The organism is Stutzerimonas tarimensis (assembly GCF_042648805.1).
Lineage (GTDB): Bacteria > Pseudomonadota > Gammaproteobacteria > Pseudomonadales > Pseudomonadaceae > Azomonas > Azomonas tarimensis.
Window position 1 is genome coordinate 1 of the sequence record NZ_JBHRXZ010000012.1, and the last position, 57,671, is coordinate 57,671.

47 protein-coding genes and 1 riboswitch (1 of these 48 running past the window's edge) are annotated in these 57,671 nt (G+C 63.7%); of the genes, 26 read left to right on the plus strand and 21 right to left on the minus strand.

Annotated features, from left to right (window positions below; translation table 11 throughout):
• The first annotated feature begins 334 nt into the window (after positions 1–334).
• Positions 335–550 carry a hypothetical protein gene (locus ACFOMF_RS04100; protein WP_386361514.1) on the plus strand — a complete coding sequence of 72 codons (216 nt, stop codon included), beginning with the start codon at positions 335–337 and terminating at the stop codon, positions 548–550.
• Positions 551–1,207: 657 nt separating this feature from the next.
• Here the strand turns inward: ACFOMF_RS04100 and ACFOMF_RS04105 are convergent.
• Complete coding sequence (locus ACFOMF_RS04105) at positions 1,208–2,122, minus strand: LysR family transcriptional regulator (RefSeq protein ID WP_386361516.1); 915 nt, start codon at positions 2,120–2,122, stop codon at positions 1,208–1,210.
• A gap of 117 nt (positions 2,123–2,239) precedes the next feature.
• On the opposite strand from ACFOMF_RS04105, the gene gcl reads away from it, so the two are divergent.
• The 4 genes from gcl to ACFOMF_RS04125 all read left to right on the plus strand — a co-directional run bounded on the left by gcl (position 2,240) and on the right by ACFOMF_RS04125 (position 7,511).
• Positions 2,240–4,021 carry a glyoxylate carboligase gene (gene gcl, locus ACFOMF_RS04110; protein ID WP_386361518.1) on the plus strand — a complete coding sequence of 594 codons (1,782 nt, stop codon included), beginning with the start codon at positions 2,240–2,242 and terminating at the stop codon, positions 4,019–4,021.
• 181 nt (positions 4,022–4,202) lie between these two features.
• The gene (gene hyi / locus ACFOMF_RS04115; RefSeq protein WP_386361519.1) at positions 4,203–4,985 is read left to right on the plus strand and encodes a hydroxypyruvate isomerase; all 783 of its coding nucleotides are present in this window, start codon (positions 4,203–4,205) and stop codon (positions 4,983–4,985) included.
• 38 nt (positions 4,986–5,023) lie between these two features.
• Positions 5,024–5,914, plus strand: a complete 891-nt coding sequence (locus ACFOMF_RS04120) for a 2-hydroxy-3-oxopropionate reductase (RefSeq protein WP_386361521.1) — start codon at positions 5,024–5,026, stop codon at positions 5,912–5,914.
• 319 nt (positions 5,915–6,233) lie between these two features.
• Complete coding sequence (locus ACFOMF_RS04125) at positions 6,234–7,511, plus strand: glycerate kinase type-2 family protein (protein ID WP_386361523.1); 1,278 nt, start codon at positions 6,234–6,236, stop codon at positions 7,509–7,511.
• Positions 7,512–7,528: 17 nt separating this feature from the next.
• On the opposite strand, the gene ACFOMF_RS04130 is transcribed toward ACFOMF_RS04125, so the two are convergent.
• The 3 genes from ACFOMF_RS04130 to ACFOMF_RS04140 all read right to left on the minus strand — a co-directional run bounded on the left by ACFOMF_RS04130 (position 7,529) and on the right by ACFOMF_RS04140 (position 11,539).
• Complete coding sequence (locus tag ACFOMF_RS04130) at positions 7,529–8,842, minus strand: CitMHS family transporter (protein WP_386361525.1); 1,314 nt, start codon at positions 8,840–8,842, stop codon at positions 7,529–7,531.
• Between the two features lie 227 nt (positions 8,843–9,069).
• Positions 9,070–10,821: a sensor domain-containing phosphodiesterase gene (locus ACFOMF_RS04135; protein WP_386361527.1), complete on the minus strand. Its 1,752-nt coding sequence runs from the start codon at positions 10,819–10,821 to the stop codon at positions 9,070–9,072.
• A 181-nt stretch (positions 10,822–11,002) separates the two neighbouring features.
• Positions 11,003–11,539 carry a DUF3087 domain-containing protein gene (locus ACFOMF_RS04140; protein WP_386361529.1) on the minus strand — a complete coding sequence of 179 codons (537 nt, stop codon included), beginning with the start codon at positions 11,537–11,539 and terminating at the stop codon, positions 11,003–11,005.
• A gap of 259 nt (positions 11,540–11,798) precedes the next feature.
• Here ACFOMF_RS04140 and ACFOMF_RS04145 point away from each other — a divergent pair, with 259 nt between their 5' ends.
• The 4 genes from ACFOMF_RS04145 to ACFOMF_RS04160 all read left to right on the plus strand — a co-directional run bounded on the left by ACFOMF_RS04145 (position 11,799) and on the right by ACFOMF_RS04160 (position 15,117).
• Entirely contained in the window at positions 11,799–13,187 is a 1,389-nt protein-coding gene (locus tag ACFOMF_RS04145; RefSeq protein ID WP_386361531.1) for a hypothetical protein, read from the plus strand.
• 31 nt (positions 13,188–13,218) lie between these two features.
• Positions 13,219–14,082, plus strand: coding sequence for an alpha/beta fold hydrolase (locus tag ACFOMF_RS04150; protein WP_386361533.1), 864 nt, complete (start codon positions 13,219–13,221; stop codon positions 14,080–14,082).
• Entirely contained in the window at positions 14,079–14,507 is a 429-nt protein-coding gene (locus ACFOMF_RS04155) for a hypothetical protein (RefSeq protein ID WP_386361535.1), read from the plus strand. Before ACFOMF_RS04150 ends, ACFOMF_RS04155 begins: the two co-directional genes overlap by 4 nt.
• A gap of 70 nt (positions 14,508–14,577) precedes the next feature.
• Positions 14,578–15,117, plus strand: a complete 540-nt coding sequence (locus ACFOMF_RS04160; RefSeq protein WP_386361537.1) for an NYN domain-containing protein — start codon at positions 14,578–14,580, stop codon at positions 15,115–15,117.
• A 12-nt stretch (positions 15,118–15,129) separates the two neighbouring features.
• On the opposite strand, the gene ACFOMF_RS04165 is transcribed toward ACFOMF_RS04160, so the two are convergent.
• A complete protein-coding gene (locus ACFOMF_RS04165) occupies positions 15,130–15,801 on the minus strand; it encodes a thiopurine S-methyltransferase (RefSeq protein WP_386361538.1) in 672 nt (223 codons plus the stop codon).
• A gap of 184 nt (positions 15,802–15,985) precedes the next feature.
• On the opposite strand from ACFOMF_RS04165, the gene ACFOMF_RS04170 reads away from it, so the two are divergent.
• Positions 15,986–17,287, plus strand: coding sequence for a leucine-rich repeat-containing protein kinase family protein (locus ACFOMF_RS04170; RefSeq protein ID WP_386361540.1), 1,302 nt, complete (start codon positions 15,986–15,988; stop codon positions 17,285–17,287).
• A gap of 6 nt (positions 17,288–17,293) precedes the next feature.
• Here ACFOMF_RS04170 and ACFOMF_RS04175 read toward each other — a convergent pair whose 3' ends face one another.
• Together ACFOMF_RS04175 and ACFOMF_RS04180 are read right to left on the minus strand one after the other, a co-directional pair.
• The gene (locus tag ACFOMF_RS04175) at positions 17,294–18,214 is read right to left on the minus strand and encodes a ZIP family metal transporter (protein ID WP_386361542.1); all 921 of its coding nucleotides are present in this window, start codon (positions 18,212–18,214) and stop codon (positions 17,294–17,296) included.
• A 102-nt stretch (positions 18,215–18,316) separates the two neighbouring features.
• A complete protein-coding gene (locus ACFOMF_RS04180; RefSeq protein WP_386361544.1) occupies positions 18,317–18,595 on the minus strand; it encodes a peptidylprolyl isomerase in 279 nt (92 codons plus the stop codon).
• Between the two features lie 116 nt (positions 18,596–18,711).
• On the opposite strand from ACFOMF_RS04180, the gene ACFOMF_RS04185 reads away from it, so the two are divergent.
• The gene (locus tag ACFOMF_RS04185) at positions 18,712–19,752 is read left to right on the plus strand and encodes an RNA methyltransferase (RefSeq protein WP_386361546.1); all 1,041 of its coding nucleotides are present in this window, start codon (positions 18,712–18,714) and stop codon (positions 19,750–19,752) included.
• Positions 19,753–19,780: 28 nt separating this feature from the next.
• Here ACFOMF_RS04185 and ACFOMF_RS04190 read toward each other — a convergent pair whose 3' ends face one another.
• The 3 genes from ACFOMF_RS04190 to ACFOMF_RS04200 are packed head-to-tail and all read right to left on the minus strand — an operon-like array spanning position 19,781 to position 24,775.
• Positions 19,781–20,080: a DUF2149 domain-containing protein gene (locus ACFOMF_RS04190; RefSeq protein WP_386361547.1), complete on the minus strand. Its 300-nt coding sequence runs from the start codon at positions 20,078–20,080 to the stop codon at positions 19,781–19,783.
• The gene (locus ACFOMF_RS04195; RefSeq protein WP_386361549.1) at positions 20,058–20,528 is read right to left on the minus strand and encodes a MotA/TolQ/ExbB proton channel family protein; all 471 of its coding nucleotides are present in this window, start codon (positions 20,526–20,528) and stop codon (positions 20,058–20,060) included. The genes ACFOMF_RS04190 and ACFOMF_RS04195 overlap by 23 nt, the downstream gene beginning before the upstream one ends.
• Positions 20,525–24,775 (minus strand): cobaltochelatase subunit CobN, encoded by a 4,251-nt coding sequence (locus ACFOMF_RS04200; protein WP_386361551.1) that lies wholly within the window; start codon positions 24,773–24,775, stop codon positions 20,525–20,527. Before ACFOMF_RS04200 ends, ACFOMF_RS04195 begins: the two co-directional genes overlap by 4 nt.
• An 84-nt stretch (positions 24,776–24,859) precedes the next feature.
• A riboswitch (cobalamin riboswitch) is annotated at positions 24,860–24,990 on the minus strand.
• Positions 24,991–25,133: 143 nt separating this feature from the next.
• On the opposite strand from ACFOMF_RS04200, the gene ACFOMF_RS04205 reads away from it, so the two are divergent.
• The 4 genes from ACFOMF_RS04205 (at position 25,134) to ACFOMF_RS04220 (ending at position 28,901) form a co-directional block, all read left to right on the plus strand.
• Positions 25,134–25,454 carry a thioredoxin family protein gene (locus ACFOMF_RS04205; protein ID WP_386361553.1) on the plus strand — a complete coding sequence of 107 codons (321 nt, stop codon included), beginning with the start codon at positions 25,134–25,136 and terminating at the stop codon, positions 25,452–25,454.
• A gap of 182 nt (positions 25,455–25,636) precedes the next feature.
• Entirely contained in the window at positions 25,637–26,542 is a 906-nt protein-coding gene (locus tag ACFOMF_RS04210) for an EamA family transporter (protein ID WP_386361554.1), read from the plus strand.
• 225 nt (positions 26,543–26,767) lie between these two features.
• Positions 26,768–28,420, plus strand: a complete 1,653-nt coding sequence (locus ACFOMF_RS04215; RefSeq protein ID WP_386361556.1) for a nitrite/sulfite reductase — start codon at positions 26,768–26,770, stop codon at positions 28,418–28,420.
• Positions 28,404–28,901, plus strand: coding sequence for a DUF934 domain-containing protein (locus ACFOMF_RS04220; RefSeq protein ID WP_386361558.1), 498 nt, complete (start codon positions 28,404–28,406; stop codon positions 28,899–28,901). The genes ACFOMF_RS04215 and ACFOMF_RS04220 overlap by 17 nt, the downstream gene beginning before the upstream one ends.
• Positions 28,902–28,952: 51 nt before the next feature.
• On the opposite strand, the gene sohB is transcribed toward ACFOMF_RS04220, so the two are convergent.
• Positions 28,953–29,990: a protease SohB gene (gene sohB / locus ACFOMF_RS04225; RefSeq protein WP_386361560.1), complete on the minus strand. Its 1,038-nt coding sequence runs from the start codon at positions 29,988–29,990 to the stop codon at positions 28,953–28,955.
• Positions 29,991–30,177: 187 nt separating this feature from the next.
• Here sohB and ACFOMF_RS04230 point away from each other — a divergent pair, with 187 nt between their 5' ends.
• On the plus strand, positions 30,178–30,492 hold the full coding sequence (locus ACFOMF_RS04230) for an SCP2 sterol-binding domain-containing protein (protein ID WP_386361562.1): 315 nt from the start codon (positions 30,178–30,180) through the stop codon (positions 30,490–30,492).
• A gap of 68 nt (positions 30,493–30,560) precedes the next feature.
• Here the strand turns inward: ACFOMF_RS04230 and ppsA are convergent, their stop codons facing one another.
• The gene (gene ppsA / locus ACFOMF_RS04235; protein ID WP_386361564.1) at positions 30,561–32,930 is read right to left on the minus strand and encodes a phosphoenolpyruvate synthase; all 2,370 of its coding nucleotides are present in this window, start codon (positions 32,928–32,930) and stop codon (positions 30,561–30,563) included.
• A gap of 167 nt (positions 32,931–33,097) precedes the next feature.
• Here ppsA and ppsR point away from each other — a divergent pair, with 167 nt between their 5' ends.
• Positions 33,098–33,916: a posphoenolpyruvate synthetase regulatory kinase/phosphorylase PpsR gene (gene ppsR / locus ACFOMF_RS04240; protein WP_386361565.1), complete on the plus strand. Its 819-nt coding sequence runs from the start codon at positions 33,098–33,100 to the stop codon at positions 33,914–33,916.
• A gap of 104 nt (positions 33,917–34,020) precedes the next feature.
• On the opposite strand, the gene prpF is transcribed toward ppsR, so the two are convergent.
• The 5 genes from prpF to ACFOMF_RS04265 form a co-directional block, all read right to left on the minus strand.
• The gene (gene prpF, locus ACFOMF_RS04245; protein WP_386361567.1) at positions 34,021–35,214 is read right to left on the minus strand and encodes a 2-methylaconitate cis-trans isomerase PrpF; all 1,194 of its coding nucleotides are present in this window, start codon (positions 35,212–35,214) and stop codon (positions 34,021–34,023) included.
• A 139-nt stretch (positions 35,215–35,353) separates the two neighbouring features.
• Positions 35,354–37,945, minus strand: a complete 2,592-nt coding sequence (gene acnD / locus ACFOMF_RS04250; RefSeq protein ID WP_386361569.1) for a Fe/S-dependent 2-methylisocitrate dehydratase AcnD — start codon at positions 37,943–37,945, stop codon at positions 35,354–35,356.
• Positions 37,946–39,103, minus strand: a complete 1,158-nt coding sequence (prpC, locus tag ACFOMF_RS04255; protein ID WP_386361571.1) for a bifunctional 2-methylcitrate synthase/citrate synthase — start codon at positions 39,101–39,103, stop codon at positions 37,946–37,948. It abuts the gene before it with no gap.
• Between the two features lie 75 nt (positions 39,104–39,178).
• Entirely contained in the window at positions 39,179–40,063 is an 885-nt protein-coding gene (gene prpB / locus ACFOMF_RS04260; RefSeq protein WP_386361573.1) for a methylisocitrate lyase, read from the minus strand.
• The gene (locus tag ACFOMF_RS04265; protein ID WP_386361807.1) at positions 40,060–40,773 is read right to left on the minus strand and encodes a GntR family transcriptional regulator; all 714 of its coding nucleotides are present in this window, start codon (positions 40,771–40,773) and stop codon (positions 40,060–40,062) included. Before ACFOMF_RS04265 ends, prpB begins: the two co-directional genes overlap by 4 nt.
• Positions 40,774–41,056: 283 nt before the next feature.
• Between ACFOMF_RS04265 and ACFOMF_RS04270 the strand changes: the two genes are divergently transcribed.
• From ACFOMF_RS04270 to pabB, 4 genes are read left to right on the plus strand one after another with little or no spacing between them, the layout of a single operon-like run.
• The gene (locus ACFOMF_RS04270) at positions 41,057–41,569 is read left to right on the plus strand and encodes an ATP-dependent zinc protease family protein (protein ID WP_386361809.1); all 513 of its coding nucleotides are present in this window, start codon (positions 41,057–41,059) and stop codon (positions 41,567–41,569) included.
• A gap of 8 nt (positions 41,570–41,577) precedes the next feature.
• Complete coding sequence (gene rloB, locus ACFOMF_RS04275; protein WP_386361575.1) at positions 41,578–43,104, plus strand: osmotic stress tolerance membrane protein RloB; 1,527 nt, start codon at positions 41,578–41,580, stop codon at positions 43,102–43,104.
• A 3-nt stretch (positions 43,105–43,107) separates the two neighbouring features.
• A complete protein-coding gene (locus ACFOMF_RS04280; RefSeq protein WP_386361577.1) occupies positions 43,108–44,091 on the plus strand; it encodes an alpha-L-glutamate ligase-like protein in 984 nt (327 codons plus the stop codon).
• Positions 44,084–45,460, plus strand: coding sequence for an aminodeoxychorismate synthase component I (gene pabB / locus ACFOMF_RS04285; RefSeq protein ID WP_386361811.1), 1,377 nt, complete (start codon positions 44,084–44,086; stop codon positions 45,458–45,460). The genes ACFOMF_RS04280 and pabB overlap by 8 nt, the downstream gene beginning before the upstream one ends.
• A 57-nt stretch (positions 45,461–45,517) precedes the next feature.
• Here the strand turns inward: pabB and thrH are convergent, their stop codons facing one another.
• Complete coding sequence (gene thrH / locus ACFOMF_RS04290; protein ID WP_386361579.1) at positions 45,518–46,135, minus strand: bifunctional phosphoserine phosphatase/homoserine phosphotransferase ThrH; 618 nt, start codon at positions 46,133–46,135, stop codon at positions 45,518–45,520.
• A gap of 176 nt (positions 46,136–46,311) precedes the next feature.
• Here thrH and ACFOMF_RS04295 point away from each other — a divergent pair, with 176 nt between their 5' ends.
• Positions 46,312–47,046, plus strand: a complete 735-nt coding sequence (locus ACFOMF_RS04295) for a phosphoadenylyl-sulfate reductase (protein ID WP_386361581.1) — start codon at positions 46,312–46,314, stop codon at positions 47,044–47,046.
• A 34-nt stretch (positions 47,047–47,080) separates the two neighbouring features.
• On the opposite strand, the gene ligA is transcribed toward ACFOMF_RS04295, so the two are convergent.
• The gene (gene ligA, locus ACFOMF_RS04300) at positions 47,081–49,438 is read right to left on the minus strand and encodes an NAD-dependent DNA ligase LigA (protein ID WP_386361583.1); all 2,358 of its coding nucleotides are present in this window, start codon (positions 49,436–49,438) and stop codon (positions 47,081–47,083) included.
• A 141-nt stretch (positions 49,439–49,579) separates the two neighbouring features.
• Between ligA and moaA the strand changes: the two genes are divergently transcribed.
• The 3 genes from moaA (at position 49,580) to zipA (ending at position 55,182) form a co-directional block, all read left to right on the plus strand.
• Entirely contained in the window at positions 49,580–50,575 is a 996-nt protein-coding gene (gene moaA / locus ACFOMF_RS04305) for a GTP 3',8-cyclase MoaA (protein WP_386361585.1), read from the plus strand.
• Positions 50,576–50,682: 107 nt separating this feature from the next.
• The gene (gene smc, locus ACFOMF_RS04310) at positions 50,683–54,171 is read left to right on the plus strand and encodes a chromosome segregation protein SMC (RefSeq protein WP_386361586.1); all 3,489 of its coding nucleotides are present in this window, start codon (positions 50,683–50,685) and stop codon (positions 54,169–54,171) included.
• A gap of 174 nt (positions 54,172–54,345) precedes the next feature.
• Complete coding sequence (zipA, locus tag ACFOMF_RS04315) at positions 54,346–55,182, plus strand: cell division protein ZipA (protein ID WP_386361588.1); 837 nt, start codon at positions 54,346–54,348, stop codon at positions 55,180–55,182.
• A 130-nt stretch (positions 55,183–55,312) separates the two neighbouring features.
• Here the strand turns inward: zipA and cysB are convergent, their stop codons facing one another.
• Positions 55,313–56,287 (minus strand): HTH-type transcriptional regulator CysB, encoded by a 975-nt coding sequence (gene cysB / locus ACFOMF_RS04320; RefSeq protein ID WP_386361590.1) that lies wholly within the window; start codon positions 56,285–56,287, stop codon positions 55,313–55,315.
• A gap of 87 nt (positions 56,288–56,374) precedes the next feature.
• On the minus strand, positions 56,375–56,863 hold the full coding sequence (locus ACFOMF_RS04325) for a universal stress protein (protein WP_386361592.1): 489 nt from the start codon (positions 56,861–56,863) through the stop codon (positions 56,375–56,377).
• A 236-nt stretch (positions 56,864–57,099) separates the two neighbouring features.
• Between ACFOMF_RS04325 and ACFOMF_RS04330 the strand changes: the two genes are divergently transcribed.
• On the plus strand, positions 57,100–57,671 hold the 5' portion of the coding sequence (locus ACFOMF_RS04330) for a 3-deoxy-7-phosphoheptulonate synthase (RefSeq protein WP_386361594.1). Its footprint extends 505 nt past the window's final position; only the first 572 of its 1,077 coding nucleotides appear in the window; its start codon is at positions 57,100–57,102; the stop codon falls past the right edge of the window.

The window sequence follows — 57,671 nt, forward strand, 5'->3', positions numbered from 1 at the left end:
GGAGCTACTGCTGCGTGATGAGGTGCGCCGCCAAGCTCAGCAACTGGAGTAGATTTGTGGGGATTCCTCAGGGACAGACCCCGATTTTCGTTCCGATTTTCGTTCGATTTTCGTTTGTGCGGCGTACGGACTAAACGTCGAAGCTAATGAATCCTCATTGAGGGCAAGTCGTGTAGAGAGCCTTTACGAAGCATATGAGCAGATCCATCGTAATGGCTTATAACAACTGGTTGAAACCGCTCGCCTCGCTCACTGGGACGAGCTGAAGTCCGCCCCTTTAAACAAGCGTTATGCTATTCAAAGAGTATTCATAACCCGAAAGAGGAGTATTAAAATGAATAAAGAGAAAATTTTGGCGGCGATTCAGGGTTTCTGTAAAAACAACACAAGCAGACAACGAAAAGATTTGTACGATCACCTTAACAAGGAGCTAGGGCTAAGCCTAGATGTATATGATTACGATGGAAGAAGTGACCGTGCAAGATTTTCTTGTGATGCTGATTCTCAAGCGTGGGAGACGGACTACATCCTTAAAAAGCTAAGCAAATAGCATAACAAACGCAGGCACGACGATGGCTTTTCCGTTGCGGCTTCGCCTCCACGACAAAGCCACGCGGGGAGGAATCGAGGACAGACTCCAATTTCCCCCGCAGAACCGCCGGCCGTCAGGGGATGACCGAGGGAGCTCAACCTCGCTGACCTGCATCAATGCGCGGTCGGCCGGGAGCTAGGATCTTCCAAGAGCGGATTTTCTTGAGGAGATCGCAAAATGTCGTCGACCGATACCGAGCAGCAAGCCCTGCGCAAGGAAATGCGAGAGGCCGCACAGGCTATGGAAGCCATGTTCACACGGCGCTTGGCCGAACAAGCGACCACCGGTGCCGCCCGAAGCTGCCGCGGCCTTGCCGGTCGCCGGCGCGAACAAACCCGGTCAGGATCGAGCGCTTCCTCGTTGGAACAAACTGACCCAGGGAGCGACCGAGGCTGGTTTTTCACAGGCGCGGCGTAATCGAAAACTGAAAACAAAAAACCAGGGACAGACCACGCTGGCTTTCTTAGCTGCTACACCACGGTCAGTTCTTTCCAATCTGGACCGTTCGCCGCCCCATCGACCCCCAGCGAGTCCTTAACTGCCTTGCTCGCTGTTTGCTCGCCGATGACCTGCTTGCGGCAACCGTATTCGCAGGTCAGTTCGTGCTCGGGCAGTTCATGAACGACGCACCTCCCAATAGCCCGGTGCGTTGTAGATATCCCTGAGGTAGTCGATGAAGAAGCGCACCTTCGCCGGCAGGTAGCGCTGCTGCGGATATACCGCCTGGATGTCGTACGCCGGCAAGGCGTACTCGTCGAGTACCGTCACCAGTTCGCCGCGCTTGAGCTCGGCCTGGATTTCCCAGGTCGAGCGCCAGCCGATGCCCAGGCCCTGCTTGACCCAGTCGAACAGCAGTTCGCCGTCGTTGCAGTCGAGGTTCCCCGCCACCCGCACCGCCACCTGGCGGCCGTTGCGCAGGAAGGTCCAGCCGCGCTGCTGGCCGCCCTGCAGGTTGAACGCCAGGCAATTGTGCCGCGTCAGTTCCTCCAGCGTCTGCGGCGTGCCGTGGGCGGCGAAGTACTCCGGCGCGCCGCAGACCACCCGGCGGTTGGAGAACAGCTTGAGCGCCACGTAGTTGGGGTCGGTGACCTCGCCAATACGGATGCCCATGTCGTAGCCGTGTCGCACCAGGTCGACCACGCTGTCGGTGAAGTTGAACGACAGCTGCAGGTCCGGATAGCGCGCCTGGAACGCTGGCGCGTGCGGGCCGATATGCCGACGGCCGAACGCCGCCGGGGCCGACACCACCAGGTGGCCGCGCACGGAGGTGCGGTCGTGGCTGATGCTGGCGTCCACCTCGTCGAACTCCTTGAGCAGCACGCGGGCCCGTTCCAGGTACTGCTCGCCCAGGTCGGTCAGCGACAGTCCGCGCGTGGATCGGTGCATCAGCTTGACGCCCAGGTGGCGCTCCAACGCGTCCAGGCGCCGCCCCATCACCACCGGGGTCACGCTTTCCTTGTGCGCGGCGGCGGCGAAGCTGCCGCAATCGGCGACCAGCACGAAGCTGCGCAGGGTCGTATAGCGGTCCATTCGATACTCCTGATATCGAGAGAACTGAAGTCTCGGCCAATTCCGCCTTTCGTTCCAGGCCTGCATGCTTGAGCCACGTAGGAAAACTATCGAATAAGAGTCAGGAGGAAACGATCCATGGCGCGTATGAGAGCAATCGATGCCGCGGTAGCGGTAATGCGCAAGGAGGGTATCGACACCGCCTTCGGCATTCCCGGCGCGGCGATCAACCCACTGTATTCGGCCCTGCGTGCCGATGGCGGCATCCGCCACATCCTCGCCCGCCACGTCGAAGGCGCCTCGCACATGGCCGAGGGTTACACCCGGGCCAAGCCGGGCAACATCGGCGTGTGCATCGGCACCTCCGGTCCGGCCGGCACCGACATGATCACCGGCCTCTATTCCGCCTGGGCCGATTCCATCCCGATCCTCTGCATCACCGGCCAGGCGCCTCGCGCACGGCTGTACAAGGAAGACTTCCAGGCCGTGGATATCGAATCCATCGCCAAGCCGGTGACCAAATGGGCCGTCACCGTGCGCGAGCCGGCGCTGGTGCCGCGCGTGTTCCAACAGGCCTTCCACCTGATGCGTTCGGGTCGGCCCGGCCCGGTATTGATCGACCTGCCGTTCGACGTGCAGATGGGCGAGATCGAGTTCGACATCGAGACCTACGAGCCGCTGGCGGTGTACAAGCCGCGCGCCAGCCGCGCGCAGATCGAGAAGGCCATCGACATGCTCTGCGCCGCCGAACGTCCGTTGATCGTCGCCGGTGGCGGCATCTACAACGCGGGAGCCGAGGCGCTGCTGGTGGAATTCGCCGAGACCGTCGGCGTGCCGGTGATCCCGACGCTGATGGGCTGGGGCTCGATTCCAGACGACCATCCCCTGATGGCCGGCATGTGCGGCTTGCAGACCAGTCATCGCTACGGCAACGCCAACATGCTGGCCTCGGACTTCGTGCTCGGCATCGGCAACCGCTGGGCCAACCGCCACACCGGCTCGGTGGAGGTCTATACCAAGGGCCGCACCTTCGTCCATGTGGACATCGAGCCGACCCAGATCGGCCGTGTGTTCGCCCCCGACTACGGCATCGTTTCCGACGCCGGCGCCGCGCTGGAACTGTTCGTCGAGGTCGCCAAGGCGCGCAAGGCCGAGGGCCGCCTGCCGGATCGCCGCGCCTGGGCCGCCGACTGCCAGGAACGCAAGGGCACCCTGCTGCGCAAGACGCACTTCGACACGGTGCCGATGAAGCCGCAGCGCGTCTACCAATGCATGAACAACGCCTTCGGCAAGGATGCCTGCTACGTCAGCACCATCGGCCTGTCGCAGATCGCCGCCGCGCAGTTCCTGCACGTCTACAAGCCGCGCCACTGGATCAACTGCGGCCAGGCCGGCCCGCTCGGCTGGACCATCCCGGCGGCCCTCGGCGTGGTCGCGGCCGATCCGCAACGCAAGGTGGTGGCGCTGTCGGGCGACTACGACTTCCAGTTCATGATCGAGGAGCTGGCCGTGGGCGCGCAGTTCAAGCTGCCCTACATTCACATCCTGGTGAACAACGCCTACCTCGGCCTGATCCGCCAGGCGCAGCGCGGCTTCGACATGGACTACTGCGTGCAGCTGGGCTTCGAGAACATCAATTCCGACCAGCAGGGCATGGAGGGTTATGGCGTCGACCACGTCGCGGTGGTCGAGGGCCTGGGCTGCAATGCGCTCCGCGTGTTCCGCCAGGAAGAGCTGCGTCCGGCCATCGAACAGGCCGAGGCCTGGATGGCCGAGCACCGGGTGCCGGTGGTGATCGAGGTGATCCTCGAACGGGTGACCAACATCGCCATGGGCACCGAGATCGACGCCATCAACGAGTTCGAAGCGCTGGCCAGCGGCCGCGAGGACGCGCCAACCGCGGTCGGCCTGCTGGATTGATTTGACACCGCGTGGAAGACGCTTCGCGATCTTCCACGGGGCGGCCATCCGTCCTACGAAGCAACCGTAGGGTGGATATCGCAAAGCATATCCACCGAACCACACCACCGAAGCACCGTAGGGTGGATGTCGCGTCAGCACATCCACCGAATTGGGCCCTACAGATCAGGAGATACGCTCCATGCCCCGCTTTGCCGCCAACCTGTCCATGCTGTTCACCGAGCAGGACTTCCTCGACCGTTTCGCCGCTGCCGCCGAAGCTGGCTTCACCGGCGTCGAGTACCTGTTTCCCTACGACTACCCCGCCGAGGAGATCAAGGCCCGCCTGGATGCCAACGGCCTGACCCAGGTGCTGTTCAACCTGCCGGCCGGCGACTGGGCGGGCGGCGACCGCGGCATCGCCATCTTCCCCGAGCGGGTCGAGGAATTCCGCGCCGGCGTCGACCAAGCCATCGCCTACGCCAAGGTACTGGGCAACACCCAGGTCAACTGCCTGGCCGGCATCAGGCCGCAGGGCGCGGACGAGGCCGCGGTCGAGCGCACCTTCGTCGAAAACCTGCGCTACGCCGCCGAGAAGCTCCAGGCCGCCGGCATCCGCCTGGTCATGGAGATGATCAATACCCGGGACATCCCGCGCTTCTACCTGAACACCACCCGCCAGGCGCTGGCGATCCGCGACAAGGTCGGCCACCCCAACCTGTATCTGCAGTACGACATCTACCACATGCAGATCATGGAAGGAGACCTGGCGCGGACCATCGAAAGCAACCTGGCGGCGATCAACCACGTGCAGCTCGCCGACAACCCGGGCCGCAACGAGCCGGGCACCGGCGAGATCAACTACCGCTTCCTGTTCGAGCACCTGGACCGTGTCGGCTACCAGGGCTGGATCGGCTGCGAGTACAAGCCGGCCACCACCACCGCGGCCGGCCTCGGCTGGATGAAAGCGCACAACGTGATCTGAACCGACGCGACTCAGACTGAATCGAGAGGAGAACACTCATGGCTAAAATCGGATTCATCGGCACCGGCATCATGGGCCTGCCCATGGCTCAGAACCTGCAGAAGGCTGGCCACAGCCTCTTCGTCTCCAGCCACCACGACGCGGCACCGGCCGCCCTGGTCGAGGCTGGCGCCGTCGTCCTGGCGAACCCGAAGGAAGTCGCCCAGGAGGCCGAGTTCATCATCGTCATGGTGCCGGACACCCCCCATGTCGAGGAGGTGCTGTTCCGTGACAGCGGCATCGCCGAGGGCGTCGGCCCGAACAAGCTGGTGATCGACATGAGCTCGATCTCGCCCAGCGCCACCAAGCAGTTCGCCGAGAAGATCAAGGCGACCGGCGCCGACTACCTGGACGCCCCCGTATCCGGCGGCGAAGTGGGCGCCAAGGCGGCCACCCTGTCGATCATGGTCGGTGGCAGCGAGGAGAGCTTCGCTCGCGCCCTGCCGCTGTTCCAGGTCATGGGCAAGAACATCACCCTGGTAGGCGGTAACGGCGACGGCCAGACCGCCAAGGTCGCCAACCAGGTCATCGTCGCGCTGAACATCCAGGCCGTCGCCGAGGCGCTGTTGTTCGCGGCGAAGAACGGCGCCGATCCAGCCCGGGTCCGCGAGGCGCTGATGGGTGGCTTCGCCGGTTCGAAGATTCTCGAAGTGCATGGCGAGCGCATGATCAAGGGCACCTTCGATCCTGGCTTCCGCATCAGCCTGCACCAGAAGGATCTCAACCTGGCTCTGGCCGGTGCCCGTGAACTGGGCCTGAACCTGCCCAACACCGCCAACGCCCAGCAGGTGTTCAGCACCTGTGCGGCCATCGGCGGCAGCGGCTGGGACCACTCGGCGCTGATCAAGGGCCTTGAGCACATGGCCAACTTCTCGATCCGCAAGGAATGATCGAGCAGCGAAAGCGTTGAGTTGAGCCTGCGTTACCCTTCGTCGGACCCAGATAGCGATGCGGGGTATCGCAGCGCTCAACGCCATTTACCGCAGCAAACGACGAACCAGGGATGCGTGACGCGAAGCGATAGCCATCCCAGGGCATACAGCGACATCCGCACTCACAAGGTGCGCCCCCTTTCGACCTGCTCGGCAGAAGGCGTCACGGCCCGATTGCCGGGTGGGTCGATTCCAACCCTTAGCGCTTGCTTTTTTACTTGCATAGCCGAGCGCTAAGGTCTGGAATCGGCCCCAGACCTCATACAAGGAGCTGCACATGACCCTCGACCCGCAAGCCTTGCTGCGCGAACTGTTCGCCGCCGCCATCAATGCCGCTCACCCGCGCCAGGTTCTGGCCGATCATCTGCCCGCCGATCGCAGCGGGCGTGCCATCGTCATCGGTGCCGGCAAGGCCGCCGCAGCCATGGCCGAAGCCATCGAAGCGGCCTGGGAAGGCGAGATCTCCGGCCTGGTGGTGACCCGCTACGGGCACGGTGCCGACTGCCGCAAGATCGAAGTGGTGGAAGCCGCGCACCCGGTGCCGGACGATGCCGGCGAGCGCGTCGCCCGTCGGGTACTGGAACTGGTCAGCGATCTCGAGGAAAGCGACCGGGTGATCTTCCTGCTGTCCGGTGGTGGCTCCTCGCTGCTGGCGCTGCCGGCCGAGGGCATCAGCCTGGCCGACAAGCAGGCAATCAACAAGGCGCTACTGCGCTCCGGCGCGCACATCGGCGAAATGAACTGCGTGCGCAAGCACCTTTCGGCAATCAAGGGCGGTCGCTTGGCCAAGGCCTGCTGGCCGGCCAGCGTCTATACCTACGCGATATCCGACGTGCCCGGCGACGAGGCCACGGTGATCGCCTCCGGACCGACCGTCGCCGACCCCACGACCTCGGCCGAAGCCTTGGCGATCCTGACGCGCTACGAGATCGAGATTCCGCCGAACGTGCGTGAATGGCTGGAGGACCCGCGATCGGAAACCGTGAAACCGAACGATCCCTGCCTGTCGCGCAGCCATTTCCAACTGATCGCCACGCCGCAGCAGTCGCTCGATGCGGCTGCGGAAAAGGCCCGCGCCGCTGGCGTCACGCCGCTGATCCTCGGCGACCTGGAAGGCGAGGCCCGCGAGGTGGCCAAGGTCCACGCCGGCATCGCCCGCCAGGTCATCCTGCACGGCCAGCCGATCGCCCCGCCCTGCGTGATCCTCTCCGGCGGCGAAACCACGGTCACCGTTCGCGGCAACGGTCGCGGCGGACGCAACGCCGAATTCCTGCTGAGCCTGACGGAGAATCTCCGGGGCTTGCCGGATGTGCATGCACTGGCCGGCGACACCGATGGCATCGACGGCTCGGAAGACAACGCCGGCGCCCTGATGACCCCGGACAGCTACGCCCGCGCCCAGGCGCTAGGCCTGCGTGCCGCCGACGCCCTGGCCAACAACGACGGCTACGGTTACTTCGCCGCGCTGGACAGCCTGATCGTCACCGGCCCGACGCGCACCAACGTCAACGATTTCCGCGCCATTCTCATCCTGCCACCGGACGCCCGCAAATAGGGGACAGACCCCAATAACTAGAACAGCCCCATACCCCAGGCCACCATGAACAGCACCAGCGAGAAGCCCCACATCCACCACAGCGAGTAGCGGATGTGCCGTCCCAGGTCCAGCCCGGCCAGACCCAGGGCCAGCCAGAGTGCCGGGGAGAAGGGGCTGATGAAGGTGCCGATGATATTGCCGATGGTCAGTGCGTACACCACGCTGGCAGGCTCCACGCCGTGAGTGCCGACGACTTCCAGCGCCACCGGCAGCAGGCCGAAGTAGTAGGCGTCGGTGCTCAATACCAGCTCCATGGGCAGGCCGAACACGCCCAGGACGATGTGCAGCATCGGTACCATCGGCTCGGGCAATACGCGCACCAGATCCTGGGCGATGGACGACAACATCCCGGTACCGGTGAAGATCCCCAGCATCGAGCCCGCGGCCAGGATGATCATGCCCATGGTCAGGGCCGAGGGTGCGTGCGCCCCGATGCGCTGCATCTGGACTTTGCCACCCGGATAGTTGATCAGCAGGGCTGCCGACAGGCCGATCATGAAGATGTAGCCAGCCGGCAGCACACCCATGAACAGCGCGACGATCACTATCAGCAGCAAGGCTGCGTTGATCCAGATGCGTCCGGGACGTTGCAATTCGAGCTCCGCGGCGGACGCATCCTGCAGGCCACCAAAGGTTTCCACCGGCCCGCCCGGATCGACGTCGCCAGTCGCTGCCGCGATGCGGCGTTTTTCCCGCCAGCCGAGAAGCGCGGCCATGGCCACCAGCAGTACCGCGCCAAAGATCTGCACGGGAATCAGCCCGTGCCACAGCTCGGTCACGTCGATGCCCGTCACCGCCGAGGCACGGCCCAGCGGCCCCGCCCAGGGCACCATGTTCAGAATGCCCGCTCCGAGGGCAAGCAACAGCAGCATGAGGTAGGGGCTCATGCGCAGCTCCTTGTACAGGGGTAACAACGCCGGGACCGTCAGCAGAAAGGTGGTCGCGCCCGCGCCGTCCAGGTGGGCCAGCATGCCGATCACTGCTGTGGCCACGGTCACGGCGATCACGTTGCCCCGGGTGATCCTCACCATCGCGTTGATGATGGGGCGGAACAGCCCGGTGTCCTGCAGCACCCCGAAAAAGGTGATGGCGAACACGAACATAGTGGCGATGGAAATCACCCGTCCAAGCCCTTCGGTGTAGAAGCCCGAAATGGCTTCAGGCCCGAAGCCGGCGGCGAGCGCCCCAAGCAGTGGAACCACGATCAGCGGCAGGATGGGGGACATGCGTCCGATAAGCAGGAGCAGTACCAGACTGCCGATGGTCAACAAGCCGATCAAGGTCAGCATGCCGATGTCTCCTATTGTTATTGATGTGCGCAACCGAACAGAGCCTAAGGGGTGAAACTTTCACGAACCTTTAAGCAGGCGACTCTGAACTGGAAGCGCCTGGGGATGGAGACTGGTTTTCGGCCGAGGCGCTGCGGGAAACGGACCGGGCTGCGAGGCAGCCTTTGCCCGATTCCGCCCGTCAGGCGCGGAGGTTCAGCTCTTGCATCGCAGGACGGTCTGCTCTTTCACCAGCCGGTAGCAAGCCAATCCTCGAACAGGTGCGCGCGCAGCGGTGGCGACATCAGGTAGCCCTGGGCCTCGTCACACCCCAGCGACCGCAGCAGGTCATAGACCGCCTGGGTTTCCACACCCTCGGCAACCACGCTGTAGCCCAGATCGTGAGCCATGGTCACCATCGAACGGACCAGGGTCTGGCTACGCGCTTGCTCGCTCAGTCGCATGATGAACGAGCGGTCGATTTTCACCACTTGCGCGGCGATCTCCTGCAGATACGACAGGCTGCTGTAGCCCGTGCCGAAATCGTCGATCGCGGCTCTGACTCCGGCGGCAGCGAGCAGACCGAGCTGGCGGCGGGCCAACGGGCCGTTGCTGATGAGGGCGCTTTCGGTCAACTCGAGTTCAATGGCGGTTACCGGCAAGCCGTGCTCATCGAGGGCTCCCAGCAGCCTAACGGCGAAATCCTCTTCTTCCAGGTTGGCGGCCGTGATGTTGATCGATATGCACAGCCCGATCCCGCTGCGCCGCCAGGTCGCGGCCTGCTCGAGCGCTGCGCGGATGACCCAGGCGGTGAGCGGCCTGGCCAGTTGTGTCTGCTCCACCAGCGGAATGAATTCCGCCGGTGAAATGGCGCCGAGGGCTGGATGCTCCCAGCGAATCAAGGCTTCGACGCCAACGCAAGCGCCAGTGGCCATGGCGACACGTGGCTGGTAGTCCAGGCGCAGCTGGCTCGGACTGGCGAGCGCGGCGCGAAAGTCGCGGAGCAGTGTGAAACGGCGGCGGTGGCAGGCATCCAGCTCGCTCGAATAGAGACCTACGCCCGTTTCGTCTTGGCGTGCATCCTGACAGGCGCCATGGGCGATGCGCAGCACGCTTTCAGCATTGGCCTCCCCCAGCCGGAAAGGCGCGACGCCCACGGCCGGACGAATCAGCATCGCAGCGGTTTCGTCGGGGGCCAGGCCGGCCAGGCCTTCGCGGACTCGGGAGGCAAAGGCAAGGGCGGCGTGCTCATCGCTGCTGGGGAGCAGGTGAACGAACTGACAGGGGCTGACGCTGTAGATCCGCGCCCCGCCAGGGAGGCTGAGCTGTAGGTGAAGCGCAGCGGATCTGGCGAGCGTATCGACGAAGGTGGGCCCCAGGGTACGCTGGACAGCGGTGATCTGCGCCAGGTCGATAAGGTCGGTGAACAGGGCGAAACGGTCGCCCCCCGGCTCGTCGCGCGCCAGGTCTTCAAGATCCTCGGCGAACTGACTGCGATTGGGCAGGCCGGTCAATGGATCGATACGGCCGAAGGCGTGTTGCATCTCGATCTGCGCCATCACCATGGAAGCCAGATCGCGTAACGCGGCGCGCTCCTGATCGCTGATCTGGCGGGGCTCGTTGCCCAGTACGCACATCGCGCCCAGGGTGAAGCCGTCTCGGGTCAGCAAGGGTGCTCCGGCGTAGAAGCGGATGCCGGATTCGGCCAGCACGCTTTCGCGGTAAACGTCCGACTCCAGCAGATCGTTGACCACCAGCATGTCGGAGAGGTCGGCCACTTCCCCGCAGCAGGCCTTGAGCCGGGGAATTTCGCAGTGGTCCACCCCGACCCGGGACTTGAACCATTGGCGATCGTGGTCGGTGAGCGAGACCGCAGCGATGGGCAGGTTGAATAGCTGGCTGGCCATGCGGGTGATCCGGTCGAAGCTTTCGCTCGGTGGGGTGTCCAGCAGGTTCAACTGCTTGAGCGCAAGAAGGCGCTGCTGCTCGTAGGACATCATGATCGGGGAATCTCCAGAATGCGTGACGGAGCCGGGCCGGGTATGGTTGACGTAGCGGGGGTGCAGAGAAGCCTGTCGAGGCGAGTGGTTCGAGTAGAACCCCTGCGGCGATGCCGCACGAACGAAGGGTGCCTGAAAGTGTTAGCGGCCAGCCACGCAGGAGCTTGAGCCGCTTGCTCTACTACTTCTTGGCTACCTTGTACTTCTTCACCGCTTCCAGCCACGCGGGGTCGTAGCAGGTCTGCTCGGGGGCGAGGTCCTGCTCCTGCATGCGTTCGAGATGCTGGTCGGACTTGCGGGCAAAGTCCGCTTCGGCGGAGGAGTTGCCATCCAGCCGATGCATCTGGGCAACGCCCAGGTGGTAGAAGCGCAAGAGTTTCATCGCCGCGGGGTCGCCAGCCGCCACCCCCGCCTCTACCTGATGCATGACGTTGGTGATACGCATCAGGTTGCGCTTGAGCTGCCAACCATAGGCGGCAGCTGCCATGAATGGCTGGTGCCAGAGCTTGTGCCGCACGATGAGGACGGTCAGGACCAACCCGGCGAGGATGCCGGCCAGGTTCCAGCGAAAGTTGTTGCCACCAGGCTCGCCGAAGAGCGCCACCGACAGCGTCGCAAGGCCCATGCCGAGGGCGGCGAAGATCGCGATCACCACCAGGCTGCTCTTGCGGGTCTGGCGACGATAGCTTTCCGGGTCGAAGGGAGTGATTTCAAACATTGGCCTCACCCGGATACGGCCAGCCTGCCGGCCGACCCCTTGCTGCTGATGGGCATAACGAACTCCTGTGTACTGGGCTTCCCAGTGTAGCCGCTGCGCGCCAGCAAAGGGCTCTCCGACCTTCCACGGGCAGCCGCAGCGCTGACAAATCCTCAAACATGACCGCCCCGACGGGGCTGAACTCACCTCCTGAGACCCCGTCTACCGAGCAACGGCGGCCCTTGGCCGTCCCGATACTCATCCTTCATGCAGGATTCCAATGGCTCCTCCGTCCGGCATTGCCAAGTTCGATTCCGCCTGCGCCATGGCCCAGTCGCTGGGGCGTTTTCTCAACGACCGAGACTTCGCCGGTTTGGGCCAGGCGAAGATCATGCAGACTGCGGTCAAGGGCGCTGATCTGCTGCCACGCCACTTGCGCGAGCAGACCTTCGCCCATATGGGCGCACGGGAAGGCGTCAAGCCAAAGAAAGTCGAGCAGGCGGACATGGATGAGGTGGCCAACTGGCTCGCCACCCTCTATCCGCAGCGCCGCTACCCTGCGTTGATGATCGGCTCCTCCAATGGGGCTCTGGTGCACCTGGCCGCCGCCCTGGGTATTCCCTGGCTGCCGCAGACGATTCTCACCCTCATCGACCAGAAGGACGTGCATCCCGACGATCCGGTAAAGGCGATGGAAACGGAGATCGACACCGCACGCCGATTCCTCGACGCCAATCCCGGTTCGCAGCTTCACCATATGCACGACCCTAGCCAGGATCGCCTGATGCTCGGGCTCATCACCTATTACAGATCCAAGTTCATCAGGTTGCCGGCTGCCTACCGGGACTTCATCAGCGCCTCGCTGGAGCCTGGCGGGACGCTGTACGTTGTCGAATGCAACCGCCGCTGGCCCACCAAACGGCTTGGCGATCGGCATTTCTTTCAGTTCGGCGCCGAAGGTGGAGCCACCCAGGACGAGTATTTCCATGGGGGTGAACGGGTAGCCGAATACCTCCAGCGATACGACTCGCCGGTCAGCCGCTGGCAACCCCCTGAGCCCGATACCGACAGCCCGGAAGCCGAGTGGGGCTTCGAGCCGTCCCTGCGCCCCGAGCTGCTGGAACTGGCCCGCGACAATGGTTATCGGGTGGTACGCATCCTGTTCGATGAGCCGGAACAGACCAGCCCTCTGATTGCCGAGCTGTACCGTGACTGGTACCAGGCGCTGGATCTGCCGACCCGGCGCCTGGTGGTGGAGTCATTCATTCTCCACGAGCCGTACTGGACGCTGCGTACCGGCTCGGTGCCCTACTGGATGACCTTCAACATGCAACCGTCGCTGGACAACCTCAACCGCTACCTGGACCAGGCCGAACCCTACGATGAGATCTTTCTCATGCTGTTCGCGCATGGGGTCGACTCCATCGGGCTCCCGCCCATCGAGGCCTGGCAGAGGATGCTCCAGCGCGCGCGTGCGCGCGGCGAACTGCTCGGGCTGAAACCTGACACGTACCCGGCGCACTTTTCCCACTTTGCCCGCTACAGCGAGGCATTGAAGGGGGCGGTGGAGGATCACTATCCGCTGCCGGCACCCATGTCGCTGGACCAGGCCGAGCGTTTCATCCATGCCCGTGGCGGCCACCACGGCGTACGGCTGGAGAACGTATGAGGGAGCCCGGGAGGTGAACCGGCGGCATTTCATGCGCGTCGTCGTTGCGCTGGGAGGCGGTGCGCTGGCGGCTCGGGCTTGGGCGGACGACCCGGCCGACTTCGGCTTCGCGCCAAGGCACGAGGCCATGGACCCCGGCAGCCTGGCTTCGCATTTCAGCGAGGTCGAGGGGCTGCGCATACATGCCCTGAGGTCGCTGGACGCCGCACCAGCTGACGCGCCGGCGCTGGTACTGGTGCACGGATCGGGGCTGTCCGGCCAATACATGATCCCCACGGCGCGCGAGCTGACCGACGACTTCAGGCTGTACATCCCCGATATCCCTGGCTACGGAGACAGTGGCGATCCCGGCAGGGTGCTCAACGTGCCCGAAATGGCCGACTGGCTGGACGCCTGGATGGATGCCGTGGATCTGCCAAGGGCGTCCTTTCTCGGCAACTCCTTTGGTTGCCAGGTCATCGCCGATCTCGCGGCACGTTATCCCGCGCGGGTCGACCGGGCGATTCTCCAGGGCCCCACCACGCCGCCGGATGAACGCTCGGGCTTCTGGCAGTTCATCCGCTGGCGGCAGAACAATGCCTACAACCCCGACTGGCTCGGTGATGTCACCGCCGATGATTACGAGAAAGCCGGGCTGTGGCGGCTGTTCCGCTCGTTCATGTATCAGATCACCGATCGCATCGAGGACAAGGCACCGAGGGTCGAGGCACCCGTGCTGGTGATCCGTGGCGAGCACGACCCCATCGCCCACCAGGCGTTCTGTGATCTGCTGGTGACGCTGTTCCCCAACGGAGAACTTCACATCATTCCCGAGGTCGCCCACACGCTGGTGGTCACGGCCCCGGATGAGGTGGCCCGGGCAACCCGCGACTTCATCCTCGAGGCGCCCGCATGACCGCCCGCAGCCACCGGCTGCTGGGCGCAGCCGAAGCCGTCCTGCTGCTGTTGCCGCTCACCCTGCTGACGGTGGCGATTCTGGTATTGTCCTATCCGGCCTACCCGATCCCCTTGCGCACCCTGCAGGTGATCTTCGATCTCGCTATGCTGGCCCAGGTAGTGGCGATCATCGCCGGCTGGCGGCTGATGCTGGGTTACCTGCGTCATGGGCCGGCGGGGCTGGCGCGAACTCATCGGGGCTGGCTGGGGGTGTTGGCCATAGGGGCGGCGATCGGTTTGGTGGGTGGTGCGATCGCAATCTGGCACGCCTTCAACCCGGCCAATGCGCCTGATCTGGTCGGCTACGCGCTGCTGGCCCCCGCTGCACTGCTCATTCCGTTGTGGCTGCATTGGCAGCTGCAGCGCAGGCGCTGGAAGGGCTGAACGCGGGATCGCTTCGCTTTGTTGCCGCGACCAGCTAGAGTGCCGCCACGATCATGTGCAAGGATTAACCATGAAAACCGTCTGGATTGTCGATGCCGCCTACCTGTTCAACTACGGCAAGGGCCGACCCAACGGCATCGATTATCTGAAGCTCAAGAACGAGCTGGAAAACGCCAACGGCGGACCGATCTACGAAAGCTACTACCTCAACTCCACTCCCGACCCGGCCACCGATGCGCAGAACGCCTTTCATGCCTGGGTCAAGTCGGCGCCACCGCGCGGACCGAAGATGCGCGTGCAGCTCTACCGACTCAAGGAAATGCGCAGCAAATGCCCGAGCTGCTCGCATACCTTCGACCGCCAGGTGCAGAAAGGCGTCGACGTCGGCATCGCTACCCTGATCATCAAGCTCGCCGCGCAGAACGTCTACGACCGTCTGATCCTCACCGCCGGCGACGGCGACTTCGAGGACGCCGTGTCTTACATCAAATCAGACCTGCACAAGGAATTCTGGCTCAATGGCGCCGAAGCCAGCCTGTCGACCGACCTGCAGTCCTATTCGGACCAGGTGTTGTGGCTCGATGACATGGTTCCAGCCATCGACAAATAGTGCCGGGGGAAGTCAGGCGGCATCCTGTACCGGGCGGGGACGGATGCGGTAGACCTTTTCATCGAATGAAGCCGCCGGCTCGTCCGGGTATTCCGGGTCGATCTTGATTCGCGCCTTGCCATAGAGCAGTTCGACCGTATAGCCGGCGCTGTACAGGGCGGCCACCTCCTCATCGATCTCAAGGGCCGAGTCGGCCTGGGTGTCGTCCGGGCTTTCGGTCGTCATCAACAGCATCTGGCAACCTGGCGGCAACACCTTGGTGATGTGCTCGACGTAGCGGATACGGATGTCGGCAGGCAGCGCGGTAAGCGCGGCACAGTCGTACAGGCCACGGACCTCGCTCAGATCCTGTGCGGTAAGATCGAAAAGATCGCCGCGCCAGATTTCGGTATTGCCGTGCTTCCATTTGGCGAAACGACCATGCCGCGCTCGGATCGGGACGACGTCCAGCGCAGCAAAGTAGTCCTGGACGGCAATGTCGCTGAGCTCGATCCCCATCACCCGGAAGCCCAGCGTCGCGAGCCAGCCCATGTCCAGGCTCTTGCCACACAGGGGGACCAGTACCACGCTGCCCTCCGGCAGTTCCAGTTCTTCCCAGAACTGTTGCAGCAGCGGGTTGACGGCATCCTGGTGGAAGGCGATATCGTTACGACGCCATTTCGCTTTCCATTGCTGATTGCTCATCGGCAGTCCCTTTGCTCTGGTGGCTGAGGACCTTGGTCCATCGAAGCCATGGACGCTAACACGCCGGGCCAGGCGTAGCGAGGCCCGATTCGTCCAGCAATCGGCTGTCACCGTAAATCCTTCGATCGCACTTTGCCGACGCGCCGTTGCCTGATATCAAACTGCCCAACGAGTCACATGCCCGATGCACACCCTTGAACAACTCGAGCGCGGCGAACTGGCCGGCACGACCCGGCTGGATCTGTGCGCCGATCTCGATGAACTGCCTGATGCGGTGTTTGGCCTGGCCGACACCCTCGAAGTACTCAACCTCACCGGCAACCGCCTGAGCAGCCTGCCTGCCGATCTGTCGCGGCTGCACAAGCTGCGCATCCTGTTCTGCTCGGAGAACCGCTTCACCCGGTTGCCGGATGTGCTGGGCGACTGCCCGCAGCTGGAGATGGTGGGCTTCAAGGCCAATCGCATTCGCCAGGTCGACGCCACCGCCCTGCCCGCGCCGCTGCGCTGGCTGATCCTTACCGACAATGCCATCGAAGCGCTGCCAGAAGCGCTTGGCGAACGCCCTCGCCTGCAGAAGCTGATGCTTGCCGGCAACGCCCTTACAGGGCTGCCGGCCAGCCTCGCCGATGCTCAACAACTTGAATTGCTGCGCATTGCCGCCAACCGCCTGGAACGCCTGCCCGGCTGGCTGGCGGACATGCCACGTCTGGCCTGGCTGGCCTTTGCCGGCAACCCTTTCAGCGATGCCGCCGAAGCGCGGGTGCTCGCCGAGCATCCGTTGCCACTCATCGACCGCAGGCAGATCGACGTCGGCCCGGTGCTTGGCCAGGGCGCCTCGGGGATCATCCATCGCGCCAACTGGCGCCGTCCGGACGCGCCAACCAGGCTGATGGCGGTGAAGCTGTTCAAGGGAGAGGTGACCAGCGACGGCCTGCCGCACAGTGAGATGGCCGCCTGCATCGCCGCAGGCCGGCATCCCCACCTGATCGGCGTGGCTGGCCCATTGGCGGAGCAGCCACAGGCGCGCCCGGGGCTACTGATGGAGTTGGTCGATCCGGCCTTTCAACCGCTGGCCGCACCGCCCTCTCTGGCCAGTTGCACCCGCGACGTCTATGCCGAGGATAGCTGCTTCAGCGCCGAACAGACGCGACGCATCGCGACCGCGGCCGCCTCGGTCGCCCGGCACCTGCACGCTCTGGGCATCCTGCATGGCGACCTCTATGCCCATAACCTGTTGGTAGACCCCGCTGCGCAGTGCCTGCTCAGCGACTTCGGCGCGGCGTCATTCTTCACGCTGGGCAGCACCCAGGGCCTGGCCCTGCAACGTCTCGAGGCGCGAGCCTTCGGATGCCTGCTGGAAGAACTGCTGCAACGCACCACATCGCCTCCGCAGTCGCTCACGGCGCTGGCCGCGGCCTGTCAGGACGGGACACCCGTCACCCGCCCCGACTTCAACGAAATACTCGCGGTGCTGGAGCGAGCCTGAGGCCGCTCAGCCGAGCGCGGTGTCGAGAAACATCATGACACCGAAACCGCCCGTCAGGCCCAGGGTGGCGGGCGTCTGGTGGCCGTTGCGATGGGTCTCGGGAATGATCTCGTGGGACACCACGAAAATCATCGCCCCGGCCGCCAGCCCCATGCCCACCGGGTAAGCCAGCGCGAAGCCGCTGGAGATACCGACGCCGACCAGCGCGCCGATGGGCTCCATGATGCCGCTGCCGAGCGCGACCAGGACGGCAATCTTGCGCGACAGGCCGATTGCCCGCAGGGCAATGGCCACAGCCAGGCCCTCTGGAATGTCCTGAATGGCAATGGCGGCCGCCAGCGGGATGCCCACACTCAGGTCTCCTCCGCCGAAACCGACGCCGATGGCCATGCCCTCCGGCAGGTTGTGCAGCGTGATCGCCAGCACGAACAGCCACACCTTATTGATGCGCGCCGCCTCCGGGCCGCAGGGGCCGGTGCTTTCATGTGCGTGCGGAGTGAAACGGTCAAGCCCGAGCATCAACAGGACACCCAGGCCAAGGCCGAGCACCACGGTCGCAGCAGCGAGCATGCCGCTGCCGGTAAGGTCCTCGGCCGCCTCGATGCCAGGCAGGATCAGCGAAAAGGAGCTCGCCGCGAGCATCATCCCAGCCGCAAAGCCCAGCATGGTGTCCTGGGTGCGTGCATTGATGTTGCCAAAGCACAAGGCGAGCAGTGCGCCGAGACCGGTGGCGGCGAAACCGGCGAAGCCACCGTAGAGCGAATGGCGGACGTATGCCGGATGGATCCCGGTGAACGCATTGAAGATGCTCACCACCAGCAGCACCAGCACAAAGGCGGCTGAAACGGCGAGGCCGGCAGCGACCCAGCGATTGGAGTCGATCTGGGCCAGCCAGGCGTTGCGAAAGGACTGGGTGATGCTGCTCATGCCTGCGCTCTCAACTGAATAGAGGGTACGGTCGCCAGCATCGCAGATGGCGAATCCCAGAGGCCAATGCCGCCTGATCATCCGACCGATAGGTCGCGCCTATTACTCCCGGTAATAGACTTGCACAAGGTGATAACCGAACTGGCTTTTCACCGGACCATGCACTTCGCGCACCGCCTTCTTGAAGATCACCTGATCGATCGAGCGCACCATCTGACCGGGACGGACCTCGCCCAGGTCGCCGCCGCGCTTGCCCGAGGGGCAGGTGGAGTGCTTGCGCGCCAGAACGTCGAACGCCTCGCCAGCGGCGATGCGTTTCTTCAGGGCGGCAGCTTCCGCCTCGGTTTTCACCAGGATATGGCGAGCCATTGCTTTGGCCATGGAGGCTCCGGAGACTGGAAAACGGGCGGCTGTTTTACCGGCACCCGGCGATGGCCGCAAGCGGCTGAGCGGCGGCAGCTGTCAAGCAAGGCGCCGGATGATACGATCCGCGCCCCATGCGAATCCACGACATCACCCAGCACCTGGCCGAGCTCGGCGCCAACCCCAAACACATCGGGCGGATCACCCGCGCCTGGTTGCAAGGCTGGCCGCTCGACACCGGCACCCGCCATCAGCAATCGGAGCATTTCCTGCCGCTGCGGGTCCGTGCGGCGCTGCCCGTGCTCAGCCAGCGGATCGAAGGGCTGGCCGAAGTCCAGGCAGAACATTCCGGGGCTGATGGATCGGCGCGCCTGCTGGTGAGGCTGGGCGACGGCCAGACCGTGGAGAGTGTGTTGCTGCCGCGGGACGGCCTGTGCGTTTCGACGCAGGTGGGATGCGCGGTCGGCTGCGTGTTCTGCATGACCGGCAAGAGCGGGCTGCTGCGCCAGGTCAGCAGCGCCGAGATCGCCGCTCAGGTTGCCCTCGCCCGGCGCCGGCGCCCGGTGAAGAAGGTGGTGTTCATGGGCATGGGCGAACCGGCCCATAACCTCGAGCAGGTCCTTGAAGCCATCGACCTCCTGGGCGGGCCCGGCGGCATCGGCCACAAGAACCTGGTGTTTTCCACGGTCGGCGACCGGCGGGTCTTCGAGCGACTACCGCAGGAGCGGGTCAAGCCTGCGCTGGCACTCTCGCTGCATAGTACCCGCGCTCAGCTGCGGCGCGAGCTGCTGCCCAAGGCGCCGCCCATCGACCCCGAAGAGCTGATGGAACTGGGCGAGGCCTATGCCCGTCAGGTGGGTCATCCGATCCAGTATCAGTGGACACTGCTGGCCGGCATCAATGACACCGATGAGGAAATGGATGGCATCCTTCGGCTGTTCAAGGGCCGCTATGCGGTGCTCAACCTGATCCCCTACAACAGCCTTGACGACGACCAGTTCCAGCGGCCCACGGGCGAGCGCATCGTGCGGATGGTGCGCTACCTGCACAGCCGCGGGGTGCTGACCAAGGTCCGTAATTCCGCCGGGCAGGATATCGACGGCGGTTGCGGCCAGTTGCGCGCCCGTGCTGAAGCAGCGGCCATGCCGCGTCGGTTGCGGGTCACCGAGCTCTGACCCCGGGACGCCCCGGTGGCTGGTGAGGTCAGTCACCGATGAGGATCAGCTTCCCGGTCTGGGGATCGCGGTAGACCTGTCCCACGCTCTGCAAACCCTCGCCCCCCGAACCCTCGACAGCATCCGGCAGGCGCGGTAGCTCTCGGCCCTGCTCGACCGTCACCGGCTGGCGCTGCGGCTGCAGCTGTTGCAGCAGGTCGGTCTGCGCCACCAGCGCGGCGATCAGGCCACAGGCGAACACCAGCACCACGTCGACCAGGTTGGCCAGCGGCCCGAGGGGGTCCTCGTCGCCCGCGGCAAAGCGGCTACTGCGCCAGCGACGTCGCATGCTGATTGCCCTCCGCCTCCAGTTCATCCAGCAACTCGTCGTACCAGCGACGGCGCAGTCGCCCCAGGGCAAAGCCAATCACCCCGGCCAGCAGCCCGAGCACCGTGGTGTCGAAGGCGACACGCATCGCCACACTGAGAATCTGCACATTGCCCTCGCCCAGCGCGGCAAGGCCCGGCCCCAGCGGGATCAGCGTGCCCATCAGGCCGAGCATGGGTCCGACCCGGGCGATCAGATCGGCGCGATCGAGCCGCTTGCGCGCGCGCCGCTCGATCTCAGGCAACGCCAGCCGGCGCCAGCGCGCCAGCCCGCCCAAGCGCTCACCCAGGGTTATGCCGATATCCATCACCGCCAGCGCCAGCAGCCCGAACAATCCCCAGGTCACCGGTTGCAGCAGCAGGCTCACCAGCAGGTGCAGCCAGACGAAAACCTGATTGTCGAAACTCACCGACCTGCTCCTCGTCCACGCCACACGCCCAACCCCAGCAGGAGCAAGAGCAGCAGCAGACCAAACCAGATACGGCTGTCAGCGCCCACTGCCGCCTCCTCCTCGCCTTCGGCCACCGGCTGGGTCTCAGGATGAAGCTCGCTGATGCTCGAAGGCACCCGCTGCGATCCACTGTCTCGCAGGGCCGCTTCCATCCGTGCACGCAGGCCTTCGCCTTGCGCCTCGTCAAGCCGTTCCAGCAGCCAGGGCAGCATCGGATGGTCCGGGCGGGTGTGGCCGCTACCCGGCAGGCCGTGCTCGGCCACCAGGCGGGCGAAGGCTTCGGCGAGCGCCCCGGTGGTCGCCTCGTCGGCGTCCCAGAAGCCCTTGTGAATGGCCACCAGCATGATCGCCAGCATGTTGCTCTTCACATGGACGTTGGCGCCGCGCTCGAGAAATTCGTCGATGGCCAATTCATGCCGGTCGTCCAGATACACCGCCTTGACCTCTTCCCAGGCAGCGCCGGTGATGATGTCCGGATTGGTCACCTGCCAGCCCCAGAGGTATTCAAGAAACTCGCTGCCCATGGTGCGGGCGCCGGCGTAGTCGTGCTGCATCAGGGCCTTGATCCATGCCGGGTTGAGAAACCGCCCGCGCAGCTCCGCCAGCAGCGCGACCTGCAGGGGCTCCAGGCGCACCTGGCGCGGGTCGTTGTGCCAGCTGACGTAGTTTTCCGGGGGCTGCCCGGCGAGGTGCTCGACCGCCAGGCTCAGGCCGCCGAGGTAGTCGAAGGCGTCATTGTTGTCCATCAGCCCGTAGAGGTTGCTGCTGCGTCCCAGATAGGTGCGCTGAACCTGGCGCAGGTTTTCCTCGAACACCGCCTGGACCGGCTCGCCCTGGTGGCGCAGCCCATAGGCGTGGCCCATGCGGTTGACGTAGGCGCGCGACAGTTCGCTGCGATCCTCCCAGGCACCGGATCGCTCCACCAGCCGGTTGATGCCGGCGCCATAGGCACCAGGAGCCACGCCGAACAGGCGCAGGGCGGCCAGGGCTCCGGCTCGCTCGGCAGAGGCTCCGGCGTTCAGCCGGCGCGCCGCGTCATCCACCCAGTTGGCCGCGACGCGGTTTACCGCCAGCGACTCATCGGCCTCCTCCACCGCGCCGGCCAGTGGCTCCAGTGCAGCGGCCAGGGCCGGACGCAACGCCGGGAAATCCCGGCGGATGGTCTGCCCGGCACCAGCCAGCGCCAGCAGCACGCCACGCTCGAGCAAGGCCAACTGGTCTGCATAGAGGTCGCGGAACAGCCCGGAAGTGGTGAACAGCAGGTCGCGGCGCTCGCGATCCCCTTCAAGCGGCAGCCGGCGAATCCCCTCGACGATGCCCCGGCTGTTCCAGATAGGCTCCACGCCGAGCAGGTCAAGGCCAAAGGCGACCATGGCGCCCTCGTCGCGCACCGTATCGGATGCCCAGAGGATCACCGCCTCGCGCCCACCCGGCCCGATCGGCCGCGCACGGGCCTTGTCCGCCAGCTCACGGCCGATCCCCCAACCGATGCGGCTCGGCAGCAGGCTGCTGTCGAGTGCGTGGAAGTTGCGTCCGGTGGGCAACGCCTCGGGGGTACGGATCGGGTCGTTGCCCTTGCCCGGCAGCACGAAGCGGCCGTCCAGCGCGTCCACCAGTGCCTGCATTTCGGCAGCGGGCGAACGCTCCAGCGCCTGACGATGCCCAGGGTCATCTGTGCCCATGGAGGTCAGCAAGGTGTCCACGGCTTCGCGCGACCAGTCAGCGCCGAATACGTGCAGGCCCATGGGCATGAAGCGTTCCTGGATGTGGGTCAGGTAGTGGCCGACCTCATGCACCAGCAGATCGTCGTCGGCCTGCTCGAAGTCGATGCCGCGCGCGGCCAGGGGATCGGCCATGGATTCGCGAAGTTCCGCCTCCAGCCCCGCCTCGCCCACCAGTTGCCTGATCGCCGCAATGGTCGCCCGGCGTGCCGGACCTTCCACCTGACCGCTACCGGACTCGAAGCTTTCGATCAACTGGCGCAACCGCAGCAGGTCGTCGTAGAGCGGCGTCGCCACCAGCGGCGGGGTCAGGTGGTCTACCATCACCGCCAACCCGCGGCGCTTGGCCTGGATGCCCTCACCCACGCCATCGACGATATAGGGGTAGATGCTCGGCAGCGCGCCGACGACCTGCATGGGATAGTCCTCGTCGCTGAGCGCGGCGCGCCGGCGGGGGAGGAATTCGTAGGTGGAATGGCGGCCCAGATGGATCAGCGCATCGGCGCCGAACACGTCCTTCAGCCAGTGGTAGAAGGCCAGGTACTGATGCGGCGGCGGAAACACCAGGTTGGCGTGCAACAATTCTTCGTCCACTTCCCAGCCGCGTGGCGGTTGGGGGCCGATGAAGACGTTACCCAGGCGCAGGCCGGGCAGCACCAGACGTCCGTCATGCACCATCACCTCGCCCGGCGCTTCGCCCCAGCCGCGCAATCCCTCGATGCCGGTGGCGGCCAAGGCCTCGATCAGCGCCTGCGCGCCATTCCAGTCAGCCGCCGCCGGCTCGTCCAGCGCATGTCGGTAAAGGGTTTCGAGCTGGGCCAGCAGATCGAGCGCGCGGGCCCGGGCAGGATGCTCGACGCCATCGAGCACATGGTGCAGTTCACTCGCGCCGCTGTCGAAGATCTCCTCGGCCATTGCCAGCTCCGAGGCCTCAAGCGCGCGCCGCAACTGCGCATTCCAGTAGCCCAGCGGGCCCTGCGTCATTTCCGCCTGCAAGGCAACCGGCAGGGTCTCGAACCAGCGGCGATAGTCCTCGGCTGAAATTCCTTCGACCTGCCCGGCCATCTCGGCCAGCGCGTCATTGTGTTCGGGCAGGTTGACGCCGCGGGCCTGCATGAGCTCGAGCAGTGCCTCGGCGCTATCCGGGAGCGGCCCGGTGTCGTAGCCTTCAGCCTCGAGTCGGCGCAGGATCTGGAACAGCGAGCGCGGGACGTCAAGGTTGTCGGCACCGATGTTGTGACGACCCGGCGGATGGTTGTAGTAGATGATGGCCACCCGCTTGTTGGCGTTGTCCTCTAACTGCAGGCGCTGCCAGGCGGTCACGCGCTCGGTGAGTGCCTCGACCCGCGCCGGGATCGGCTGGCTGAACCCGTAGCGCAGGCCCGAATGCGGCTCGGTCTGCGCAGCCTGCCAGGCGGCAAGCACCACGGGCTGGCTGCTCCCCTGTAGCTCGGGCATGGCCAACTGGTAATGCACCTTGTCGCGCCCGATGCCGTCACTGGAGAGCTGCCAGGCCGCCTCGTCGCGGTCGTCCAGGCGTAACGCCTTTATCACCGGTACGTTCAGCCTGGCCAGCAGCTCGACAGCCGCCTCGCGGCCTTCCCCGCCGCCCATGACGAAGTCCTGCAGCACCACCACAGCCGCCAGCGGAGGGTGCCTGCCCTCGGCCAGCCATTGCAGCCCTTCCAGGGTACCCTGGCCCCAGTTGGCGAACAGGCTGAGGCAATCCACCCCGCGCCTCTGCATGGCCTGGCAAAGCCTGTCATTGAGATCACGGTCGCCGCTACGGTCGGCGCGGCCGTGGTCGATCACCACGACCAGTCGCTCGTGCTTCCATTGCAGTTCGCTGGCATCCACCACCTGACCCTGTTGATAGAAGCGCAAGGCCGGTCGCGGCACGGCTGCTTCGGTGATGATTGCCGGATCGTCACGCGCCGCCAGCCAGGCGAGCAGCCTGGCGATGTTGTCGCTGCCTCCAGCCAGCCAGTAGCTTCGTGCCTCGATCCAGGCCGCCTGGCGCGGACGCAGTGCTTGTTGCTCGACAAGCCATTGGCCCAGATCGCCCTCCGGCTTGAGCCCACCGAGGGTTTCCGCTTCAGCGCGGTTGGCAAACAGCGGCCGGCCATCGATACGGCTCAGGGCGACCAGCGTCTGGTCGCTGTGCAGCAGTAGCCGATCTCCGGCCGCCTCGGCGATCAGCGGCGCGAGACGCTCGGCCTCGGCACCGAACAGGCCCACCACGAACAGCATCGATCCCTGCTCCAGCCACTGTCGAACCTCGGCGTCGTCAAGCTCGGCAAGCTGCTCGGGGGTGCGCGCACTGATGCGCTGGTCAGGTGATGTCTGGTTGAACAAAGGCACCGCTGCAGCGAATTCGGCAGCGCTGTACTGGGAAACGATGGCGTTGAGCTGTGCGGCCAGGCTCAATGGCGCAAGGGCCAACAACCAGGCGGCAAAGCTGATGCGAAGCAGAATCGAGGTCACGCCCATTCTCCAACATGCGAGACGTGTGGGCGCGGCACGACGACCCGCGCAGGCGGGGACGTGACGAGGCAGTCGCCCACCGCAACTGTCCTGGGGAGTGTGGGCTGGTGTCGGGCTCGGTTTGAAACCTTACCGTTGCGGGGGCAGCATCAGCTTTGACTGATTTCCCATTTACCCCGAATCATGATCCGGGCACCACACACTCCATCGAGCCCTCCATGCCGAGGCATGTCAGGAGGGACGCCACCTTACGCGCCGACCTTGGGCAGATCAAGCGCATGGCAGATCCGGCAGCAGGAGGGAATGCCGCGGGGCGATGCTGGTCCAAGGCAGTATCGGTAAACGGGAGGAGACAGACATGACGGGTAATTACTCGGCCGTGGCCCCCAGCCGCGCGGAAGTCGAGTCGATGCCAGGGGTGACCTTGCTGGAATTCGGCACCGACTGGTGTGGCTACTGCCAGGCGGCACAACCCGCGGTAGATGAAGCGCTGGCAGGCTATGCCCATGTGCGCCACCTGAAAGTCGAAGACGGCAAGGGTCGCGCTCTGGGTCGAGCCTTCAAGGTCAAACTCTGGCCGACCCTGATCTTTTTGCGCGACGGCATTGAAGTCGACCGGGTGGTGCGCCCCCGCTCGGCCGCCGAAGTCGCCGGGGCCTTTGCCCGGGCCGAGGCCTGAGATCTCGAGGTTATCAAGGCGCCTGGCAACTGCCCCGTCGGCGCGAATGCCTGCCCGAACAACGAAAGGCTGGGTCTTCAGCCTGCGCCGGCAAACGCAACGATTACCCCCTTGATTTGTGTCTATTAGTTACCGGCGCCGCGGCTTAGACTGATGCGGCGTTTTCACCTTCCAGGCTGTTCATGACTCCCCCCGCGCTCTTACCTCGCTCCATCGCTGCCATCGTGCTGGCACTGCTGGCCTGCACCTTTGCTGCAAACCATATCGCAGCTCGCATCGCCTTCGACAACGAGACCGGTCTGCTGCTGGCCATTCTCTGCCGCTCGGCGGTGCCGGTCCTGTGCCTGACAGCACTGCTGGCGTGGCGGAGGGAGCGCTTCAGCCTGCCCGCCGGCGTTTGGCCCTGGCAGTTGCTGTTCGGCACGCTGATCGCCATCCAGAGCTATTGCATCTATTCGGCGATCGTCCGGATCCCGGTCGCGCTGGCCCTGCTGGTGGTCAACATCTTTCCGCTGCTGCTGGCGCTGCTCACCTGGGCCCTGGGAGGCGCCGCCCCGACGCCGCGCACCCTGAGAATCATGCTGGTGATCCTGTTCGGGCTGGGCATGGCCCTGGATGTGCCGGCGCGGCTTGCCGGCGCCGACGACGGCGTGGCCTGGGGTGCCGGGATTGCCTACTCGCTGGTGGCCGCCGGGGTCTTTGCCGTGGCGCTGTGGGTCGTCAACAATCGCCTGGCGTCCGTCCACGGCCCGGTGCGCAGCCTCACGGCGATGCTGACGGTGTTTGGTTATGCCAGTCTCGCCGGCGCCACGGGTCTGGTGCCCGGCGGCCTCAGCCTGCCCGCCGCGCCTGCCGGATGGTGGGCGCTGGGCTGCCTCGCGCTTCTCTACGGCTCGGCCTTCTCGTTGCTGTTCGTCTGGGTGAATCGACTCGACATGCCGCGCAACGCTCCGGTGATGAACGTAGAGCCAGTGGCGGGCTTGGTTTTTGGCTGGGTGATCCTTGGCCAGCAGTTGGGGCCGCTGCAGGTCGCCGGCGCCCTTGTGGTAGTCGGTGGGATCATTCTGCTGACCTCGAAAGCGGCTTGATCAAGCGGAACGGTTATTCCCAAACCGCCTTTTTATATAGAGAAATATCACTTTTTCCTATAAAGGCAGACTGGTATCTTTCCGCCCTTGCAAAGGCTTGCCTTCAAACCGAGGCGGCGGACCGACAAGGCCGCGGTTACCCGGCGACCGGCGCCTTGCGGCGGCCACCCTATCGGCACAACAGGCGGACCAACAGCCTGCCGACGCCTGATGACAGGAACATCCATGTATCAATACGACCAGTACGACCAGCTCATCGTCGAGGAACGTGTCAAGCAGTTCCGCGACCAGACCCAGCGCTACCTGGCGGGTGAGCTGAGCGAAGAGGAATATCGCCCCCTGCGCCTGCAGAACGGCCTGTACGTCCAGCGTTATGCGCCCATGCTGCGCGTCGCGGTGCCCTACGGTCTGCTGTCGTCCGCTCAGGTGCGCAAGCTCGCCCAGATCGCCCGCGACTACGACAAGGGCTACGCGCACATCAGTACCCGCCAGAACGTCCAGTTCAACTGGCCGGATCTCGAAGACGTGCCCGACATCCTCGCCGAGCTGGCCACCGTGCAGATGCACGCGATCCAGACCAGCGGCAACTGCATCCGCAACACCACCACCGACCAGTTCGCCGGTGTGGCGAAGGACGAACTGGTGGATCCGCGCCCCTGGTGCGAGATCATCCGCCAGTGGTCCACTTTCCACCCCGAGTTCACCCATTTGCCGCGCAAGTTCAAGATCGCAGTGAACGGTGCCACGCGCGACCGCGCCGCCATCGAGGTGCATGACATCGGTCTGGAAGCGGTGAACAACGACGCCGGCGAGCTGGGCTTTCGCGTCTCCGTGGGTGGCGGCCTGGGCCGGACCCCGATTGTCGGTAGCTTCATCAACGACTTTTTGCCCTGGCAGCACCTGTTGAGCTACCTGGAAGCGATCCTGCGGGTCTACAACCGCTTCGGCCGCCGGGACAACAAGTTCAAGGCGCGGATCAAGATCCTGGTCAAGGCACTGACCCCGGAAGTGTTCGCCGAGCGCGTCGACGCCGAGTGGGCGCACCTGAAGGACGGCCCCACCACCCTGACCGAGGCCGAGGTACAGAGGGTATCGCAGTACTTCGTCGATCCGGCCTACCAGGCGCTGGAAGACGTCGATTTCACCGCTGCCGACGCCGAGCACCCGGGCTTTTCCCGCTGGCGCGAGCGCAATGTGGTGGGCCACAAGAAGCCCGGCTACTGCGCGGTGACCCTGTCGCTCAAGCCCACCGGCGTTGCCCCGGGTGATGTGACCGACAAGCAGCTGGACGCCATCGCCGAGCTGGCCGACCGCTTCAGCTTCGGCGAGGTGCGCAACAGCCACAACCAGAACATGATCCTCGCCGACGTCGAGCAGGCGCGACTGCTGGACCTGTGGCACGAGCTGCGCGAATACGGCTTCGCCACCCCCAACATCGGCCTCTTGACCGACATCATCTGCTGCCCGGGCGGCGACTTCTGCTCGCTGGCCAACGCCAAGTCGATCCCGGTGGCCGAGGCCATCCAGCGCCGCTTCGACGATCTGGACTACCTGTTCGACATTGGCGACGTCGAACTGAACATCTCCGGCTGCATGAATGCCTGCGGCCACCACCACGTCGGCAACATCGGCGTGCTCGGCGTCGACAAGAAAGGCGAAGAATTCTATCAGGTCTCCCTTGGCGGCAGCGCCGGACGCGAGGCGAGCCTCGGCCAGATCCTCGGCCCGGCCTTCGCCCAGGACGACATGGCCGATGTGATCAGCAAGATCATCCAGGTCTACGTCGATGCCCGCACCGAAGAAGAGCAGTTCCTCGACACTTTCCGCCGGATCGGCATCGCCCCCTTCAAGGAGCGCGTCTATGCAGCAAATCATTAAGAACGGCGAGCTGGTGGTCGAGACCTGGCACCTGATCCCGAAAGACGGCAGCCTCGAAGGCCTGCCCAACAGCGACGACCTCATCGTGCCCATGGCGCTCTGGCTGGAACATGCCCATGCCCTCAAGGCCCGCGATGGCGGGCTGGGGGTTTGGCTCGCCGCTGGCGAGGAGATCGAAGAGCTGGTCGATGACCTGCAGCATTTCCAGGTCATTGCACTGGAGTTCCCGGCCTTCACCGACGGCCGCCACTATTCCACCGCCCGCCTGCTGCGCGAGCGCTACGGCTACAAGGGCGAGATCCGCGCGATTGGCGATGTGTTGCGCGACCAGCTGTTCGCCATGCAGCGTTGTGGTTTCGACGCCTTCGCCGTGCGCCCGGACCGCGATCCTCAGGCGGCGCTGGAAGGACTCCAGGATTTCAGCGTGACCTACCAGGCCGGCGCGGACGATCCCAGGCCGCTGTTCCGCCGTCGCGGCTGAAGCGATCCGCAGAAAGAACGAACCCGCCGATGGCGGGTTCGTTCTTTCCGGTCATTGCCAGAATCGCTGCTCACTGAGGCGGCTCCAGAACCTCGTCAGACTGGCCTCCGCCGCCTGGCTCACACCCATGCCGAAGCGCTGCGGCAGGCTTTTCTTTTCCACATAACTCAACTGGAACAGATCGGCTTCGCGGGCCCGCTGGGCCAGGTACTCGTCACTGGTGGCAAGTCGGTCCACCAACTGCATGTCCAACGCATCGGTGCCCAGCCAGATCTCGCCGGTGGCGACCTCGTCCATGCGCAGCTCCGGCCGGTATTGACCGACGAAATCCTTGAACAGCTGGTGGGTGGCCTCTAGGTCTTCCCTGAATTTCTCGCGCCCCTTTTCCGTATTCTCGCCAAGCACCGTGAGGGTACGCTTGTATTCCCCAGCGGTAAGAATCTCCACATCCACATCGTGCTTCTTCAACAGACGATGGATGTTCGGCAGCTGCGCAACCACGCCGATCGAACCGAGAATGGCAAAAGGCGCAGCCAGCACCCGGTTGCCGATACAGGCCATCATGTAACCGCCACTGGCCGCGACCTTGTCCACGCAGACGGTCAACGGAACACCCGCTTGACGAATACGCGCCAGTTGCGAGGCCGCCAGGCCATAACCATGAACCATGCCTCCGCCGCTTTCCAGGCGCAGGACGACTTCGTCGGTAGGCTTGGCCAGGGTCAGCAAGGCAGTGATCTCGTGGCGAAGGCTCTCAACTGCCGATGCCTTGATGTCCCCGTCGAAATCGAGCACGAACACCCGGTCGCGGGCTTCCTCGTCCTTTTCCCTGTCCTTCCTGGCAAGCTTGGCAGCCTTCGCCTCCGCCTTGCGCCTGGCCTTCAGCCGGTCCTTGTCGATCAGCGCATCCTCAAGGCGTTCGCGCATCGCCTTGTAGAAATCGTTGAGGCTGTGTACCTCCAGATGACCTTCTTTCTGCCGGCCGCGTCCGCGCCGCAGCACCGCCAGTACGATAAGCACGGCCACGATGGCAGCCACCACGGTCAGGGTCTTGGCCAGAAAACTGGCGTAATCGACAAGAAACTCCACACTTCCTCCTGAGGTCAACGGAAGGACACCGTTGCGGGCAAGCATACCGGCGCTGCCCCGGGGCGGCCAGTAGAGTGTCTTTGCTGTCAGTGGTTTAGGCTACGTTGACAGCCCGCAGCCAGCCTCCTACGCTCGCGCAACGGCCGCTGCCATGCAGCTCCGATCAGAGCCAGACAAGGAAAATCCAATGAGCGATACCGGCGACATCCTTCAGAAGATGCAGTCCCGTTTCAATCCGAGCGCCGCCGCCGGGCTGGATCTGGTGTATCAGTTCAATATCACTGATGCCGATAACTATCACATCATCATCAAGGACGGCACCTGCGATTTGCAGGCCGGGGTTTCTGACGCCGCCGACGTGACCCTGATTACCGACAAGGCCACCATGAAGGAGATCATCAGCGGTGAAACCAGCGGCATGCAGGCGTTCATGTCCGGCCGTTTGCGTACTGAGGGCGACATGATGCAGGCGCTCAAGCTCGGCGACATCTTTCCGTCGTGAATGGAACTCACCGGCCGAAGGCGTGAAAAAGGGCGGAAATATCCGCCCTTTTCTTTGCCACTACCTGCTTACAGTTTGGATTCGGCAAGGAAGAACCAGGTATCGAGCACCGAGTCCGGGTTCAACGAAACGCTCTCGATCCCCTCATCCATCAGCCACTTGGCGAGATCCGGATGGTCCGAAGGACCCTGGCCGCAGATGCCGATGTACTTGCCAGACTTGCGGCAGGCCTGGATGGCGTTGGACAGCAGCTTCTTGACCGCCGGGTTACGCTCGTCGAAGAGGTGAGCGATGATCCCGGAGTCGCGATCCAGGCCCAGGGTCAGTTGGGTCATGTCGTTGGAGCCGATGGAGAAACCATCGAAGTACTCGAGGAACTCCTCGGCCAAGAGGGCATTGGACGGCAGCTCGCACATCATGATCACCCGCAGGCCGTTCTCACCGCGCTTGAGGCCGTACCGACCGAGCAGGTCGATCACCTGCGAGGCCTCGCCCAGCGTGCGGACGAAAGGCACCATCAGTTCGACGTTGGTCAGCCCCATCACATCGCGCACTTTCTTCATCGCCCGGCACTCGAGCTCGAAGCAATCACGGAAGTTGTCGCTGATGTAGCGCGAGGCACCACGGAAGCCAAGCATCGGGTTTTCTTCTTCGGGCTCGTACAGGCGTCCGCCGATCAGGTTGGCGTACTCGTTGGACTTGAAGTCCGAGAGGCGCACGATGACCTTTTTCGGCCAGAATGCCGCCGCCAGGGTGCTCACGCCTTCGACCAGCTTGTCGACGTAGAAGCTGACCGGATCGCTGTAGCCGGCTATGCGCTTCTCGACGCTGCTGCGGATCTCCGGCGGCAGGCTGTCGAAATTCAGCAGCGCCTTGGGATGCACGCCGATCATGCGATTGATGATGAACTCCAGACGTGCCAGGCCCACGCCTTCGTTGGGCAGGCTGGCGAAGTCGAATGCGCGGTCGGGGTTGCCGACGTTCATCATGATCTTGAACGGGAGGTCTGGCATCGCATCGATGGAGTTCTGGCGGATATCGAAGCCGAGCTCGCCATCGAAGATGTAGCCGGTGTCGCCTTCGGCGCAGGACACGGTGACCCGCTGGCCATCCTGCAGCAGCTCGGTCGCGGTGCCGCAGCCTACTACCGCCGGCACGCCCAGTTCCCGAGCGATGATGGCCGCGTGGCAGGTACGGCCACCGCGATTGGTGACGATGGCGCTGGCACGCTTCATCACCGGTTCCCAATCCGGATCGGTCATGTCCGAGACGAGTACATCGCCCGGCTGCACCTTGTCCATTTCCGAGAGATCGTGGATGACCCGTACCGGACCCGCGCCAATGCGCTGCCCGATGGCTCGCCCTTCCACGAGTACCTTGCCCTTTTCCTTGAGCAGGTAACGTTCCATGACGTTGACATTGCTGCGGCTCTTCACCGTTTCCGGACGCGCCTGGACGATGTAGAGCTTGCCGTCATCACCATCCTTGGCCCACTCGATGTCCATCGGGCACTTGTAATGCTTCTCGATGGTCAGCGCCTGGCGGGCCAGGTCGCTGACCTCGGCGTCGGTGAGGGCAAAACGGGTTCGATCGGCCGGCTCGACCGGAACGGTCTGCACCGAACGCCCGGCCTTGGCTTCCTCGCCGTAGATCATCTTGATTGCCTTGCTGCCCAGGTTGCGCCGCAGGATCGCCGGGCGACCCGCCTCCAGCGTGGGCTTGTGCACATAGAACTCGTCGGGGTTGACCGCGCCCTGGACGACGGTTTCGCCCAGCCCGTAGGCGCCGGTGATGAACACCACATCACGGAATCCCGATTCGGTATCCAGCGTGAACATCACGCCGGCGGTACCGGTTTCCGAACGCACCATTCGCTGCACGCCGGCCGAAAGGGCGACGAGCTTGTGGTCGAAGCCCTGATGCACGCGATAGGAGATGGCCCGGTCGTTGAACAGCGAGGCAAAGACTTCTTTCACGGCACGTATCACGTTGTCGACGCCGCGGATATTGAGGAAGGTTTCCTGTTGCCCGGCGAAGGAAGCATCCGGCAGGTCCTCGGCGGTGGCCGAAGAACGCACCGCTACCGCCATGTGCTCGTTATCGCCCGCCATCTCGGCAAAGGCCGTGCGAATGGCGGCGTCGAGCTCGCCCGGCAACTCGGCATCCATGATGGATTGGCGGATCTGAGCTCCGGTCCGGGCGAGCGCGTTGACATCATCCACGTCAAGCGCATCGAGTGCCGCGTGGATGCGAGCATTGAGGCCGCTCTGGTCGAGGAAGTCGCGATAGGCTTCTGCGGTGGTCGCGAAGCCCCCTGGAACCGATACACCAGCCCCTGCCAGGTTGCTGATCATCTCGCCGAGGGATGCGTTCTTGCCCCCCACACGCTCCACATCGTGGACGCCGAGCTTATCGAGGGAAATTACGTACTCTACCAAGGTGATCTCTCCACTTCAGTGTGTTTGAACCGGGCTGAACATAGCCCCGAGGCTGTGGCTTGGCCCATCGAAATGAGTGACAATGCTGCGAAATTAAGTAACCCGGCGAAATGGCTACAGCTACTATAGCAGCTGGGGCAAATGCTTGACTCAAGGGCCAGGGTGCAATGAAACGAACCGCTTTCTTTATCTCGGACGGCACCGGCATCACAGCCGAAACCCTCGGCCAGAGCCTGCTGGCGCAATTCGAGAACATCACTTTCACGAAACTGACTCGCCCGTACATCGACACGCCTGAGAAGGCGCGGCTGATGGTACAGCAAATCAATGCGGCGGCAGAGAGGGACGGCGCCAGGCCGGTGATCTTCGATACGCTCGTGAACCAGGAAATCCGGGATGTCCTGGCCGAGTCCAATGGCTTCATGATCGACATCTTCTCGTCCTTTCTCGCTCCTCTGGAACATGAACTCCTTGCACGTTCCTCCTACTCCGTGGGCAAGTCCCACTCCATCACGCATAACAGCAAGTACATGGAGCGCATCGAGGCGGTGAACTTCGCGCTCGATAACGATGACGGCGCCCGTACCCGTTATTACGACAAGGCCGATCTGATTCTTGTCGGCGTTTCCCGCTGCGGCAAAACCCCTACCTGTTTGTACATGGCCATGCAGTTTGGCATACGTGCCGCCAACTACCCGCTGACCGAAGACGACATGGAGAAACTACAACTCCCTGCCGCACTCAAGGAGTACCGCGAGAAGCTCTTCGGCCTGACTATCGACCCGGAACGCCTCGCGGCGATTCGTAACGAACGCAAGGCCAACAGCCGTTACGCCAGTTATGCCCAGTGCGAATTCGAAGTTCGCGAAGTCGAGCAACTCTTCCGGCGCGAAAACATCGCCTACATCAATTCGACGCACTATTCAGTGGAAGAGATCTCCGCCAAGATCCTGGTGGAAAAAGGCGTCGAACGCAGACTGAAGTAGGACAACGAAACAGTCACAAAATTTCGCCTATCGGACCAGGCGTACAGAAAAGGCCGGAATGCTATCCCGGCCTATCTGGCATTACCGAGCGGTGGAGCTGTCACTCAGAAGGCGTCACCGGGAACCCGCACCCAACCTTCCATGAGCACCCGGGCACTGCGGCTCATGACTGCCTTTTTCACCTGCCACTCTCCGTCGACCTGGGTCGCCTCGGCACCCACCCGCAAGGTGCCGGAAGGGTGACCGAAGCGCACCGCGTCCCGGGCGCGACCGCCCGCCGCCAGGCTGACCAGGGTGCCCGGGATGGCCGCGGCAGTACCGATGGCCACGGCCGCCGTTCCCATCATCGCGTGGTGCAGCTTGCCCATCGAAAGGGCCCGCACCAGAAGGTCGACATCGCTCGCGGCGACCGACTTGCCGCTCGAGGAGCGGTAATCGGCCGGCTTGGCGACAAAGGCGATCTTGGGCGTGTGCTGGCGTTTGGCAGCCTCCTCGAGATGCTGGATCAGCCCCATGCGCAACGCGCCATAAGCACGGATGGTCTCGAACATGGTCAGCGCCTTGGGATCGCTATTGATCGCATCCTGCAGCTCGGTGCCGGTATAACCGATGTCTTCGGCATTGACGAAGATGGTCGGAATGCCGGCATTGATCATGGTTGCGTTCAGGGTACCGACGCCGGGAACCTCCAGGTCGTCGACCAGGTTGCCGGTGGGAAACATCGAGCCACCCCCCTCGCCTTCGCCTTCGTCGGCCGGATCCATGAACTCGATCTGCACCTCGGCTGCCGGAAAGGTCACGCCATCCAGTTCGAAATCACCGGTTTCCTGCACCTCGCCCTCGGTAATGGGCACATGCGCGATGATGGTCTTGCTGATGTTGGCCTGCCAGATGCGCACGGTGCAGATGCCGTTTTGTGGAACCCGCGCGGGATCCACCAGGCCGGCCGACACCGCGAAGGATCCGACGGCCGAGGAGAGATTCCCGCAGTTGCCGCTCCAGTCCACGAACGCCGTGTCGATGGACACCTGGCCGAACAGGTAGTCCACGTCATGGTCGGGCTGGTTGCTCCTGGCGACGATCACCGTCTTGCTGGTACTGGAAGTCGCGCCACCCATGCCATCGATCTGCTTGCCGTAGGGGTCGGGGCTTCCGATCACGCGAAGCAGCAGCCGGTCGCGCGCCTCGCCTGGAACCTGGGCGGCCTCGGGCAAATCGGTCAGGCGGAAAAACACGCCCTTGCTGGTGCCACCGCGCATATAGGTGGCCGGAATCCTGATCTGGGGTACGTGGGGCATGGATCATCGTCCTGTTGAAGCCCGGCATGCCTGCTGGACACCGGGACCGGATAGAGAAGCCACTCGACGGGCTTTCGCCCGTCGCATGGATGCAGCGCATGGCCCGCGGCGGGCAACCCTCCCGCCGCAGGCCAGCTGCTCAGGCCACGGCCTCGGACTCGAGGAAGTCCTTGGCGAAACGCTGGAGCACGCCACCCGCCTCGTAGATCGAGACTTCTTCAGCCGTATCCAGGCGGCAGGTGACCGGAACGTCGAGCTTTTCGCCGTCCCGACGGGTAATGACCAGCGTCAGGGTCGCACGGGGGGTCCGCTCGCCCATCACGTCGAAGGTCTCGGTGCCGTCGATCCGCAGCGTGAGGCGGTTGGTGCCCGGCTGGAACTCCAGCGGCAACACGCCCATGCCGATCAGGTTGGTACGGTGGATCCGCTCGAACCCCTCGGCCGCAATGGCCTCGACACCGGCGAGCCGCACACCCTTGGCAGCCCAGTCACGGGAAGAACCCTGACCGTAATCAGCCCCAGCGATGATGATCAGCGGCTGCTTGCGTTCCATATAGGTCTCGATGGCTTCCCACATGCGCACGACCTGACCCTCTGGCTCGAGCCGCGCCAGCGAACCCTGCTTGACCTTGCCATCCACCACGGCCATCTCGTTGATCAGCTTGGGATTGGCAAAGGTGGCGCGCTGCGCGGTGAGGTGGTCACCCCGGTGAGTCGCGTAGGAGTTGAAGTCCTCTTCCGGCAGGCCCATCTTCGCCAGGTATTCGCCCGCCGCGCTGTTGGCCATGATGGCGTTGGACGGGGACAGGTGGTCGGTGGTGATGTTGTCGCCGAGCACGGCCAGCGGCTGCATGCCTTTGAGGCTGCGCTCACCTGCCAATGCGCCCTCCCAGTATGGCGGACGGCGAATGTAAGTGCTTTGCGGACGCCAATCGTAAAGTGGGCTCTTGGCTTCTTCCACCTTGCCCAGATCGAACATCGGAATGTAGATCTGGTTGAACTGCTCCGGCTTGACGCTGGCAGCGACGATGGCGTCGATTTCATCGTCGGAAGGCCAGAGATCCTTGAGTGTCACCGGATTGCCGTTTCGATCCGCCCCCAGCACATCCTTCTCGATATCGAAACGGATGGTGCCTGCGATGGCATAGGCCACCACCAGCGGCGGGGATGCCAAGAAGGCCTGCTTGGCGTACGGGTGAATGCGGCCATCGAAGTTGCGATTGCCGGACAGTACCGCCGTGGCGTACAGATCGCGGTCGATGATCTCTTGCTGGATCGCCGGATCCAGCGCGCCGGACATGCCGTTGCAGGTGGTGCAGGCGTACGCCACGATGCCGAAACCGAGCTTCTCCAGTTCTGGAAGCAAGCCCGACTCCTCAAGGTACAGGCGCGCCACCTTCGAACCCGGCGCGAAAGATGACTTCACCCAAGGCTTACGAACCAGGCCCAGCTCGTTGGCTTTCTTGGCCAGTAGGCCAGCGGCGACGACGTTGCGCGGGTTGCTGGTGTTGGTGCAGCTGGTGATCGCGGCGATGATCACGGCGCCATCGGGCATCTGGCCAGGCACTTCGTCCCACTTGCCGGCAATGCCCTTCTCAGCCAGATCGCTGGTCGCCACCAGGGCGTGCGGGTTGGAAGGGCCGGCCATGCTGCGCGTGACGCTCGACAGGTCGAAGCTCAATACGCGCTCGTACTGCACGGCTCTCAGGCTATCCGCCCAAAGGCCAGTCGTCCGCGCGTAATGCTCCACCAGCGCCACCTGCTCGGGTTCGCGACCGGTTAGCTTCAGGTAATCGACGGTCTGCTCGTCGATGTAGAACATCGCCGCCGTGGCACCGTACTCCGGTGTCATGTTGGAGATGGTTGCGCGATCGCCGATGGTCAGGCTCGAAGCACCCTCGCCGAAAAACTCGAGGTAGGCGCCCACGACCCGCTGCTTGCGCAGGAACTCGGTCAGAGCCAGTACGATGTCGGTGGCGGTGATGCCTGGCTGGCGGCTTCCGGTCAGCTCGACGCCGACGATGTCCGGCAGACGCATCATCGAGGCACGGCCGAGCATGACCGTCTCCGCTTCCAGCCCGCCCACGCCGACTGCGATCACACCGAGCGCGTCGACGTGCGGCGTGTGGCTGTCGGTGCCGACACAGGTGTCGGGGTAAGCCACACCGTCACGCGCCTGGATCACCGGAGACATTTTCTCCAGGTTGATCTGATGCATGATGCCGTTGCCCGCCGGGATCACATCGACGTTCTTGAAGGCAGTCTTGGTCCAATCGATGAAGTGAAACCGGTCCTCGTTGCGACGATCCTCGATGGCCCGGTTCTTCTCGAACGCGTCCGGATCGAAACCACCCCACTCCACCGCCAGCGAGTGGTCGACGATAAGCTGGGTCGGCACCACCGGGTTGACCTTGGCCGGATCGCCGCCCTGCTCGGCAATGGCGTCGCGCAGCCCGGCCAGATCGACCAGAGCCGTCTGACCAAGGATGTCGTGACAGACCACGCGCGCCGGGTACCAGGGAAAGTCCAGGTCGCGCTTGCGTTCGATCAGCTGCTTGAGCGAGTCGGTCAGCGCCGCGGGGTCACAGCGACGCACCAGGTTTTCCGCCAATACACGCGAGGTGTACGGCAGGGTCGCATAGGCGCCCGGCTGGATGGCTTCGACCGCTTCGCGTGCGTCGAAGTAATCCAGCGCGGTGTCCGGCAACCGCTTGCGGTATTGAGTGTTCATTTACTTGCGATCCTTGAGCGGAACGAAGGTCAGATTTTCCGGCCCGGTATAGTTGGCGCTCGGCCGGATGATCTTGCCGTCGATGCGCTGCTCTATGACGTGGGAGGACCAGCCGGACGTGCGCGCAATCACGAACAGCGGGGTAAACATGGCGGTTGGCACGCCCATCATGTGGTAGCTGACGGCGCTGAACCAATCCAGGTTGGGGAACATCTTCTTGACGTCCCACATCACCGATTCCAGGCGCTCGGCGATGTCGTACATCTTCATGTTGCCCTGCTCGGCGGAGAGTTCGCGGGCCACTTCCTTGATCACCTTGTTGCGCGGGTCCGCGACGGTGTAGACGGGATGTCCAAAGCCGATCACCACTTCCTTCTTCTCGACGCGGGCACGGATGTCGGCTTCGGCTTCATCAGGCGTCTCGTAGCGCTTCTGGATCTCGAAGGCCACCTCGTTGGCGCCGCCGTGTTTGGCTCCGCGCAGGGCACCGATGGAGCCGGTGATGCAGGAGAACATGTCCGAGCCGGTGCCGCCGATGACCCGTGAGGTAAAGGTTGAGGCGTTGAACTCGTGCTCGGCATAGAGAATCAGCGAGGTGTGCATCGCGCGCACCCAGGACTCGCAAGGCTTTTCGCCATGCAGCAGGTGCAGGAAGTGGCCGCCGATGGAGTCGTCATCGGTTTCCACCTCGATGCGCTTGCCGTTGTGGCTGTAGTGATACCAGTACAGCAGCATCGAGCCCAGCGAGGCCATCAGCTTGTCGGCGATGTCGCGAGCGCCGGGATGGTTGTGGTCATCCTTCTCGGGAGAAAGGCAACCCAGCACGGAGACAGCGGTGCGCATCACATCCATCGGGTGGGCCGACGGCGGCAATTGCTCCAAGGCAGCCTTGACGCCGGCGGGCAGGCCGCGCAGAGCCTTGAGCTTGGCCTTGTAGCCGGCCAGTTCGGCGACATTGGGCAGCTTGCCGTGCACCAGCAGGTAAGCAATTTCCTCGAACTCGCAGGTGGTGGCCACATCGAGGATGTCGTAGCCACGGTAATGCAGGTCGTTACCACTACGGCCGACGGTGCACAGGGCGGTATTGCCGGCGGCGGTGCCACTCAGGGCCACGGACTTCTTGGGCTTGAAGCCGGTCGTTTCTGGGGTAGCGCTCATCGCGTTTCTCCTTTTGTACTTATTTTGGTGTTTTGATGCTGATTGCGTTAGCGCCGGGAAGCCCGGGCGCGCCTGTCACTTCTTGCCAGCGAACAAGGCGTCAAGGTGCTGTTCGAAGGCGTGGTAGTTGATGCGGTCGTAAAGCTCCATGCGAGTCTGCATGGTGTCGATGACATTCTTCTGGGTGCCATCGCGGCGCAGGGCGGTGTAGACGTTTTCCGCTGCCTTGTTCATGGCTCGGAACGCCGATAGCGGGTAGAGCACCAGCGATACGTCCACCGATGCGAGCTCCTCGGTGGTGTACAGCGGCGTCGCACCGAATTCGGTGATGTTGGCCAGAATCGGTGCCTTCACCCGGTCGGCGAAGGTCTTGTACATCGCCAGCTCGGTGATGGCTTCCGGGAAGATCATGTCCGCACCGGCTTCGATGCAGGCCTCGGCGCGCTCAAGGGCAGCTTCGAGCCCTTCCACCGCCAGCGCATCGGTACGCGCCATGATCACGAAGCTGTCGTCGGTACGGGCGTCCACCGCCGCCTTGACCCGGTCGACCATCTCCTGCAGCGAGACGATTTCCTTGTTCGGACGATGGCCGCAACGCTTGGCGCCGACCTGATCCTCGATGTGGATGGCGGCGGCACCGAACTTGATCATCGACTTGACCGTCCGCGCCACGTTGAATGCCGAGGAGCCGAAGCCGGTATCGACATCCACCAGCAGGGGCAGATCACACACATCGGTGATGCGGCGCACGTCGGTGAGCACGTCATCCAGCCCGGTGATGCCCAGGTCCGGCAGGCCCAGCGAGCCGGCTGCCACGCCGCCTCCGGACAGATAGATAGCCTTGAAGCCCGCACGCTTGGCCAGCAGGGCGTGGTTGGCATTGATCGCGCCCACCACCTGCAGCGGATGTTCGGCGGCTAGGGCGTCTCGGAAACGCTGCCCGGCAGATATTTGAGTCATTGCTCACCTCGGTTGCAGTTGTTCTGGTTGTGATGGTGACGCTCCACGTTGCGACGTGAGGCGGCGATGTGGCGTCGCATGAGCAGCTCGGCCAGCTCTCCGTCCCGATCGGTGATAGCGTCGAGAATGCGGTGATGTTCATTGAAGGCCTGATGGGGCCGGTTCGGTGTCGCCGAATACTGGATCCGGTACATGCGCACGAGCTGGTACAACTCACCGCAAAGCATTCGGGTCAGGGTCGCGTTGCCACTGCCCTGGATGATCCGGTAGTGGAAATCGAAGTCACCTTCCTGCTGGTAGTACCCCACCCCCGCCCTGAAGGCTTCGTCCCGCTCGTGGGTTTCCAGCACCCGGCGCAGTTCGTCGATTTCGCCCTGACTCATGCGCTCGGCGGCAAGGCGGCAGGCCATCCCTTCCAGCGACTCGCGAATCTCGTAGAGTTCCAGCAGCTCGGCATGGTTGAGCGAGACGACCCGCGCGCCCACATGCGGCACCCGGACCAGCAGCTTCTGCCCTTCGAGACGGTGGATGGCCTCGCGCAGCGGCCCTCGGCTGATGCCATAGGTACGCGCCAGCTCTGGCTCGGAGATCTTCGCGCCCGGCGGAATCTCGCCACGCACGATGGCGCCCTGGATCTGGCGGAAGACATGCTCGGACAGGGTTCCGTTGTCTTCCGTGGCGGCTGGCGGGATTTCAAAGGCGCTGACCATATTGTCGACAATCACTGGTTTCGTTGGCCAGAATCTAGGCGGCAGAAGCCATAACGTCAATAGCAGCTACGACTATTGTCGACAGATCCTCGTCTGGCCTTGCTCAGCGTCAATCTTTTCATGCGGTTTCGGGTCTGTCGCCGCCTGCCGGCCCTCATGCTAGAATGCGCGCCCGTTGCGCCCTTGCGGCGCTCGCCTCCAGACAGGTTTCGGCGGCACCCCAACGCCGGACGTCCCTTATTCCTCGGCCCTATCAGGATCTACACGTCTGAAATCTTTCGCACTGTTGTTTTCCTGCCTGCTGTTCATTCCGAGCCTTGGCCTAGCCAGCGGCAAGACCATCTTCGGCCTGAGCGAGCATGTCGGGCTTCCGGATCTGGGCCTGCAATTACCGGCCAAACTCGATACCGGGGCGCAGACCGCTTCGCTGAGCGCATGGGACATCGTCCATTTCAGACGCGACGGCGAACGCTGGGTGCGCTTCACCCTTGGGCTCGAAGACACCGACCCGGTGATCGTCGAGCGCCCGCTGGCGCGCACCAGCCGCATCAAGCGACGCGCTGGCGATGTCGCCGAAGACGACAAGACCTATACGTCCCGCCCAGTCATCGAGCTCGACATGTGTCTTGGCGAGTCACTTCAACGCATCGAAGTGAATCTGACCGACCGCCGCCGTTTCGAATTTCCGCTGTTGATCGGCTCCAGTGCCCTCACCCAGTTCGGCGCCCTTGTGGATCCGAGCCAGAATTTCGCCTTCCATGAACCCGGCTGCGCTGTCGCGGACACTGACGAGTAAACCCTGTCATGCGCTCACTGAACCTGCATCTGAAAATCCTCATCCTGCTGCTTGCAAGCCTGGGCATAGGGATCACCGCCTACCAGATCTTCGTGCTCGGCATTCCGGTGTCCCAGGAGGAGACCGACGACCTTTGGAACATCGATGCCAAGGTCGACTTCATCGCCAGCGGTCGCGGCCCGGTCAAGGTGCAGATGTTCGTGCCGCCGCTGAACCAGGAGTTCGTCAGCCTCAACGAGAGCTTCATCTCCAACAACTACGGCGTAAGCGTCAACCGCGTCGATGGCAATCGCCGGGCGACCTGGTCCGCGCGCCGGGCCAGCGACCGCCAGACGCTGTACTACCGCCTGGCGATGACCAAGCGCTACAGCGGAGAGCGCACCCAGACCACCGGCCCGGTGTTCCGCGACAGCATTCCCGTCGAAGGACCCGAGAAGATTGCCGCCGAAGCGCTCCTGTCGCCGATTCGTCAGCATTCGGCGGACGTCGAGACCTTCATCAGCGAAGCCATCAGGCGGGTCAACAACACCAACGATGATAACGTCAGGCTGCTGCTGGGCGGCGACACCTCGCCAAGCAACAAGGTACGGGTGATCGAACTCATCCTGTCCATCGCCCACGTTCCCATGGAACGGGTCCACACCATTCGCCTGCAGACCGATATCCAGCAGTCGCCGGAGCTCTGGCTGCGCAGCTACAACGGCCAGCGCTGGCTGTACTTCAATCCGCAAAGCGGTGAGCAGGGCCTGCCGCAGGATCGTCTGATCTGGTGGACCGGCGATGAACCGCTGATCACCCTGGAGGGCGGTCGCGGCGAACAGGTCAGCTTTACGCTGAACAATAGTGAGATCAACGCCATCCGCCTGGCGCAGATGACCGACGAGAATACCGACGCCGACTTCCTCGAGTACTCGCTCTACGGCTTGCCGCTGTCCACCCAGCAGACCTACCAGGTGATGATCATGATCCCCATCGGGGTACTGGTGATCCTGGTGCTGCGCAATCTCATCGGGATCCAGACCCTGGGGACCTTTACCCCGGTCCTGATCGCCCTCGCCTTCCGGGAAACCCAGCTGGGCTTCGGCATCCTGCTGTTTACCGTGATCACCGCCCTCGGCTTGTCGCTGCGCTCCTACCTGGAGCACCTGAAGCTGCAGATGCTGCCGCGGCTTTCCGTGGTGCTCACCTTTGTCGTGGTGCTGATCGCGGTGATCAGCCTGTTCAGCCACAAGCTCGGGTTGGAACGCGGCCTGTCGGTCTCGCTGTTCCCCATGGTGATCCTGACGATGACCATCGAACGCCTGTCCATCACCTGGGAAGAGCGCGGCGCTGGCCACGCCTTCAAGGTGGCGGTGGGCACCCTCATCGCAGGTTCGCTGGCCTTCCTCCTGATGAGCGTTCCGGAGCTCGTGTACTTCGTGTTCACCTTCCCGGCAGTGCTGCTGGTGCTGGTTGGCTTCATGCTGGCGATGGGACGCTACCGCGGTTATCGGCTGACCGAGCTGTTCCGCTTCAAAGCCTTCCTCAAGGACTAAGCCATGTTCGGCCTGATCAAGACATGGAAGGAGCTGAGTGCCCGGGGGATCATGGGAATCAACCGGCGCAACGCCGACTATGTGCTCAAATACAACAAGCGCAGCCTGTACCCCATTGTCGACGACAAGATCCTGACCAAGGAAAAGGCCATCGAAGCGGGCATCCATGTCCCCGAAATGTATGGCGTCATCTCCACGGAAAAGGACATCGACAAGCTCGCCTCGATCATCGAGGGGCACAAGGACTTCGTCGTCAAGCCGGCCCAGGGCGCCGGTGGTGATGGCATCCTGGTGATCGCCGACCGCTTCGAAGGCCGCTACAAGACGGTCTCCGGCCGGATCATCACCCATGACGAGATCGAGCATCAGATCTCCAGCATCCTCACCGGTCTTTATTCCCTGGGTGGGCTGCGCGACCGGGCGCTGATCGAATATCGCGTGACGCCGGATCCGATCTTCAAGAGCATCAGCTACGAGGGGGTTCCGGATATCCGCATCATCGTACTGATGGGCTATCCGGTGATGGCGATGTTGCGCCTGCCGACGCGCCAATCCAATGGCAAGGCCAACCTGCATCAGGGCGCCATCGGCGTCGGCGTAGACCTGGCCACCGGCATCACCCTTCGCGGCACCTGGCTCAACAACAAGATCAGCAAGCACCCCGACACCACCAACTCGGTGGACGGCGTGCAGTTACCCAACTGGGACGGCTTCATGCGCCTCGCCGCCGGCTGCTACGAGTTGTGCGGCCTGGGTTACATCGGCGTGGACATGGTGCTCGACGAGGAAAAGGGCCCGTTGATTCTCGAACTCAATGCCCGCCCTGGCCTGAACATCCAGATCGCCAACGATTGCGGCCTGACCCACCGGACCCATGCCGTCGAGGCCCGACTGGCCGAGCTGGCGGAAAAGGACATCGAGGAAACCGTCGAAGAGCGAGTGCGGTTTGCCCAGGAAACCTTCGGGCATGTCCCGCCGCATGTCTGAAAGCAGACCTTCAGGCGCCCCCCCAAGCGCCAGCGCCTGCGAGCGCCGCCCGCTCCCCTATGTCGCAGATCCAGGCGACTGGTTTGCCCGCATCCGACAAGCACCGGGTGCTGTCCTGCTCGACTCCGGGCGCCCCGCAGCCGACCGCGGCCGTTTCGACCTGATGAGCGCCTGGCCGATGGAGATCCTGCAACCAGGCGATGGCGAGTCCGGCAGCGCCTTTTTCCAGCGCCTGCGTGGCGCTCTGACGCGCCTGGGCCATGCCGAGGTCGAAGCCGAACTGCCCTTCGCGGGCGGCTTGATCGGCATGCTCGACTATGAGTTCGGGCGCCGGTTGGAGCGGATCGGCAAAGCGGCCGACCCGGACCCGGCACTTCCCTGCGCCTGTTTCGGCCTCTACGGCTGGGCGCTGATCACCGACCATCAGCGTCAGACTTCACAACTGGTGTTTCATCCGAGCCTGGCTCCGGCGGAACGCGATGGCCTGGCGCGGCTGTTTGCTGGCTCTGCCAGGGATGAGGGTGCCGAAGCCTCTTTCCGACTGAAAGCGCCGTTCTCACCCGACCAACCTCCCGAGCGCTACAGGCTGGCCATCGAGCGCATCCAGGACTACATCCGCGCCGGCGACTGCTATCAGGTCAACTACACCCAGCGCTTTCGAGCCCCCTGCGAAGGGGACCCCTGGCAGGCCTACCGCGCATTGCGCGCAGCCTGTCCCACGCCCTTCGCCGGCTACATGCAGGTCGGGGATGCCGTAATCGCCAGCCTGTCGCCCGAGCGTTTCCTGCAGGTCCGCGCGGGACAGGTGGAAACCCGTCCGATCAAGGGCACCCGCCCGCGAGGCAAGGATGAGGCGAGCGATGCTGCCGAAGCGCAGGCGCTGCTGGACAGCCCCAAGGATCGTGCAGAAAACCTGATGATCGTCGACCTGCTGCGCAACGATCTGGGGCGCAGCTGCCGTATCGGCAGCATCCGGGTGCCGGAGCTGTTCGCCCTGGAGACCTACCCGAACGTCCACCATCTGGTGAGCAGTGTCGTGGGCACGCTGGATGACGGCAAGGATGCGCTCGATCTCCTCGGCGGAAGCTTTCCCGGCGGCTCGATCACTGGCGCACCAAAGATCCGCGCCATGCAGATCATCGACGAGCTCGAACCCTGCAGCCGCAGCATCTATTGCGGTTCGTTGCTCTATCTGGACGTGCGGGGCGAGATGGACAGCTCGATCGCTATCCGCACCCTGCTCATCCAGGATGGGCAGGCCAGTTGCTGGGGTGGCGGCGGCATCGTGATGGACTCCGAATGGGAAGCGGAGTACCGCGAATCCATTACCAAGGTCCGGGTGCTGATGGAGACGCTGGAAAGCCTCTAAGGGGAGTGAGGCTGGACGATAAGCGGCGTCGTACAGCCCCCAGCGCTCTTGTTGGTTTTAAGGCGCCAGCGTCCGGTTCGACGCCTTGAGAAACTCCTGCTTCAGATCCTCGAAGCTGTGCACTGCAGGGAATTGCGGAAACTCGCGGATCACATTGTCGGGGGCATGGAACAGGATCCCGGCATGGGCCTCGCTGAGCATGGTGGTGTCGTTGTACGAATCACCCGCGGCGATCACGCGGTAGTACAGGGACTTGAATGCCAGCACGGACTGCCGCTTGGGATCCTTCTGACGCAGCTGATAATCCACCACGCGGTCGTTGTCACCGGTGATCAGACGATGGCAGAGCAACGTCGGGAAGCCCAGTTGACGCATCAGCGGCTGAGAGAACTCATAGAAGGTGTCGGATAGAATCACTACCTGAAAACGCTCGCGCAGCCAGTCGACGAACTCGGGCGCACCCTCGAGCGGCTTGAGGGTGGCGATGACCGCCTGGATGTCCGACAGCTTGAGGCCGTGATCATCGAGGATTCGCAGACGCTGGCGCATCAGCACGTCGTAGTCCGGGATGTCCCGTGTCGTTGCCTTGAGGGATTCGATTCCGGTCGCTTCGGCGAAGGCGATCCAGATTTCCGGAACCAGCACACCTTCCAGGTCAAGACAGGCGATTTCCACAGACTACTCCTCGGGCAGAAAAAGAGAGCGGGCACTCTAACGGCAAGCCAGGGGTGAAGCAACGCAGGCTTTATAGCTAAAACAATGGACAGGGTTGCGTAAAGATTATTTAGCGGAATAAAGCGCCTTTGCTACCATCCGTGCCTTGCCCCGAACTCGACAAGGTATGCGATTAGATGACTTCGACCTTTGATGTCGCCGCGCTGTCCGCCGCCTACGCGGACCGCTCCCCGCAAGACATTCTCAAGCTCGCCTTCGAACACTTCGGCGACGATCTTTGGATTTCCTTCAGCGGCGCGGAAGACGTGGTCTTGGTGGACATGGCCTGGAAGCTGAACAAGAACGTCAAGGTCTTCAGCCTCGATACGGGCCGGTTGCATAGCGAAACCTATCGGTTCATCGAGCAGGTCCGCGAGCATTACGGCATGTCCATCGACATCCTCACACCTCGGCCCGAACTGCTCGAGCCCATGGTCCGCGAGAAAGGCCTGTTCAGTTTCTACCGGGACGGGCATGGCGAATGCTGCGGCATCCGCAAGATCGAACCGCTGCGCCGGAAACTCTCCACGGTCAGCGCCTGGGCCACCGGCCAGCGGCGCGACCAGAGTCCCGGTACGCGCAGCAATGTGCCGGTGATCGAGGCGGACGTCAGCTTTGGCAGCGACGAGCACCCCTTGGTGAAGTTCAATCCACTGTCGAAGATGACGAGTGAGGAGGTCTGGGGTTACATCCGCATGCTGGAGATCCCTTACAACAGCCTGCACGAACGCGGCTTCATCAGTATCGGCTGCGAGCCCTGCACCCGCCCGGTGCTGCCCAACCAGCACGAGCGCGAGGGCCGCTGGTGGTGGGAAGAGGCAACGCACAAGGAATGCGGCCTGCATGCCGGCAATCTGATTGCGAAGAGCTGAGTCGCTCTTCGCGCCGATACCGTTCGAAGGCCGGCTAACCTTCCAGCTCGCCCAGCCGTGCCAGGAAAGCCTCCTCGTCCAGCACCGCAAGACCCAGGTCGTTGGCCTTGGCGAGCTTCGATCCCGCTCCTGGGCCGGCAACCACGCAATGGGTCTTGGCCGATACCGAACCGGAGACCTTGGCACCGAGAGCCTCCAGCCGCTCCTTGGCCGCATCCCGGCTCATGGTCTCCAGCGTCCCGGTAAGCACCCAGGTCTGCCCCGCCAGAGGCGCGCCCGTCGCCGTCCTGCGCTCGCTTTCCCAGTGCATGCCAAAGGCCCGCAGTTGGGCTTCCAAGGCCCGGGCCCGCTCGGCACTGGCGGGGTTGGAAAAGAACTGACGAACCGATTGCCGGGCACGCTCATTGAGCCCCTTCATCGTCGACAGCTCCAGCCAGTCAGCAGCGATGATCGCCTCGAGGCTGCCAAAGCGCTCGGCCAGATTCCTGGCTCCGGTGGCGGCGACGTAGGGGATGTTCAGCTTGTCCAGCAGTTCGGCCAGACGGGTGCTGGCGGCGTACTCGGGACTCAACTCGCCCTCCTCCTGCACCTTCACCCCGCGCTCACGCAACTGCACAATCACGGTCCGGTTGTGCGCGTCATTGAAGAAGCTGTAGATCTCGTGGGCGACTTCCTGGCCCACGTCGGGCAGCCAGGTCAGCACTTCAGGCAGCGCCGCGGCGATACGCTCCAGCGAGCCCAGTGCACGAGCCAGCAGCTTGGCGGTTTCCTCGCCGACATCGGGAATGCCCAGCGCGAACACGAAACGCGCCAGGCTCGGCTCGCGACTGGCATCGATGGCCGCCAGGAGGTTGCGGGTCGAGACCTCGGCAAAGCCTTCCAGCGCAAAGACGTCATCGAAAGTCAGGGTATAGAGGTCAGCGGGAGACTTCACCAGACCACGGTCGACCAGTTGCTCGACGATCTTGTCGCCAAGCCCGTCGATGTCCATGGCGCGGCGTGACACGAAGTGAATGATGGCCTGCTTGAGCTGGGCCTGGCAGGCGAGCCGCCCCACGCAACGGTAGATCGACCCCTGGCTGATGGTTTCGCGGCCCTTGCCGCGCTTGATCAGCTGGGTACGCTCCACCGCCGAGCCACAGACGGGACAACTCTGCGGCACCTCCACTGCCGTGGCGTCCGCGGGACGGCGCTCGATCACCACCCCGAGGACTTGCGGGATCACATCCCCTGCGCGGCGAACGATCACGGTGTCGCCAATCATCACGCCGAGCCGCGCCACCTCGTCCATGTTGTGCAAGGTCGCATTGGCCACGGTGACGCCGGCCACCTGAACAGGCTCTAAGCGCGCTACCGGCGTGATGGCACCGGTACGGCCGACCTGGAACTCCACGCCAAGCAGTCTGGTGATTTCCTCGCTGGCGGGAAATTTATGGGCGATGGCCCAGCGCGGTTCCCTTGCGCGAAAGCCCAGCTCGCGCTGATGCGCGGTCGAGTTGACCTTGAACACCACGCCGTCGATCTCGTAGGGCAGCGACTGCCGGCGGGTGCCGATGTCCTCGTAATAGGCGCGGCAGGCTTCGACGCCATCGGCGAGCTGCAGCTCCCGGCTGATCGGCAAACCCCAGCCGCGCAGGGCCTGCAGAGTACCGACATGGGTGTCGGACAACACCCCGTCACACCGGCCGACGCCGTATGCGCAGAGCTCCAGCGGCCTTGCCGCGGTGATCTTCGGATCCAGCTGGCGCAGGCTGCCGGCCGCCGCGTTGCGAGGGTTGGCGAAGGGTTTGCCGCCCTGCTCCAGTTGCCGGATATTGAGCGCCTCGAAGCCCGCCTTGGGCATGTAGATTTCGCCACGCACCTCCAGCACAGCCGGCCAGCCCTCGCCCTGCAGGCGCAAGGGGATGTTGCGCACGGTGCGGACGTTCGCGGTGATATCTTCCCCGGTGGAGCCATCGCCACGGGTTGCACCCCGCACCAGTTGACCGTTTTCGTAGAGCAGGCTTACCGCCAGGCCGTCGAGCTTGGGCTCACAGCTGTACTGGACCGCAGCGAACAAGTCGCCAGGCGGCAGATCCAGCCCTTCGCGAACGCGACGATCGAAGTCCAGCAGATCCTGCTCCTCGAAGGCATTGCCCAGGCTGAGCATCGGCAGTTCGTGGCGCACCTGCCCGAAAGCGGCCAGCGCCTGCCCACCCACTCGCTGGGTGGGCGACTCGGGCGTGACCAGCTGCGGAAAGTCGGTCTCGAGCGCCTGCAATTCCTGAAACAGGCGGTCGTACTCGGCGTCCGGCACACTCGGCTCGTCGAGCACATAATAGCGATAGTTGTGCGCATCGATTTCACTGCGCAGTTGGGCGATGCGTTCGGCGGCGGTTTCGGCAGCAGACATGGGCTAGGGTCGTTCCTGGTCAATCAGCGGCCGATTCTAGCCCCTTTGCACAGCCCGACGCATGACTGGAGCTACCGGTATCCTTTGCTTGAAACCCTACCGGGGCCTACCATGTCGAACGTCTTTATGCCAGGAGCGCCCATGCCCGAAACCGGCCTCGTCGATCCCTTCGGCCGACGCATTACCTACCTCCGCCTGTCGGTGACGGACCGCTGTGACTTTCGCTGCACCTATTGCATGAGCGAAAACATGGTGTTCGCCCCCCGGGCGCAGATCCTCTCGCTGGAAGAGCTGTACGCCGTGGCCGATGCCTTTATCGGCCTGGGCGTCAGGCGCATCCGGGTAACCGGTGGCGAGCCCCTGGTGCGCAAGAACCTGCTCAGCCTGCTGGCGCGGCTGGGCGGCCGCAACGAGCTGGAAGACCTGTCGATCACCACCAACGGTTCACAGTTGCAGCAACTGGCCCGACCGCTGCGCGAGGCGGGTGTGAACCGGCTGAATATCAGCCTGGACTCGCTCAAGCGCGAACGCTTTGCGGAGCTGACCCGGCGAGACCGCCTGGATCAGGTTCTGGCCGGTATCGAGGCTGCACGCGCCGCCGGCTTTTCCGCCATCAAACTCAACAGCGTGATCCAGAAAGGCCGTAACGACGACGAAGTGCTCGATCTGGTCGAGTTCGCCATGGCTCGTGGTCTCGATATCAGCTTTATCGAGGAAATGCCGCTCGGGCAGATCTCCAGCCACGCTCGCGATATCACCTTTTGCTCCAGTGACGAGGTTCGAGCGCGTATCGAGTCCCGCTATCCGCTTCAAGGCACTGATCACACCACCGGCGGGCCGTCACGCTACCTGCAGGTCCGGGGCAGCGCGACCCGGGTGGGCTTCATTTCCCCCCACAGCAACAACTTCTGCGGCAGTTGCAACCGCGTCAGGGTTACCGCCGAGGGCAAACTGGTGCTCTGTCTGGGCGACGAGGGGGCGCTCGATCTGAAGGCCTTGATGCGACGCCACCCCGGTGACGCCCCACGGCTTCGACAGGCACTGATGGATGCCCTGCGGCTCAAGCCAGAGAAGCACCACTTCCGCACCGATGAGCAGGTGCAGGTCGTGCGCTTCATGAGCGTGACCGGCGGCTGAGCCTCCCGCTCCGTATCTGCCCCTATGCTAGACTCGCCGCCCGCGCCACCGCTGTTGCGAGCCCCCATGACGCGCAAGACATCCAATCATCGGCATGTGCCCGCTCGATGCGCCTGAAAAGCATCAAGCTCGCGGGCTTCAAATCCTTCGTCGATCCCACCACAGTCAGCTTTCCCAGCAACATGGCGGCGGTGGTCGGCCCCAATGGCTGCGGAAAGTCCAACATCATCGACGCGGTGCGCTGGGTCATGGGCGAAAGCTCGGCGAAGAACCTTCGCGGCGAATCGATGACCGACGTCATCTTCAACGGATCCAACACCCGCAAGCCCGTCACCCAGGCCAGCATCGAGCTCATCTTCGACAATACTGACGGCAGCCTGGCCGGCGAGTATGGCGCCTTCGCGGAAATATCCATCCGCCGACGGGTCACCCGTGACGCGCAGAACACCTACTTCCTCAATGGTGTGAAATGTCGTCGCCGCGATATCACCGATATCTTCCTGGGCACCGGACTAGGTCCGCGCAGCTACTCGATCATCGAGCAAGGCATGATCTCCCGGCTGATCGAGGCCAGGCCCGAGGATTTGCGGCATTTCATCGAAGAAGCGGCCGGCATTTCCAAGTACAAGGAGCGCCGCCGTGAAACCGAAAACCGCATTCGGCGCACACAGGAGAACCTGGAGCGTCTGACCGACCTGCGGGAAGAACTCGAGCGTCAGATCGAGCGGCTCCATCGCCAGGCCCAGGCCGCCGAGAAATACCAAGAGTACAAGGCCGAAGAACGTCAGCTGCGCGCTGGGCTGACCGCCCTGCGCTGGCGCGCGCTGAACGAGCAAGTCGGCCAGCGCGAGCGGATCATTGGCGATCGGGAAATTGGCTTCGAGGTGCTGGTTGCAGAACAGCGCAACGCCGACGCGCAAATCGAAAAGCTGCGCGACGATCATCATGATCTTGGTGAGCGGTTCAACCTGGTCCAGGCGTGCTTCTACTCCGTGGGCGGTGATATCGCCCGCGTCGAGCAGAGCATCCAGCACGGCCAACAGCGCTTGCGGCAGCTGCAACAGGACCTTGAGGAAGCCGAGCGGGCGCGCCTTGAAACCGAGTCTCACCTGGGCCACGACAGTACGCTATTGGCCACGCTGGACGAGGAGCTGGTCCTCTTGCGCCCTGAGCACGAGATGGCTCACGCCGCGCATGAAGAGGCAACCGCCGCCCTGGAACAGGCCGAAAGCGCCATGCAGCATTGGCAGCAGCGCTGGGAATCCTTCAACCTGGACAGCTCCGGCCCCCAGCGCCAGGCCGAGGTCCAGCAGGCGAGGACCAAGCAGCTCGAGCAGAGTCTGGAGCGCCTCGCCGAGCGCCAACGCCGCCTGCTGGATGAACGCGATCTGCTCCAGAACGATCCGCAGGGCGCCGACCTACCGCGACTGGAAGAAGACTTGGCCGCCAGCGAGCTGTGCCTCGACATGCTGGGCGAGCGCGAAGCGGAACTAGCCGAAGGAGTCGAAGCGCTACGCGAGTCGCTGCGCCAGGGAGAGAGGTCACAGCAAAAGGCCCAGGGCGAGCTGCAGCGACTCGGCGGACGCATCGCCTCTCTCGAAGCACTGCAACAGGCGGCCCTTGACCCAGGCAAAGGCGTGGGGACCTGGCTGCGCGAGCAGGGGTTGAGCGACCGCCCACGTCTGGCGCAAGGCCTGCAAGTGGAGCCGGGCTGGGAACTGGCGGTGGAAACCGTGCTGGGCGCCGATCTGCAGGCCGTCCTGCTGGAGGATTTCCAGACGCTGGATTTCGCCGGGCTGGCCCAGGGTGATCTGCGCCTCGCCCTGCATGCGCCAGCGCCCGAGGCAGCAGCCGGGTCCTTGCTGGAAAAGGTCCGCTGCAGCCACGACCTGACGCCTTGGCTGGGCGGGGTCTACCCAGTGCAGACACTGGACGAGGCGCTGGCCCGACGCGACGAACTCGCCGACGGCCAAAGCCTCGTCAGCCGAGACGGCTATTGGGTAGGTCGCCAGTTTCTGCGCATAAGGCGCGGCACCGAGGCTGAATCCGGCCTGCTGGCGCGAGGCCAGGAGCTCGACGCCCTAGGCCGCGAGCAAGGGACCGCCGAAGCCACACTCGCCGCGCTGGAAGCACAACTCTTCGGCTTGCGTGAAGCCCAGCAGCAACAGGAGGAGCTTCGCGAAGCGCAGCGTCACGCGGTGCAGGACGAGAACCGTCGGCAGGCTGACCTCAAGGCCGCCCTTTCCGCATTGCGCGCCAGAGCCGAGCAGATGGTGCTGCGGCGCCAGCGGCTGGAGGCCGAGCTGGCCGAAGCGAATGAACAGCGCGCCATGGAAACCGAGCAACTGGGCGAGGCTCGACTGCAATTGCAGGACGCTTTGGACGCTATGCAGGAGATGAGTGAGGTTCGCGAGGCCTTGCTTGCCGAGCGCGACCAGACCGGGAAATACCTCGATCAGACCCGTCAGGATGCTCGCCGCTACAAGGATCAAGCCCACCAGCTGGACCTGCGGCTCGGTTCGCTGCAAACCCAGCACCAGGCGACTTGTCAGGCGCTCGAACGGCTGAAGCTGCAGCGCGAACGTGCCCAGGAGCGCCACGAGCAACTTATCCTGAGCCTTGACGAAGGCAGTGCCCCGCTCGATGAGCTCCGCGAGCGCCTGCAGGCGCTCCTGGAAAACCGAAGCCAGGTCGACGAAGAGCTGCGCCAGGCCCGCCTGGCCCTGGACGAGGCCGATCAGGCGCTGCGCGAAGTGGAAAAACGCCGTGCTCAGGCGGAACAGCAGGCGCAGTCGCTGCGCGGAGAACTGGAGCGACAGCGACTCGAATGGCAGGCGCTCAGCGTTCAGCGCACAGCCTTGCAGGAGCAGTTGCAACTTGACGGCTACGACCTCCAGGGTGTCCTGGCGAGCCTGTCAGGCGACTCCAGCGAAGCGCAGTGGGAGAGCGAGCTCCAGCAACTGGCCGCTCGTATCCAGCGCCTGGGCGCGATCAACCTGGCCGCCATCGAGGAGTATCAGCAGCAGTCCGAACGCAAGCGCTATCTCGACGCCCAGAATGACGACCTGGCCGAAGCCCTGCAGACCCTGGAAAACGTCATCCGCAAGATCGACCGGGAAACCCGCAACCGGTTTCGCGACACCTTCGAGCAGGTCAACAGCGGCCTACAAACCTTGTTTCCAAAAGTCTTCGGTGGCGGCAATGCCTACCTGGAACTTACCGGGGAAGATTTACTCGATACCGGGGTGGCGATCATGGCGCGGCCACCCGGCAAGAAGAACAGCACCATTCATCTGCTGTCCGGGGGCGAAAAGGCGCTGACGGCGCTCGCTCTGGTATTTGCGATATTTCAGCTCAACCCCGCACCGTTCTGCATGCTTGACGAGGTGGATGCGCCGCTGGATGACGCCAACGTCGGACGCTATGCGCGGCTGGTCAAGGATATGTCGGAGACGGTTCAGTTCATCTATATCACCCACAACAAGATCGCCATGGAAATGGCCGATCAGCTCATGGGGGTGACCATGCTCGAACCGGGGTGCTCGCGCCTGGTAGCGGTCGATGTCGAGCAGGCTGTCGCGCTTGCCGAGGCCTGACGGCGGGTAGCCAACAGCTGATCGAGAATGGTCGGTTAGCCGACAAAGGCTACAAGACGGCGGTACAAAAGCGCCGTTCGTCATGCTAGCTTTAGTGGAATTTACAGTGCCAGCTTCTCTCCTCGCGAACGGGTGGCTGCGACGGCGCATACAACATTGGATCAGAGGTCATTAATGGAAATCGGTTTGCGCGAGTGGCTGATCGTCATTGGCATCATCGTTATCGCGGGCATTCTCTTCGATGGCTGGCGGCGGATGCGCGGAAGCAAGGGCAAATTGAAGTTCAAGCTCGACCGGAACGTGACCAACCTGCCTGATGAACCCGCCGCTTCGGCCGAGGTTCTCGGCCCGGCGCGGGTGGTCAATCGTGACCTCGAGCCCACGTTGAATGACGACGATCTTCCCTCGATGACCGCCGCCCAGCCACGCACGATGAAACCGTCGCCCCGAGCTGGAGCAGAACCCGACCAGGGTGACTTCCACCGCCACGACGATCTGCACGCAGACAAGCTGGTCGTGGACCTCGACACCTCCATCGAGGAACCTGCCGCGACCGAACCGCGAAGCGAGCCGGGCGCCGTCGAGGAAGTCCTGGTCATCAATGTGCTGTCCCGCGATCCGGCCGGATTCAGAGGCCCGGCGCTACTGCAGAACATCCTAGAGAGCGGGTTGCGCTTTGGCGAAATGGATATCTTCCACCGTCACGAAAGCATGACCGGCAACGGCGAAGTGCTGTTCTCCATGGCCAATGCGGTCAAGCCCGGCACCTTCGACCTGGATGATATCGATCACTTCACCACCCCGGCGGTGAGCTTCTTCCTCGGCCTGCCCGGCCCACGCCACCCCAAGCAGGCGTTCGACCTCATGCTGGCGGCGACCCGCAAGCTGTCCCAGGAGCTCGACGGCGAGCTCAAGGATGACCAGCGAAGCGTACTGACCGCCCAGACCATCGAGCATTATCGCCAGCGTATCGTCGAGTTCGAACGCCGGCAGATGACCCTCAAGCGCTAGGGTCTGTTGCCATTTCGTTCGCGGCCGCGCCGGAGCCTGCGGAACGCCGCCCGACCTGGCGCCATTTGCCGCTGCAACGCGGCTCGCGACGAAACGGCAACAGACCCTAGGGCAAAGCCTCGCTGCCGAGCTAACAGATCGGCAGCTTGATGTCCCTGAACAGCTCTTCCAGCTCGGCCTTGCTCTGACAGCGAATGGTGCCGTCGATCGCCTCGCGAGTGAGGTGCGGCGCGAAGCCCTGAATGAAGTCGTACATGAAGCCGCGCAGGAAAGTGCCGCGGCGAAAGCCGATTCGGGTCACGCTGGCTTCGAACAGGGTACTGGCATCCAGCACCACCAGGTCCTTGTCCATCTGATCGTCCACAGCCATCCGCGCCACGATGCCGACTCCCAGGCCCAGGCGGACGTACGTCTTGATCACGTCGGCATCGGCGGCGGTGAACACCACCCTGGGCGACAGATTGCGCTGACTGAACGCTTCATCGAGCTTGGAACGACCGGTGAAACCGAACACATAGGTCACGATGGGATGTTCAGCCAGCGCTTCGAGTGTCAGTCCGGAGGCCTGAGCCAGCGGATGGTCCCTCGGCACGATGACGCAACGGTTCCAGCGATAGCACGGCATCATCACCAGATCGTTGAAGAGTTCCAGCCCCTCGGTAGCGATGGCGAAGTCGACCGTACCATCCGCCGCCATTTCGGCGATCTGCATTGGCGTGCCCTGATGCATGTGCAGCGAGACATCGGGGTACTGCTTTATGAAACGGCCAATCACCGGCGGCAAGGCATAACGCGCCTGGGTGTGAGTAGTGGCGATGCTCAGGGTGCCCTTGCGCTCATTGGAAAATTCCTGGGCGATCTGCTTGATGCTCTCGCACTTGCGCAAGATCTCTCCTGCGGTGGCGATGATGCGTTCACCCGCTGGCGTCACGCGGGTGAGATGCTTGCCGCTGCGGGCGAATACCTCGACGCCCAGCTCGTCTTCCAACAGACGTATCTGCTTGCTGATACCGGGCTGGGAGGTGTACAGACTCTGCGCGGTAGCAGAGACGTTCAGATCGTGGTGCGCGACTTCCCAAATGTAGCGCAGCTGTTGGAGCTTCATACAGAACCCTCAAGAGTTATCCATTGCCAGCTTCATATCCCTATGGCTGCTTTTATTATGATTATAGAACTAAAGGTTCCATAAGATTCATATGCCACGGTGCTGGAGCATGGGAACCAGGTAGACGGGAACTCCCGACAGCTGGACGAGCCGTGCCGCGGTACGGCCGAGGTGGGTATCGAACGCGCTGTCGTCACTGTGGCTGCCGATCACCAGCAGGTCGACGCCAAGGCGCTGGATCTCTTCCAGAATCACCAGCGGCGGGTCGCCCTGTACCACTCGCACCTGGCGGATAGGCAGCACCCCGACTCCATCGCCCAGCTCTTCCTGGAAGCCTTCCAGCACGCGCGCTTCGACGCTCGACATGACTGCCGAGAGCCCCTGCGTGTGTAGCGCTTGCAGGGTCCGGTCATCAAGGTAGGTCTGCAGGACGGAGTGAGCGAACAGACCGAGTGGCTCGACGGCATGCACGACATAGAGATCGGCCTGATAGGCACGACTGAGGGAAAGGGCATGCTGCAACACGTCGGAGGCGTACAGCCCCAGATCCGTCGCGTACAAGATCGATCTGATCAACTACAGCTCTCCCGCCTTGCCTGTCTCATCCTCAGCGTAGCAGTGCCTGCGGGATGTGACAGCGCCATCATGCCGTGTTGCGATCATTGGCACCTCGCATCGTCGAGAGACTGCAGCTGTCGCCTCCATACACAAATCTGATTGTCGCTTCCAGCGGTTCCGCGATAAGGTTCCTCCCCTTTCCACACTGGCTCCCGCTCCGCACCGGCAGAGACATCAACACCAACGAGTACACGATGGCTGACTTACCGATCGACGACCTCAACGTTGCCTCCAACGAGACCCTCATCACCCCTGATGAGCTCAAGCGTGAACTGCCGCTTTCTCCCGCGGCGCAGCGCACCGTTTCCACTGCCCGCCAAGTGGTTCGGGACATCCTGGACGGTAAGGACAACCGGTTGTTCCTGGTCATCGGGCCCTGCTCGATACACGATCTCAAGGCCGCCCACGAATACGCCGGACGGCTCAAGGCGCTGGCGGAAGAGGTGTCGGACAGCCTGTTCTTGATCATGCGCGTCTACTTCGAGAAGCCGCGAACCACCATAGGCTGGAAAGGACTGATCAACGACCCCTACATGGACGACTCCTTCAAGATCCAGGACGGCCTGCATATCGGCCGCAAACTGCTTCTGGAACTGGCCGAAATGGGGCTGCCGACGGCTACCGAAGCGCTCGACCCGATCTCTCCGCAGTACCTGCAGGACCTGATCAGTTGGGCCGCAGTCGGCGCTCGCACCACCGAGTCCCAGACTCATCGCGAGATGGCCTCCGGCCTGTCCTCGGCGGTGGGCTTCAAGAATGGGACCGA

Excerpts from the sequence above, each read along its gene's own strand:
- ACFOMF_RS04190 (WP_386361547.1), bottom strand. The coding sequence starts at position 20,080 with ATGCGACGTCGCTGGCGCAGTAGCCGCTTTGCCGCGGGCGACGAGGAC.
- ACFOMF_RS04130 (WP_386361525.1), bottom strand. The coding sequence starts at position 8,842 with ATGCTGACCTTGATCGGCTTGTTGACCATCGGCAGTCTGGTACTGCTC.
- ligA (WP_386361583.1), bottom strand. The coding sequence starts at position 49,438 with ATGTCTGCTGCCGAAACCGCCGCCGAACGCATCGCCCAACTGCGCAGT.
- ACFOMF_RS04280 (WP_386361577.1), top strand. The coding sequence starts at position 43,108 with ATGTTCGGCCTGATCAAGACATGGAAGGAGCTGAGTGCCCGGGGGATC.
- ACFOMF_RS04175 (WP_386361542.1), bottom strand. The coding sequence starts at position 18,214 with ATGAGCAGCATCACCCAGTCCTTTCGCAACGCCTGGCTGGCCCAGATC.
- ppsR (WP_386361565.1), top strand. The coding sequence starts at position 33,098 with ATGAAACGAACCGCTTTCTTTATCTCGGACGGCACCGGCATCACAGCC.
- zipA (WP_386361588.1), top strand. The coding sequence starts at position 54,346 with ATGGAAATCGGTTTGCGCGAGTGGCTGATCGTCATTGGCATCATCGTT.
- ACFOMF_RS04265 (WP_386361807.1), bottom strand. The coding sequence starts at position 40,773 with ATGGTCAGCGCCTTTGAAATCCCGCCAGCCGCCACGGAAGACAACGGA.
- ACFOMF_RS04145 (WP_386361531.1), top strand. The coding sequence starts at position 11,799 with ATGGCTCCTCCGTCCGGCATTGCCAAGTTCGATTCCGCCTGCGCCATG.
- prpF (WP_386361567.1), bottom strand. The coding sequence starts at position 35,214 with ATGCCCCACGTACCCCAGATCAGGATTCCGGCCACCTATATGCGCGGT.
- ACFOMF_RS04230 (WP_386361562.1), top strand. The coding sequence starts at position 30,178 with ATGAGCGATACCGGCGACATCCTTCAGAAGATGCAGTCCCGTTTCAAT.
- ACFOMF_RS04215 (WP_386361556.1), top strand. The coding sequence starts at position 26,768 with ATGTATCAATACGACCAGTACGACCAGCTCATCGTCGAGGAACGTGTC.
- ACFOMF_RS04150 (WP_386361533.1), top strand. The coding sequence starts at position 13,219 with ATGCGCGTCGTCGTTGCGCTGGGAGGCGGTGCGCTGGCGGCTCGGGCT.
- ACFOMF_RS04100 (WP_386361514.1), top strand. The coding sequence starts at position 335 with ATGAATAAAGAGAAAATTTTGGCGGCGATTCAGGGTTTCTGTAAAAAC.
- ACFOMF_RS04205 (WP_386361553.1), top strand. The coding sequence starts at position 25,134 with ATGACGGGTAATTACTCGGCCGTGGCCCCCAGCCGCGCGGAAGTCGAG.
- ACFOMF_RS04160 (WP_386361537.1), top strand. The coding sequence starts at position 14,578 with ATGAAAACCGTCTGGATTGTCGATGCCGCCTACCTGTTCAACTACGGC.
- rloB (WP_386361575.1), top strand. The coding sequence starts at position 41,578 with ATGCGCTCACTGAACCTGCATCTGAAAATCCTCATCCTGCTGCTTGCA.
- ACFOMF_RS04155 (WP_386361535.1), top strand. The coding sequence starts at position 14,079 with ATGACCGCCCGCAGCCACCGGCTGCTGGGCGCAGCCGAAGCCGTCCTG.
- ACFOMF_RS04220 (WP_386361558.1), top strand. The coding sequence starts at position 28,404 with ATGCAGCAAATCATTAAGAACGGCGAGCTGGTGGTCGAGACCTGGCAC.
- ACFOMF_RS04210 (WP_386361554.1), top strand. The coding sequence starts at position 25,637 with ATGACTCCCCCCGCGCTCTTACCTCGCTCCATCGCTGCCATCGTGCTG.
- prpC (WP_386361571.1), bottom strand. The coding sequence starts at position 39,103 with ATGAGCGCTACCCCAGAAACGACCGGCTTCAAGCCCAAGAAGTCCGTG.
- pabB (WP_386361811.1), top strand. The coding sequence starts at position 44,084 with ATGTCTGAAAGCAGACCTTCAGGCGCCCCCCCAAGCGCCAGCGCCTGC.
- ACFOMF_RS04125 (WP_386361523.1), top strand. The coding sequence starts at position 6,234 with ATGACCCTCGACCCGCAAGCCTTGCTGCGCGAACTGTTCGCCGCCGCC.
- ACFOMF_RS04170 (WP_386361540.1), top strand. The coding sequence starts at position 15,986 with ATGCACACCCTTGAACAACTCGAGCGCGGCGAACTGGCCGGCACGACC.
- cysB (WP_386361590.1), bottom strand. The coding sequence starts at position 56,287 with ATGAAGCTCCAACAGCTGCGCTACATTTGGGAAGTCGCGCACCACGAT.
- ACFOMF_RS04165 (WP_386361538.1), bottom strand. The coding sequence starts at position 15,801 with ATGAGCAATCAGCAATGGAAAGCGAAATGGCGTCGTAACGATATCGCC.
- gcl (WP_386361518.1), top strand. The coding sequence starts at position 2,240 with ATGGCGCGTATGAGAGCAATCGATGCCGCGGTAGCGGTAATGCGCAAG.
- hyi (WP_386361519.1), top strand. The coding sequence starts at position 4,203 with ATGCCCCGCTTTGCCGCCAACCTGTCCATGCTGTTCACCGAGCAGGAC.
- prpB (WP_386361573.1), bottom strand. The coding sequence starts at position 40,063 with ATGACTCAAATATCTGCCGGGCAGCGTTTCCGAGACGCCCTAGCCGCC.
- smc (WP_386361586.1), top strand. The coding sequence starts at position 50,683 with ATGCGCCTGAAAAGCATCAAGCTCGCGGGCTTCAAATCCTTCGTCGAT.
- moaA (WP_386361585.1), top strand. The coding sequence starts at position 49,580 with ATGCCCGAAACCGGCCTCGTCGATCCCTTCGGCCGACGCATTACCTAC.
- ACFOMF_RS04135 (WP_386361527.1), bottom strand. The coding sequence starts at position 10,821 with ATGATGTCCTACGAGCAGCAGCGCCTTCTTGCGCTCAAGCAGTTGAAC.
- ACFOMF_RS04295 (WP_386361581.1), top strand. The coding sequence starts at position 46,312 with ATGACTTCGACCTTTGATGTCGCCGCGCTGTCCGCCGCCTACGCGGAC.
- ACFOMF_RS04180 (WP_386361544.1), bottom strand. The coding sequence starts at position 18,595 with ATGGCCAAAGCAATGGCTCGCCATATCCTGGTGAAAACCGAGGCGGAA.
- ACFOMF_RS04185 (WP_386361546.1), top strand. The coding sequence starts at position 18,712 with ATGCGAATCCACGACATCACCCAGCACCTGGCCGAGCTCGGCGCCAAC.
- acnD (WP_386361569.1), bottom strand. The coding sequence starts at position 37,945 with ATGAACACTCAATACCGCAAGCGGTTGCCGGACACCGCGCTGGATTAC.
- ACFOMF_RS04120 (WP_386361521.1), top strand. The coding sequence starts at position 5,024 with ATGGCTAAAATCGGATTCATCGGCACCGGCATCATGGGCCTGCCCATG.
- ACFOMF_RS04140 (WP_386361529.1), bottom strand. The coding sequence starts at position 11,539 with ATGTTTGAAATCACTCCCTTCGACCCGGAAAGCTATCGTCGCCAGACC.
- ACFOMF_RS04105 (WP_386361516.1), bottom strand. The coding sequence starts at position 2,122 with ATGGACCGCTATACGACCCTGCGCAGCTTCGTGCTGGTCGCCGATTGC.